49 protein-coding genes and 7 pseudogenes (1 of these 56 only partly in view) are annotated in these 57,671 nt (G+C 40.0%); 39 read left to right on the top strand and 17 right to left on the bottom strand.

Annotated features, from left to right (window positions below):
• Positions 1-1,455: the final stretch of an AAA family ATPase gene (locus tag ASU00_RS11220; RefSeq protein ID WP_057913562.1), read on the top strand. The gene continues 1,677 nt to the left of window position 1, outside the view; the window shows 1,455 of its 3,132 coding nt (coding positions 1,678-3,132); its start codon lies beyond the left edge, outside the window; it ends in the stop codon at positions 1,453-1,455.
• A 72-nt stretch (positions 1,456-1,527) separates the two neighbouring features.
• Here the strand turns inward: ASU00_RS11220 and ASU00_RS11225 are convergent, their stop codons facing one another.
• Together ASU00_RS11225 and ASU00_RS11230 are read right to left on the bottom strand one after the other, a co-directional pair.
• Positions 1,528-1,935, bottom strand: a complete 408-nt coding sequence (locus ASU00_RS11225) for an Hsp20/alpha crystallin family protein (protein ID WP_057913563.1) — start codon at positions 1,933-1,935, stop codon at positions 1,528-1,530.
• A 301-nt stretch (positions 1,936-2,236) separates the two neighbouring features.
• Entirely contained in the window at positions 2,237-2,785 is a 549-nt protein-coding gene (locus ASU00_RS11230) for a GNAT family N-acetyltransferase (protein ID WP_057913564.1), read from the bottom strand.
• 293 nt (positions 2,786-3,078) lie between these two features.
• Between ASU00_RS11230 and ASU00_RS11235 the strand changes: the two genes are divergently transcribed.
• The 7 genes from ASU00_RS11235 (at position 3,079) to ASU00_RS11265 (ending at position 11,933) form a co-directional block, all read left to right on the top strand.
• Positions 3,079-4,686, top strand: coding sequence for a long-chain-fatty-acid--CoA ligase (locus ASU00_RS11235; RefSeq protein ID WP_057913565.1), 1,608 nt, complete (start codon positions 3,079-3,081; stop codon positions 4,684-4,686).
• A gap of 95 nt (positions 4,687-4,781) precedes the next feature.
• On the top strand, positions 4,782-6,059 hold the full coding sequence (locus ASU00_RS11240; protein ID WP_057913566.1) for an MFS transporter: 1,278 nt from the start codon (positions 4,782-4,784) through the stop codon (positions 6,057-6,059).
• 66 nt (positions 6,060-6,125) lie between these two features.
• Positions 6,126-7,298, top strand: coding sequence for a thiolase family protein (locus ASU00_RS11245; RefSeq protein ID WP_057913567.1), 1,173 nt, complete (start codon positions 6,126-6,128; stop codon positions 7,296-7,298).
• A gap of 59 nt (positions 7,299-7,357) precedes the next feature.
• Complete coding sequence (locus ASU00_RS11250; RefSeq protein WP_057913568.1) at positions 7,358-8,506, top strand: acyl-CoA dehydrogenase family protein; 1,149 nt, start codon at positions 7,358-7,360, stop codon at positions 8,504-8,506.
• Positions 8,507-8,596: 90 nt separating this feature from the next.
• The gene (locus ASU00_RS11255) at positions 8,597-9,781 is read left to right on the top strand and encodes a thiolase family protein (protein WP_057913569.1); all 1,185 of its coding nucleotides are present in this window, start codon (positions 8,597-8,599) and stop codon (positions 9,779-9,781) included.
• A 90-nt stretch (positions 9,782-9,871) separates the two neighbouring features.
• Positions 9,872-10,276 (top strand): PaaI family thioesterase, encoded by a 405-nt coding sequence (locus ASU00_RS11260; RefSeq protein WP_057913701.1) that lies wholly within the window; start codon positions 9,872-9,874, stop codon positions 10,274-10,276.
• Positions 10,277-10,337: 61 nt separating this feature from the next.
• A complete protein-coding gene (locus tag ASU00_RS11265; protein WP_057913570.1) occupies positions 10,338-11,933 on the top strand; it encodes a long-chain-fatty-acid--CoA ligase in 1,596 nt (531 codons plus the stop codon).
• A gap of 88 nt (positions 11,934-12,021) precedes the next feature.
• Here the strand turns inward: ASU00_RS11265 and ASU00_RS11270 are convergent, their stop codons facing one another.
• Positions 12,022-12,777, bottom strand: coding sequence for a hypothetical protein (locus ASU00_RS11270; protein ID WP_152983737.1), 756 nt, complete (start codon positions 12,775-12,777; stop codon positions 12,022-12,024).
• A gap of 442 nt (positions 12,778-13,219) precedes the next feature.
• Here ASU00_RS11270 and ASU00_RS11275 point away from each other — a divergent pair, with 442 nt between their 5' ends.
• Entirely contained in the window at positions 13,220-13,792 is a 573-nt protein-coding gene (locus ASU00_RS11275; protein ID WP_057913572.1) for a hypothetical protein, read from the top strand.
• Positions 13,793-13,968: 176 nt separating this feature from the next.
• On the opposite strand, the gene ASU00_RS11280 is transcribed toward ASU00_RS11275, so the two are convergent.
• Positions 13,969-14,523 (bottom strand): helix-turn-helix domain-containing protein, encoded by a 555-nt coding sequence (locus ASU00_RS11280; protein WP_057913573.1) that lies wholly within the window; start codon positions 14,521-14,523, stop codon positions 13,969-13,971.
• Between the two features lie 110 nt (positions 14,524-14,633).
• Between ASU00_RS11280 and ASU00_RS11285 the strand changes: the two genes are divergently transcribed.
• From ASU00_RS11285 to ASU00_RS11295, 3 genes are all read left to right on the top strand, one after another.
• Positions 14,634-15,218 (top strand): LysE family transporter, encoded by a 585-nt coding sequence (locus ASU00_RS11285; RefSeq protein ID WP_057913574.1) that lies wholly within the window; start codon positions 14,634-14,636, stop codon positions 15,216-15,218.
• 551 nt (positions 15,219-15,769) lie between these two features.
• Positions 15,770-16,630 carry a transporter substrate-binding domain-containing protein gene (locus ASU00_RS11290; protein ID WP_057913575.1) on the top strand — a complete coding sequence of 287 codons (861 nt, stop codon included), beginning with the start codon at positions 15,770-15,772 and terminating at the stop codon, positions 16,628-16,630.
• A 435-nt stretch (positions 16,631-17,065) separates the two neighbouring features.
• On the top strand, positions 17,066-17,638 hold the full coding sequence (locus tag ASU00_RS11295) for a peptidoglycan-binding domain-containing protein (protein ID WP_057913576.1): 573 nt from the start codon (positions 17,066-17,068) through the stop codon (positions 17,636-17,638).
• A 456-nt stretch (positions 17,639-18,094) separates the two neighbouring features.
• Here the strand turns inward: ASU00_RS11295 and ASU00_RS11300 are convergent, their stop codons facing one another.
• The 5 genes from ASU00_RS11300 to ASU00_RS11320 form a co-directional block, all read right to left on the bottom strand.
• A complete protein-coding gene (locus ASU00_RS11300; protein WP_057913577.1) occupies positions 18,095-18,793 on the bottom strand; it encodes a hypothetical protein in 699 nt (232 codons plus the stop codon).
• Between the two features lie 423 nt (positions 18,794-19,216).
• A complete protein-coding gene (locus ASU00_RS11305) occupies positions 19,217-19,510 on the bottom strand; it encodes a putative quinol monooxygenase (RefSeq protein WP_057913578.1) in 294 nt (97 codons plus the stop codon).
• 45 nt (positions 19,511-19,555) lie between these two features.
• Positions 19,556-20,194: a nitroreductase family protein gene (locus ASU00_RS11310; protein WP_057913579.1), complete on the bottom strand. Its 639-nt coding sequence runs from the start codon at positions 20,192-20,194 to the stop codon at positions 19,556-19,558.
• Between the two features lie 71 nt (positions 20,195-20,265).
• A complete protein-coding gene (locus ASU00_RS11315) occupies positions 20,266-20,715 on the bottom strand; it encodes a MarR family winged helix-turn-helix transcriptional regulator (RefSeq protein WP_057913702.1) in 450 nt (149 codons plus the stop codon).
• A 369-nt stretch (positions 20,716-21,084) separates the two neighbouring features.
• The gene (locus tag ASU00_RS11320) at positions 21,085-22,821 is read right to left on the bottom strand and encodes a methyl-accepting chemotaxis protein (protein WP_057913580.1); all 1,737 of its coding nucleotides are present in this window, start codon (positions 22,819-22,821) and stop codon (positions 21,085-21,087) included.
• Between the two features lie 499 nt (positions 22,822-23,320).
• Here ASU00_RS11320 and ASU00_RS11325 point away from each other — a divergent pair, with 499 nt between their 5' ends.
• Positions 23,321-24,220, top strand: coding sequence for an ABC transporter ATP-binding protein (locus ASU00_RS11325; protein WP_057913581.1), 900 nt, complete (start codon positions 23,321-23,323; stop codon positions 24,218-24,220).
• A complete protein-coding gene (locus ASU00_RS11330; protein ID WP_057913582.1) occupies positions 24,213-25,463 on the top strand; it encodes an ABC transporter permease in 1,251 nt (416 codons plus the stop codon). Before ASU00_RS11325 ends, ASU00_RS11330 begins: the two co-directional genes overlap by 8 nt.
• A gap of 91 nt (positions 25,464-25,554) precedes the next feature.
• On the opposite strand, the gene ASU00_RS25405 is transcribed toward ASU00_RS11330, so the two are convergent.
• Positions 25,555-25,695, bottom strand: a complete 141-nt coding sequence (locus tag ASU00_RS25405) for a hypothetical protein (protein ID WP_161809725.1) — start codon at positions 25,693-25,695, stop codon at positions 25,555-25,557.
• Positions 25,696-25,865: 170 nt separating this feature from the next.
• Between ASU00_RS25405 and ASU00_RS11335 the strand changes: the two are divergent.
• Positions 25,866-26,328, top strand: a pseudogene (locus ASU00_RS11335) (GNAT family N-acetyltransferase).
• A 492-nt stretch (positions 26,329-26,820) separates the two neighbouring features.
• On the opposite strand, the gene ASU00_RS11340 reads toward ASU00_RS11335, so the two are convergent.
• Positions 26,821-27,714, bottom strand: coding sequence for an AraC family transcriptional regulator (locus tag ASU00_RS11340; protein ID WP_057913583.1), 894 nt, complete (start codon positions 27,712-27,714; stop codon positions 26,821-26,823).
• Between the two features lie 128 nt (positions 27,715-27,842).
• On the opposite strand from ASU00_RS11340, the gene melA reads away from it, so the two are divergent.
• The 5 genes from melA (at position 27,843) to ASU00_RS11365 (ending at position 33,483) form a co-directional block, all read left to right on the top strand.
• The gene (gene melA, locus ASU00_RS11345) at positions 27,843-29,168 is read left to right on the top strand and encodes an alpha-glucosidase/alpha-galactosidase (protein WP_057913584.1); all 1,326 of its coding nucleotides are present in this window, start codon (positions 27,843-27,845) and stop codon (positions 29,166-29,168) included.
• A gap of 111 nt (positions 29,169-29,279) precedes the next feature.
• Positions 29,280-30,392 carry a LacI family DNA-binding transcriptional regulator gene (locus ASU00_RS11350; RefSeq protein WP_057913585.1) on the top strand — a complete coding sequence of 371 codons (1,113 nt, stop codon included), beginning with the start codon at positions 29,280-29,282 and terminating at the stop codon, positions 30,390-30,392.
• Entirely contained in the window at positions 30,389-31,654 is a 1,266-nt protein-coding gene (locus ASU00_RS11355; RefSeq protein WP_057913586.1) for an ABC transporter substrate-binding protein, read from the top strand. The genes ASU00_RS11350 and ASU00_RS11355 overlap by 4 nt, the downstream gene beginning before the upstream one ends.
• Before the next feature lie 102 nt (positions 31,655-31,756).
• Entirely contained in the window at positions 31,757-32,653 is an 897-nt protein-coding gene (locus ASU00_RS11360; RefSeq protein ID WP_082630264.1) for a carbohydrate ABC transporter permease, read from the top strand.
• Positions 32,653-33,483, top strand: coding sequence for a carbohydrate ABC transporter permease (locus tag ASU00_RS11365; protein ID WP_057913588.1), 831 nt, complete (start codon positions 32,653-32,655; stop codon positions 33,481-33,483). The genes ASU00_RS11360 and ASU00_RS11365 overlap by 1 nt, the downstream gene beginning before the upstream one ends.
• 743 nt (positions 33,484-34,226) lie before the next feature.
• Here ASU00_RS11365 and ASU00_RS11370 read toward each other — a convergent pair.
• Positions 34,227-34,583: a hypothetical protein gene (locus ASU00_RS11370; protein ID WP_057913589.1), complete on the bottom strand. Its 357-nt coding sequence runs from the start codon at positions 34,581-34,583 to the stop codon at positions 34,227-34,229.
• A gap of 593 nt (positions 34,584-35,176) precedes the next feature.
• Here ASU00_RS11370 and ASU00_RS26905 point away from each other — a divergent pair.
• Entirely contained in the window at positions 35,177-35,284 is a 108-nt protein-coding gene (locus ASU00_RS26905; RefSeq protein ID WP_161809730.1) for a response regulator aspartate phosphatase, read from the top strand.
• A gap of 216 nt (positions 35,285-35,500) precedes the next feature.
• Here ASU00_RS26905 and ASU00_RS11375 read toward each other — a convergent pair whose 3' ends face one another.
• The gene (locus ASU00_RS11375) at positions 35,501-35,800 is read right to left on the bottom strand and encodes a YrdB family protein (RefSeq protein WP_236712704.1); all 300 of its coding nucleotides are present in this window, start codon (positions 35,798-35,800) and stop codon (positions 35,501-35,503) included.
• 395 nt (positions 35,801-36,195) lie between these two features.
• Between ASU00_RS11375 and ASU00_RS11380 the strand changes: the two genes are divergently transcribed.
• The 3 genes from ASU00_RS11380 to ASU00_RS11390 all read left to right on the top strand — a co-directional run bounded on the left by ASU00_RS11380 (position 36,196) and on the right by ASU00_RS11390 (position 39,249).
• The gene (locus ASU00_RS11380; RefSeq protein ID WP_057913703.1) at positions 36,196-36,534 is read left to right on the top strand and encodes a metal-sensitive transcriptional regulator; all 339 of its coding nucleotides are present in this window, start codon (positions 36,196-36,198) and stop codon (positions 36,532-36,534) included.
• Between the two features lie 16 nt (positions 36,535-36,550).
• Complete coding sequence (gene copZ / locus ASU00_RS11385; RefSeq protein WP_057913590.1) at positions 36,551-36,757, top strand: copper chaperone CopZ; 207 nt, start codon at positions 36,551-36,553, stop codon at positions 36,755-36,757.
• A gap of 77 nt (positions 36,758-36,834) precedes the next feature.
• Positions 36,835-39,249, top strand: a complete 2,415-nt coding sequence (locus tag ASU00_RS11390) for a heavy metal translocating P-type ATPase (RefSeq protein WP_057913591.1) — start codon at positions 36,835-36,837, stop codon at positions 39,247-39,249.
• A gap of 91 nt (positions 39,250-39,340) precedes the next feature.
• Here the strand turns inward: ASU00_RS11390 and ASU00_RS11395 are convergent, their stop codons facing one another.
• Entirely contained in the window at positions 39,341-39,880 is a 540-nt protein-coding gene (locus ASU00_RS11395) for a helix-turn-helix domain-containing protein (RefSeq protein WP_057913592.1), read from the bottom strand.
• Positions 39,881-40,013: 133 nt separating this feature from the next.
• On the opposite strand from ASU00_RS11395, the gene ASU00_RS11400 reads away from it, so the two are divergent.
• From ASU00_RS11400 to ASU00_RS11455, 14 genes and pseudogenes are all read left to right on the top strand, one after another.
• Positions 40,014-40,253 (top strand): PLD nuclease N-terminal domain-containing protein, encoded by a 240-nt coding sequence (locus ASU00_RS11400; RefSeq protein WP_057913593.1) that lies wholly within the window; start codon positions 40,014-40,016, stop codon positions 40,251-40,253.
• Positions 40,250-41,155: an ABC transporter ATP-binding protein gene (locus ASU00_RS11405; RefSeq protein WP_057913594.1), complete on the top strand. Its 906-nt coding sequence runs from the start codon at positions 40,250-40,252 to the stop codon at positions 41,153-41,155. The genes ASU00_RS11400 and ASU00_RS11405 overlap by 4 nt, the downstream gene beginning before the upstream one ends.
• A complete protein-coding gene (locus tag ASU00_RS11410) occupies positions 41,152-41,940 on the top strand; it encodes an ABC transporter permease (RefSeq protein WP_057913595.1) in 789 nt (262 codons plus the stop codon). The genes ASU00_RS11405 and ASU00_RS11410 overlap by 4 nt, the downstream gene beginning before the upstream one ends.
• A 257-nt stretch (positions 41,941-42,197) precedes the next feature.
• Positions 42,198-43,349 carry an FtsW/RodA/SpoVE family cell cycle protein gene (locus ASU00_RS11415; RefSeq protein ID WP_236712705.1) on the top strand — a complete coding sequence of 384 codons (1,152 nt, stop codon included), beginning with the start codon at positions 42,198-42,200 and terminating at the stop codon, positions 43,347-43,349.
• Positions 43,350-43,438: 89 nt separating this feature from the next.
• Positions 43,439-43,789 (top strand): annotated as a pseudogene (locus tag ASU00_RS24480) (cytochrome P450); the annotation flags it as partial.
• Positions 43,788-44,149: pseudogene (locus ASU00_RS26160) on the top strand (transposase); the annotation flags it as partial. The pseudogenes ASU00_RS24480 and ASU00_RS26160, both read left to right, overlap by 2 nt.
• Position 44,150: 1 nt before the next feature.
• A pseudogene (locus ASU00_RS26165) lies at positions 44,151-44,452 on the top strand (transposase); the annotation flags it as partial.
• 1 nt (position 44,453) lies between these two features.
• Positions 44,454-44,933 (top strand): ROK family protein, encoded by a 480-nt coding sequence (locus ASU00_RS11425; protein ID WP_413783521.1) that lies wholly within the window; start codon positions 44,454-44,456, stop codon positions 44,931-44,933.
• A gap of 726 nt (positions 44,934-45,659) precedes the next feature.
• The gene (locus ASU00_RS11430; protein ID WP_082630249.1) at positions 45,660-46,628 is read left to right on the top strand and encodes a carbohydrate ABC transporter permease; all 969 of its coding nucleotides are present in this window, start codon (positions 45,660-45,662) and stop codon (positions 46,626-46,628) included.
• Entirely contained in the window at positions 46,628-47,455 is an 828-nt protein-coding gene (locus ASU00_RS11435; RefSeq protein ID WP_057913596.1) for a carbohydrate ABC transporter permease, read from the top strand. The genes ASU00_RS11430 and ASU00_RS11435 overlap by 1 nt, the downstream gene beginning before the upstream one ends.
• A gap of 88 nt (positions 47,456-47,543) precedes the next feature.
• Positions 47,544-48,839: an ABC transporter substrate-binding protein gene (locus ASU00_RS11440; RefSeq protein ID WP_057913597.1), complete on the top strand. Its 1,296-nt coding sequence runs from the start codon at positions 47,544-47,546 to the stop codon at positions 48,837-48,839.
• A 54-nt stretch (positions 48,840-48,893) separates the two neighbouring features.
• The gene (locus ASU00_RS11445; protein ID WP_057913598.1) at positions 48,894-49,622 is read left to right on the top strand and encodes a ThuA domain-containing protein; all 729 of its coding nucleotides are present in this window, start codon (positions 48,894-48,896) and stop codon (positions 49,620-49,622) included.
• A gap of 27 nt (positions 49,623-49,649) precedes the next feature.
• Positions 49,650-50,698, top strand: a pseudogene (locus ASU00_RS11450) (Gfo/Idh/MocA family protein).
• The gene (locus ASU00_RS11455; RefSeq protein WP_057913599.1) at positions 50,695-51,663 is read left to right on the top strand and encodes a sugar phosphate isomerase/epimerase family protein; all 969 of its coding nucleotides are present in this window, start codon (positions 50,695-50,697) and stop codon (positions 51,661-51,663) included. The pseudogene ASU00_RS11450 and the gene ASU00_RS11455 overlap by 4 nt, the downstream one beginning before the upstream one ends.
• 681 nt (positions 51,664-52,344) lie before the next feature.
• Here the strand turns inward: ASU00_RS11455 and ASU00_RS11460 are convergent.
• Positions 52,345-53,777, bottom strand: a pseudogene (locus ASU00_RS11460) (IS4 family transposase).
• Positions 53,778-53,974: 197 nt separating this feature from the next.
• On the opposite strand from ASU00_RS11460, the gene ASU00_RS11465 reads away from it, so the two are divergent.
• Positions 53,975-55,558 carry a CehA/McbA family metallohydrolase domain-containing protein gene (locus tag ASU00_RS11465; protein WP_057913600.1) on the top strand — a complete coding sequence of 528 codons (1,584 nt, stop codon included), beginning with the start codon at positions 53,975-53,977 and terminating at the stop codon, positions 55,556-55,558.
• Positions 55,559-56,178: 620 nt separating this feature from the next.
• Here ASU00_RS11465 and ASU00_RS11470 read toward each other — a convergent pair.
• On the bottom strand, positions 56,179-57,177 hold the full coding sequence (locus ASU00_RS11470; protein ID WP_057913601.1) for an NADP-dependent oxidoreductase: 999 nt from the start codon (positions 57,175-57,177) through the stop codon (positions 56,179-56,181).
• A 40-nt stretch (positions 57,178-57,217) separates the two neighbouring features.
• A pseudogene (locus ASU00_RS11475) lies at positions 57,218-57,481 on the bottom strand (ArsR/SmtB family transcription factor); the annotation flags it as partial.
• Positions 57,482-57,671 lie beyond the last annotated feature (190 nt).

Consider the following 57,671-nt stretch of genomic DNA (forward strand, 5'->3'; position numbering starts at 1 on the left):
GAACGACAAAAAAGCCAAGCGGAAAGCGAATATTACAAAGCCCAATCCAAATTTGATGCACTAGTTGCCTCTTCTCAGGAAAAATTACGGGACATACAAGCTGAGATGCCCTCATTCAAGCCTGAAGACATCGATCATCACTTAAAGGAATTGGTCGCAAAAGGCGAAACACTACATGCGGAATTAGCCGAATTGCTGCAAAAAAAATCCGGAATCTCTGAAATGGAAACAGTGGTACTGGCATTAAAAGAGAAGGCAGCCAAGCTAAAAGAGAATTTGGCCGCTTTGGAAAGAAACGAAGACCATGGAAAAACGAGGTACATTGAAAACTCAACGAAATTAGCAGGCTTAACCGACTCCCTGCCAGAAGGGATCCGGACCGAGGCCGAATATGATGTGGCGTATCAAATCGCCGTGAAAACACAGAAGCGATTACAGACGGCCTTGGAGGAAGCACAAAAAAACCTTCAAATGGTAAAGGAAAAAGAATCGGTCATCCTGGCAAAGAAAGAGTCCAGAAGCGGAAATATCAAGGAGTTAAACGAAGAATTGAAGGCGGAACGGGAAAAGTTCATTGAGGATATGACTCATCAAGGTTTTTCCAATTATAAAGAATATACGGCAGCGAAAAAATCGGAAGCGGCTCTCGGAAACTTGGAAGAGCAAGTCCAGCAGTATAATCAAAATTGGCAAAGTGTGTTAAGTTTATTCCATGATCTGGAGATGAAATTAAAGGATGTGATCAAACCGGATCTAGAAGGATTGCAGAAGACCTTTGAATTCATAAATGAAGAAGTGGAGTCAATGCGCCATAGTCTAAATCAAATGCTTACGGAAAAACAAACGAACGAAGAAATCGAGAGCAAACTGGCGCAAATCAGGGAAGATCAGAAAAGTCTTGATGAAAGGTACAGTATCGTCGGGCATTTATCAGAAATTTCCAAAGGTCAAAACTCCTTCCGAATCACGTTTGAACGGTATGTTTTGGCAGCCTTTTTAGATGACATTCTAAAAGAAGCCAATTCAAGATTGCTGAAAATGACTAGCGGCCGTTACCAGTTGCTCAGAAAGCTGGATCCAACACGCAGGAACATTCAGAGCGGGCTGGAGTTATCTGTATACGACCAATATACGGGCCAGGAGAGGCATGTCAAAACCCTATCGGGAGGAGAGAGCTTTAAGGCGTCGCTTGCGCTCGCTTTGGGTCTTGCGGATGTTGTCCAGCAGAATGCAGGCGGAATCTCGCTTGAAACGATGTTCATCGATGAAGGGTTCGGTACGCTCGATCCTGAATCTCTTGAGCAGGCAATTGAAGCGTTAATGGAAATACAAAGCACGGGAAGGTTAGTCGGAATCATTTCGCACGTTCCGGAATTGAAGGAAAGGATCGATGCCCAGCTCCAAGTCATTGCGACGCAAAAGGGCAGCCGGACGACCTTTTACTTTGCTGGGTAATCCAAGATGAAAAGAATGGCCCGGGAGCGAAAATGCTCTCTAGGCCATTCTTTTTTTGTTATGATGAACGAACTACTCAATATTTATATCCTCTGCTTTTTTTCCGGGGGAAAACTTATGGATGCGAATCACCAAAATGGGATTCGAGAATTCAGCGGTGATCCTGCGTGTGCAAATCGAAAAGGGGAAGGGGATATTTCTCTGTGTGGGAATTGTATCCGCTTTATTATCAATTAAAGGCTTATGAGCTTCGTCAACGATGATCGATAGCTCATTATCACTTAGGCACACCTTAATATCCTCGACCTCATGATTTTCCAAAACCGCTTCCACCATGTACTCATCGTCACTTTCGTATATATCAATTGAAAAAAGCTGATGATCCAACGCACAAGTTTCCGGATCCAGAAAAAATTTCTTCACCCATTCATCAAACTTTTCAACCTCATTCATTTGTGATCCATGTTGATTGTCTTGCATTTTTGATACCCCCGGTTTTCCTTTGTATGTATTATATGTCCGAAGGATGAAGATTGGTGAATGGAAAAGTGAAAATGATTACACAAAAGAACCGAGCCTAAACTGTCCAGCTTCTTGAAATTGTTCAAAGCGAATCGGTAGGGAAAGCATCTGCCATGCACCTCACTTTATAATGCGCTGAGCTTTATATTTCGTAAGGCGGGTAGGTCCTATCTATACAAAATGAGTTAGGTCTTGCTTTAGTCATTTAATGCAAGGCTACAGTAGGTATTCTTTAATAGCTTTGGATCTCAGATCAATATTAATTCCTATGTTTAAAAATTCCATAATAAACAAGGTCTTCATATTGTTTTTCTTTCATGATATGTTCTCTTAAAACACCTTCTTTTCTCATTCCTATTTTCTCTAAAACTCTTCCTGAAGCCGGATTTGAGCTAAAGTGACGAGCATATACTTTATGATATTGCTTATCTGTAAAGGCAAATTCGAGTATCGCTAATCCAGCCTCGGTAGCATAACCCTTTCCCCAAAATTCTTCTCCAAACCAATAACCGATTTCACCATTGTTAAAGTTTTGATTGTAAGATAATGCTATTGCTCCAAGTAATTTTCCTGTAACTTTATCTGTAATAGCAAATTCATAGGAGCTATTATCATTAAAATTATGAAGATGATTTTCTATCCAGGATAAAGCGTCCTCTATGGAATAGGGATAAGGCAGATGTAAAGTATTTTTGTAAATATTATAATTATTACAAAGCTTAGTAACCTCTGTTGCATCTGATGTTTGAAACAGTCTTAACAATAATCTTTTAGTAGAAATCGTTTTATTTAGGCTATCATAAATCAAATTAATCCCCCCATTGTGTTTATTTTAACATAAATATCCAAATTGGTTAGTTACTTGATATACATTCACTTTTTATCTATGAAAATTCATCAACTATATTAATTCAATAATGAATTATTGGACTATAGATGAATCCCTTGCAGTGAAGGTTTAAAAAGGAATTAAATTCAATAGTGAATTAATTTTACTCATTACAAGCTACAAATCCACATATTTGGCTTGGCATGCAAGTTGCATGATAAATACATATTAAACATGCACGATGGGAAATTCGTATATAGGAGGGATGAAGGGTGCGAAATACGATAAGTCGACCGTGGGAGCAATGGTATGTGGGAAGGATGAAAACTATGAAGCTACCGGAGATATCCATCTATTCCTTGCTTGATAGGACAGCAAGAAAGTTTCCTCATCATACTGCGATCATTTATGAAGACCAGACGCTGGATTACTTGAGCCTTAAAATGCAGGTCGACAAGCTTGCAGGAAAATGGAAGGAACTGGGTTTTAAAAAAGGAGAAAGAATTGGCCTGATGATGGCCAACCATCCTTATTTCATCATCGGTTATTATGCCGCCCAGGCGCTTGGCCTGATCGTCGTGCAGACGAATCCCCTGTATACACCAAGGGAACTATTGCAAATCCTGCTGGACTCGGGTGCTAAATATATTGTATACGATGAAACCGCGGCCAATACGGTCGAGGAAACGAAAGCGATATATGAGTTTGCCGTCTGCATGAAGACGGGAGCTGATCAAAATGGGACATGCTCGCTTCAAGCCATGATTGAATCCGGGGAGGCCATTCAGGCGGCGGAAAGCATCAATCCATTTGAAGATATTGCGGTCATTCAATATACAGGGGGCACCACCGGGAAGATGAAGGGAGCCATGCTGACCCACCATAATTTGACCTCCAACGTCATCCAGAGCTATGAAATGTATGGAGATTCCATGATTCCAGGAAAAGAGATCGTTTTGGCCGCTACACCACTCTACCATGTTTATGCGATGACAAGTGCGATGAATCTGGGAATCTATTTGGGGGCAGCCATTCTATTATTTCCAAAATTCGATCTCCAGCATGTTCTTGCCAACATCAAAAAATATCGCCCGACCTTTTTTCCAGGAGTTCCAAAGATGTATAATGCGTTCGTCAACCATCCCGAAATCGAAGAATATGGACTGGATTGTTTAAAAAGCTGCTCCTGCGGCTCAGCCCCCCTTCCTATCGAGGTGATTAAGCGGTTCGAGGTGCTGACTGGTGCTCATATAGGAGAGGGGTTCGGTTTATCGGAAGCATCGCCCTCGACCCACCGTAATCCTCCTTTGGGAAAAAGGAAAGTTGGCAGCGTCGGCATCCCATTTCCAGGTACGGATTGCATGATCATTGACGATGATAATAATGAAGTTCCCAACACAAGCGTCGGTGAATTGCTTATTAGAGGTCCGCAAATCATGAAGGGATACTGGAATAACGAGATGGAAACAAAAAAAGCTTTACAAAATGGCTGGTTGTACACGGGTGACCTTGCCGTGATGGATGATGAAGGATATTTCTACATAGTCGGCAGGAAAAAGGAAATGATCATCGTGGGCGGATTCAACATTTACCCGCAAGAGGTGGAAGGGGTTTTGTATGAACATCCAGCGATAAAGGAAGCTGCTGTGGTGGGCATCCCTCATAAAGAAAAAGGCGAAGTCGTGAAAGCATTCATTGTCCCTAAAGAAAACGCTTCCATAGACCTTGAAGAAATAGAAGGATATTGCTATTCGCAGCTCACACCATACAAGGTGCCGAAAGTGTTTGAGGTAAGAAATGAACTGCCTCGAAACACGGTCGGTAAGCTATTGAAAAGATTATTAGTAAAAGAAGAGCTTGAAAGGGAAGGGGAAAAATGATTGAGGGGCTAAGCGGCGTTAGACACACGCCACCCCAACCCATTTGTGAGGGAAATGCGGGTTTTTGAAGATAGATACAAAGAGGAGGGATTGTCATGCGTTGGGTTGTTCTCATTCTATTATTCTTTGGTGCTGTCATTAATTTTGCGGATAAATCGATCGTAGGGCTGGCAGCTGTTCCCATCATGAAGGAATTCGATCTTTCCTATGCGGAGTGGGGGCTTGTCGGAAGTAGTTATTATTGGCTTTACCCCGTAACGGGAATTTTTGGGGCAGCATGGGCTGATCGACTTGGGGCCAAAAAAGTGCTTGGATCCATCATGTTGATATGGACTGTCCTGCAATTTGGCGTATTGGCCATCACTGCGCTGTCATTTCTCATTCTTTACAGGATTTTACTGGGAGCTTTCGAAGGGCCTTACAGTCCAATTGCATACAGCCATGCCGATAAGTGGTTTCCCCCGAAGCTAAAGGGGTTTGCCAATTCGGTTGTCGTTGGCGGGGGAACGGTCGGTGCGATGATCGTGGCGCCGATCCTCGTCTCCTTAATTACGATATTCGGGTGGAAGGTGGCCTTTGCCGCACTTGGGGCAGCAAGCCTTGTTTGGTTCTTCCTTTTTCAATTTTTAACAAAGGAAAACCCAGTCGAAGTCCATGAACAGGTGCAAAAGAAAAAGAAAGCGAAGCTGGAAAAAATCAATATGAAGGACTTCTTGGTGCTATTGGCTTCACCTACGGCTTTATTTACTACCCTCGCCTATTTTTCCACTTATATATTGGTCGTTTGGTTTTCGGTTTGGCTCCCGATTTATTTAGTGGAAGCCATAAAAATGACTCCAGGCCAAATGGGAACAAGCGTGGCGATAATTGGCGTCGTTTCCGTATGTATTTATATGGGGGTTTCGATGATTTCCGATCATTTATTCAAGAAGAATCAAAACTGGCGATCGTCAAGGGTATACGTCGTTGCGGGATCCATGATCCTGGGGGCCTTGTTTTTTTCATCCATCATGATATTTCAAAATCCGATCTGGGTGATCGGTGCCATGTGTTTAGCTAAAGGACTGACCTATGCCATTTTGCCGATCGGACCAACGATCATGATCAATGAAATGCAAGAGCGCGGTGGATTAATGACGAGCATCCTGACTTCGTCAGGCAACATAGCAGGCATCGTTGCCCCTCTTGTAACCGGCTATATCATAAGTTTGGCTGGAGGAAACCAGCTATTGGGCTATAATCTATCTATTTTGTTCATGGCGACGCTTGTCTTGGTTTTTGGCATCTTATTTGCCTTATTCGTAAAACCCGTCAAATCAACCGGGAATCAAGCAAATGAACAAACAGGGGACATTGACCTTAAGTCCTCTTAAGTATTGCGAAGGTGTGGAAAGTTTCATACGTCCAAGGGTGAAATAAAAAAAGGGAGTGGATGAAAAATGAAGAGAGATGCGGTCATTGTTTCAGCAGTACGTACAGCCATTGGCAAACAGGGCGGTGCACTTGCGTCCGTTCCTGCTCACGTATTTGGGGCGGAAGTGATGAAGGAAGCGATAAAACGGGCAAAGGTCAATCCGGAAATGATAGATGACGTCATCATGGGGAACGTTTTGAGCGGTGGCGGCAACATAGCCAGATTGACGGCATTGGAAACAGGTCTTTCAATACAACTTCCTGGTTTGACGGTTGACCGTCAGTGCGGTTCCGGAATCAACGCCGTCAATTTGGCAGCACAGGCGATTTCTGCCGGCGAAGGGGACATCTTTATTGCCGGTGGTGTGGAAAGCATGAGCAGGGCGCCTTACTTGTTGGATCGACCGGAAAAAGCATATAGCGCAAAGCCTCCGCAGTTCAGGAAGTCACAGCTGTCCCCGAAACAAATTGGCGATCCGCCAATGGGCATCACTGCTGAAAACTTAGTGGGAAAATATGAGATCAGCAGAGAAGAACAAGATGAATTTGCCCTCCATAGTCAAAAAAAGATGGCCAGAGCCATGGAAGAGGGCCGTTTTGATGAACAAATCCTTTCGATAAGCATAACTGGCAGGAAGGGTGAAACAAGAGAATTTAAAGTGGATGAACATCCTCGCCCGCAAATAACGAAAGCAGGGCTAGCCAGCTTATCACCAGCGTTTTTGGAAGGTGGTTCCGTGACGGCAGGTAATAGTTCCGGATTGAATGATGCTGCATCTGCCCTGGTTATCATGTCGAGGGAAAAAGCGGAAGAATGGGGAATCAAGCCTCTAGCGACGATTAAAGCACAAGCTGTTGCAGGAGTGGATCCAAATTATATGGGCATCGGACCTGTTCCTGCGATTAAGAAGGTATTGGAAAAATCGAAGCTCTCCTTGGCTGACATGGACATCATTGAAATTAATGAAGCTTTTGCGGCACAAGTGATTGCCTGCAATAGAGAGCTTGATATGGATGCAGACAAAATCAATGTGAACGGTGGAGCCATCGCCCACGGACACCCGCTTGGTGCGACAGGAGCCATCCTCATGACAAAGGCGGTCTACGAATTACAGCGCATTTCCGGAAGGTTCGCACTTATTACGGCGTGCATTGGAGGCGGTCAGGGGATTGCAACCATCATTGAGCATGAAGCGTGATTTTGAAAAGCAAGGGTACAAAACGTAATGCCAGGAAAAGATCAAAGGAGGAAATAATCATGACAATCACGTTAACAAAGGAAATGCAGCAGATGAAGGAAATGATTGGTCATTTCGTTGAAAGGGAAGTGGAACCTTATGCGATACAAATCGAAGAAGAAGATGCGATTCCGCAGCATTTGGTGGATATAGCAAAAGACCTTGGCTTATTCGGGATCAGCATTCCCGAACAATACGGGGGCATTGGCTTGAATGCAGTGGGCAAGGCTATCGTTTTAGAGCAGCTAGGCAGGACGCATAACGGCTTTGTTTCTTTGATCAGCGCTCATACGGGCATAGGCAGTACGGGGCTTGTCAAGCTTGCATCCGAACATCTGAAAGCGAAATACTTGCCTGATATGGCAGCAGGCACAAAGATAGCTGCCTTTGCATTATCTGAGCCAGGAGCAGGTTCTGATGCCACCAATTTGGCTACAAGTGCAGAAAAAAAGGGCGATTACTGGGTGATGAACGGCACGAAGCATTTCATCACAAATGGGCCGATTGCCGATGTTTTTACAGTATTCGCTTTAACCGATAAAGACAAAGGAGCAAAAGGGGGGATTTCTGCTTTTTTAGTAGAAAGGGATTTTCCTGGATTGACTGTCGGTAAAAAGGACAAAAAAATGGGGCTTAGAGGTTCGTATACCTCTCAAGTCATTTTTGAGGATTGTATCATACCAGAAGAAAATGTTATCGGTGAGGTTGGAATGGGATATATCTCTGCATTGACCATATTAGGAGAAGGGCGTGTCGGGCTGGCGGCAAGGGCTGTGGGCTCATGCGGGAAATTGATTGAATTATCGGCCAAGTATGCGAAAGAACGCATTCAATTCAACAAACCGATTGCCGACAACCAGGCGATTCAATGGATGCTTGCTGATATGGCGACAGAAACGGAAGCGGCAAGAGCCTTGACGATGATGGCTGCACAAAAAATCGATGAAGGGAAAAAGGTGATCAAGGAAGCATCGATGGCAAAACTATTTGCTTCTGACGTCTTCAACCGGGTGGCGGATAAAGCGGTTCAGATTCATGGCGGGATGGGATATATGGCGGAATATCCAGTGGAACGCTTTTATCGTGATGCCCGCATAACGAAAATATATGAAGGAACGAATGAAATTCAGCGATTGATCATTGCGAGGAATGTGTTGGAAGAGTGTTGACGGATTATGCATGGATGAGTGGAAAACCGGTGAATTGGAACGGCGTGTTAACAAAAATACGAATATATGAACTTTAGGAGGCGATGTGAAATGGGAGAAGAAATTGTAATCGTGAGTGCAGTTCGAACACCAATCGGGCGCTACGGTGGGACCTTAAAGAATAGTAGTTCCGGGCATTTGGCGAGCATCGTCATCAAAGAGGCGATTAAACGGGCCAACATAGCAGCTGAGCAAGTGGATGAAGTCATCTTCGGGGAGGTAAGGCAAACGACCGAATCCTCGAATGTCGCAAGAGTGGCAGCTCTGCGTTCCGGGATTCCCGATTCTGCACCAGCTTTTACGGTAAACCGATTATGTGCATCAGGCATGCAGGCAATCGCCTCTGCCGCCCAGCAAATAAGCTCGGGACAAGCCAATATCGTCGTTGCCGGCGGTACGGAAAGCATGAGCCGGGCACCGCTTTATTTGAGAAACTCCCGATTTGGAGGAGATCGGACCGAACTTGTTGACTCGAATACCGAAGCGGGACAACAGCCTCAAGAGATGTATGGAAACCGTTTAGGGATGGGGATAACGGCTGAAAATGTCGCCCAGCGATACAATATTTCCAGGGAAGAACAAGATGCCTTTTCGATTCAAAGCCAACGAAGAGCCGCGCAGGCAATCGAGACAGGGAAATTCAAGAATGAAATCGTTCCTGTCCAGGTAAGTGAGAGAAAGGGAACGGTTACGATAGAAGCGGATGAATATCCTCGTCCGGATACCACACTGGAAAAGCTTGCAGCCTTAAGACCGGCATTCAAGGAAAATGGAACCGTTACGGCAGGAAATGCCTGCGGCCGTAATGATGGTGCGTCAGCATTGGTATTAATGAAAGCCAGTGGGGCAAAACGGCTACGACTGCAGCCAATCGCGAAAATCGTAGATTGGGCGGCGGCTGGCGTTTCTCCTGAAGTGATGGGGATCGGTCCTGTACCAGCCGTCGGCAAGCTTTTGGAGCGTACTGGTAAAAAGATAGAAGAAATCGGACTTGTTGAATTGAATGAAGCATTCGCTTCACAGGCATTGGCGGTAATCAAGGAGTTAGCGCTTGATGAAAGTAAGGTGAATGTAAATGGTGGGGCGATTGCTCTCGGGCATCCAGTCGGATCGACGGGTGCGCGGATCGTGACAACACTCATCCACGAAATGATTCGCAGGAAAGAGAGATACGGAATCGCGACACTTTGTGTCGGGGGCGGACAGGGAATGGCAATCATGGTTGAAACAATATAATTCACTTGGGATTAAGGAGTGGAAACCGATGATGTTCTGCTCCTTTCCATCAATAATTGGATCGCGCAAAAAGGAAGGGAGGGACATAATTTGTCTGTTGAAGTGGAAGATATTCGCAACCAATTCGAAAGCAGTGCGTTCTTTTCACATATAGGTTTTGAAATCATTCGCTTTGAGGAAGGAAATGTTAATATCAAGTTAAAGATTGAAGAGCATTTACTGAATGTGAACGGAACATTGCATGGAGGGATTCATGCTACGATGCTGGATACCATCCTTGGAATGGTAACCCGCTCCGTGACCAAATCCAAAGTGGTGACGACAAGCTTGACCGTCCATTATTTGGCGAGCATATCGAGCGGGGATTTATTTGCTGAAGCGAAAGTCCTCCAAAAAGGGCACAAAATTGCCTTTACTGAAGGAGAGATAACAGATGTAAACGGCAATATCATTGCAAAGGGAACGGGCATATTCAAAATCATCCGTGATAAATGAAGCAAGAGTGAGCAATCTTATTAAGCCATATTACGAGAAAGAATGAGGTGGGAAGAAATTGATGAGAACTTGGCAAAGATTTTATCCAGAAGAAACCCCTTATGACATAGAGATTCCCTTATTGTCTTTATATGGACTTTTAGAGCGCTCTGCCAACCTTTACCCATCAACCAAAGCCATCATCGACGGTGAGCTTGAACTGACTTATTTAGAATTGAAGGATGCAACGGATCGTTTTGCCCAGAATTTATTCAAGCGAGGACTTCAAATGAACGACCGGATCGCCATCATGCTGCCGAATTGCCTGGAATATATCATTGCCTATTATGCGATTCATCGTTTGGGAGGTGTTGTCGTTCAAGTAAATACATTGTATCAACACAATGAATTAGCCGATATATTACGTGATTCCGAGGCAACATGGTTCATTGGCCGTGAGGAACAACAGGAAAAATTGATGAAGACTGGTTGTTCTGACCTGTTGACGTTCATTTCTGCCGATATTGTACGGAAGGATGGAGCCTTTTCATCGACGCTGGACGAGGAACTTCCCGAATTAATCCTCGATCCGAAGGAAGCGGTGGCCTTACTGCAATATACCGGAGGAACGACAGGGAAATCGAAAGGAGTCATGCTCACTCATTTTAATTTGGTTTCCAACGTTTTTCAAGACTTTGCCTTTACGGCGGAAGCTCTCAAGCTCCAGAGTCCTGGAGAACGGATGCTTGGATTGACACCATTATTTCACGTGTTTGGCAATGGACGATTGAACAGTGCCGTTTATGCAGGGGCAACTTATATCACATTAGAAAAATTTGAGATTGATAAAGTGGTGGATTTGATCCGGAAGCATCGGCCAACCGTATTTCCAGGTGTTCCAACGATGTATATCGCCTTACTGAATCACCGGGATTTAACGGCTGACGATTTAAGCTGCTTTAAGTACTGCAGCTGCGGTTCAGCCCCGCTTCCAATTGAAATCATCCATCAATTCCAAACCACATACGGCGTTTCAATTTTGGAGGGCTTCGGCATGTCTGAAACATCACCCACTACTCACAGGAATCCTGTTAACGGACAAAAAAAGCCTGGAAGCATCGGGATTCCATACCCTAATACCGACGCCAGAATCGTTGATTTGAAAACAGGGACAGAACAAATGCCAACAGGCGAAGCAGGTGAACTGATCATTAAAGGCCCCCAAGTCATGAAAGGATATTGGAATAATCAAGGAGATACGACAGCAACTTTACGAGATGGCTGGCTATACACAGGCGATATCGCAACGATGGATGAAGAAGGATATTTTTATATTGTAGGCAGGAAGAAAGATATGATCATTGCAAGCGGCTTTAATATTTATCCAAGCGAAGTGGAGGATATTATTTATCAGCATCCAGCCGTGAAAGAAACATGTGTATATGGCGTGCCGGATACATATCGAGGAGAAACGGTTAAAGCGGCGGTAATCTTAAAGGATGGACAATTCGTCTCGGAAGCGGAAATCGGGGAGTTCTGTAGGCAACGCTTGGCCCGTTATAAGGTGCCGCGAGAATTCGAATTTAGAAATCAACTCCCAAAATCAGCCGTAGGGAAAATATTGCGCCGTATCTTATTGGAAGAAGAAAGGCAGCGCCATACAGCAAGTGAGAAATAGGTTCCTGTCATGCCGCTGTCACAAAAAACATACGAACCGCCAAATAAGAGAATATCCCTTATTTGGCGTGTTTAGCTTACCTGCTAACCTATTTTCCGTTTAATGGAACTTCAAACGATGTGCCTTTCACCAATAATTCATGTGACTCACCATCTGATATATCGTCTGTCGTGAATGAAAAGGAATCGAGTTCCTCCATGCTTTCTTCTGGATCAATTAATAAGCCGATTGTGCCTTCCCTAGTTTCCCCTGGTTGGTAATCCGAGCGAGTAACTTTTTTCGTTCCTATGAACGTATCACCGGAGTGAATGAAATTTTTAGTCGGGACATCATATGTAAGGTCATTATTGAAGGTTACATTTTCCATGCTGAAGAACTGGAGCTCCTTCGAATCTTTATTTTCCACAGAATATGTAACTTCCAGATAAGAAACCTGATCGCCAATATCTTCTTTGGACCAGGCAGCCTTTTGGTCGATTTCCTCCATGCTTAAATTGTCTTTATAATATATCGAGTAGGCCTCCTCAAAACTCAAACCGGTATAAGATTCAAGCTCTGCCTCTGCTTCTTCCGTAAGCGAGGATAACAGAATTTTGCGTATATCCTTGATCGTGATTACCATCTGACCTAATTCAAACGACTTATTAACGGGCTTGGTCTCAACCAAGGTGAGTGTTCCCCAACCTTTTTGGCGGACCTTATCCCCGACCTTTTCAAGGTGGATTCCGCCAAATTCCTCCACTACAGGAATCTCGGTCTTCTCAGTTTTTTTGCTTTCCCGTTTTGGCGGTTCATTATCGCTGCCGGAATTATTGAAGGCCAATACACCTAATGAAACTAGCAATAATCCAGCTACTGTTGATAGAATCCATTTTTTCCGGATGCTACATCACTCCTTGTCTTAAACCTGATGTCACAAACAATACTATACCATTATTTCGCAAAGGGAAGGGAGGATACCTATATCTTGGCCGGCATTAGGCATGAATAAGAAGTATTGCATTTTTCTAAGGAGAAATTATAAATTCTTACCCAACAAGCATGCAATTAGAAGCGTTTTTAACGTCAGCAAAGGCTGGACAGGAGGCATACTTTTTGCCTCCTGTCTTTTTTTAATTAATTGATCAACCGAGACGAAGGAGCGGATTCAGTCTCCATTTGGAATTTTCAATGCTTGTACAAGCCATTTTTACTTAAAGTCATATTATGTTACGAAAGGAATGCTGGATGAAAACTTATTACCTTATATTCTAGACACATATACCTTAAAAAGGAGACGTATAAAATTGTTGTTAAATAACGATGGGGAAGAAAAAGGCCAACAGTTGAATGATGGTTCTATGCTGTTACGGAAAGAGAGACAAGCCATTGAGTTATGGATAGCAAAAATGGGGAAGCAACATTTTTTTGATACGCCAACACAAAGAATGACTTCCGCTAAAAACACGCTGAATCTTCAGTATGAAATGATAGGGAATGGCTATAACCGAATCGTTTTTGATCTTAATAACGGTTATATATTAAAAGTTGCACTGAATGAAGTAGGAATGATCTCTAATGCAAATGAAGCATACATCTATCACAATTGCAGGGAGGAGGTTAAAAAGTATATTTGTCCGATAAGAGAATTTGGTACTGGCTGGATCATCATGAAGAAAATGGAGACGAACGTGCGACACGCACTCATTGATTATACGAAGCTGATCAAGCTTGAGATAATATTCCTGATATATGGCATAGTTCCAATAGATTTGCGAATCGCAAATGTCGCTTTTTCCGAAAAAAATGAAATGGTTGTCATTGATTATGGCCTATTCACGATGGATCTCAAAAGCCCTGTGTTGCGATGGTTCGTGTGAAGAAGTCTCACTAGAGTAAAAGGTCCAAACTCACGAGTAAACAACGGGAATTCGCGAGTAAGAAGTCCCAATTCGCGAATAAACAGCGGAAACTCACGAGTTAAATGCCGAAACTTTATATTGTAGGTCACGAATTGGGTAGAGGGTAGAGAAACGTTCTTGTTCTGCTAACGTTTTTAATAGGGATAATAAAGAATCATGCTTAATCGAGTTACTGTTTTCCCTGTATTAAGGTAAGTGTGGGGCTTGTCAGCCTTGAATCTGATAGAATCGCCATTTTTTAATATATATTCAGTATCATTTAAGCGAACAGTCAGTTCCCCTTCAAAAATGGTCAGGAACTCTTCAGTTCCTTCTTGATGTGGATCGGCACTATGAAAACCACCTGCTTCGATCTCAATTGAATATGTCTCAAAACGTTTATCAGCTTCGAAGGGAAAGTGGGGGTAAACTTGGTATTTTCCGTTGTCTTCAGATAATGTTTGAATATCACTTTTTAGAACAACCTTTGTATCTGGCCGTGGATGATTGATTAGCGAAGAGAAAGAGATTTTTAAACCATTGGCAATTTTCCAGATCGTTGTTATGGTGGGACTCGATTCCCCTCTTTCAATTTGGCCGATCATGGTTTTACTTACACCAGTAAGCTCTGCAACCTTTTCAAGACTCAACTTTTTACTTTCTCTAAAGGCTTTCAAGTTTTTGGCAAGTATAAGATTTATTTCCTCCATGAGTGCACTCCTTTGTGTACAATATAACGATCGTAATGTACAATAAAAAGTAAGTCGTTATATGGTTCGTTTTAGACATTATAACACACATCGGAAAAGGAGGCTCACTAATGCCATTAGTATCATTTTTACTTTTTGTTTTTGTTACCAGTTTTACCCCAGGTCCCAACAATATTATGGCGATGTTATTTGCTAACAAATACGGGTTTAAACGGACGCTGAAATTTTGTTTTGGAGTAGGGGCAGGGTTTTTTGTGATCATGATATTATCGAGTTACTTTAATCTGTTGCTTAAAAATTTCATTCCCAAAATCGAACTGATCATGACTATCCTTGCTGCCTTATATATGCTGTATTTAGCATCGAAAATAATCAAAAGCAAAAACAATGAAAAAGATGACGATGGGGATAAAAATAACCGTTTTCTTTCAGGCATGCTGTTGCAATTCATCAATCCGAAAGGAATTTTATATGGCATAACGGCGGTTTCGACTTTTATCATTCCCTATTATACTTCAAATACCAGTTTACTATTTTTCTCTTTATTTTTGGCATTCATTGGTTTCTTGAGTACGATGAGTTGGAGTATGTTCGGTTCACTTTTTCAAAGGTTCCTGACCAAATATAGTCGTCAGTTCAATATCACCATGGCTTTGTTATTAGTGTATAGTGCCATATCGATTCTTGTAGGATGATTATTTTTTACTAAAAATAGGAACAATTCAAATTTATGGAAGCGGATCGATATTGATGTGACCCTAACAACGACGTAAGTAAAGCGTCTAGGCTATCGAACAGCTTGTTTAAAGATCAAAATTGAAATACAGCTTTCAACTTTAGTTGACACAAATCTAACCGTTTATATAGTCAGTGTGTTCCTATACCGGGGGCACACTTTTTTATCATTTATATGCTAAAACAGCTAAAAAACAAATAAAGCAAAGATAGAATTAAACAAATATACATTCTAATTCAACATGATAATTGGCCAATAAGAAGAAGGTAAAGTTACGTATAGTGGTTTTAATGAAAGAGAAAGGCAAAGTCAGAGAGCAGTCAACTGTTTCTTTAAGATAATAAATGAGGACTGCATATTTTAGATAGGTCTAATATGTGTAGTCCTTTTACTATCAGCTGAGTTAACTTTAAATATGAAAAAGAGTTAGTTTTTTAAAGGTGATTCAATGAATTTGGAGTATTTTTAATAATTGGTAGACGTATTCTAAAAAATTGGAGGTATGATCACATGTTTAACAAATCGAAAAAAACACTATTGGCAGTAGTAATCAGTTTTTCCTTGTTATGTACAGGATACTTCGGTCACGACCTAATCTTCTCGCAAAACGTATCGGCTAAACCTGAATCAGAAACGGCACCAGGACATTTAAAAAATGTTGGTGCTTCCCAGCTTGATGAAATAATTGATAGAGGATACATTCGAGTAGGAATGACAGGGGACTACAAACCTTTTACCTATTTGAACCCGGAAACGAATGAGTATGAAGGCTATGATGTGGACGCTGCCAAAGAGCTTGGTAAAGAACTTGGTGTGAAAGTGGAATTTGTCGCTACGACTTGGCCTACGATGATAAAAGACCTGAAAGCGGACAAATTTGATGTGGCTGTGGGCGGTGTGACTCGCAACACAGCCAGGCAAAAAAGCGCTTATGTATCCAAGGGTTATCTTTCATTCGGTAAGGTGCCTTTAATTCGCAAGGAAGATAAAGACAAATATTTGACGATTGAAGATATCAATAAGCCTTCTGTACGCATCGGCGTAAATCCAGGCGGAACGAATGAAGAATTCGTCCGTCAGAATTTAAACAAAGCTAACGTAACTGTTGTAAAAAACAATCTGGATATCCCTCATCTTGTTGCAGCAGGTACGTATGATGTCATGATTACAGACACAGTGGAAGCAATGCTGTATGCTAAAGCTGATATCAGATTGCATGCGGCTTTAACTGACAAGCCTTTCACAAACAGTGAAAAAGGATATATGATCCCACGAGGTGATTTCATATATGCAAGCTACCTGGAAATGTGGATGGAAGAAATGAAGCTCCAAGGAAAATTTGACGCCCTATACAAGAAGTGGATGGAATAGAATGTGGAGCTACTCCCTAAAAAAATATCTATTGAAGTCAATTTAATAATTAAGCGCAAATGTTGTAGACTAGCTTTAAAGAGCAGCAAACGTCTAAAGAAACAGCAATGATATTCATAACGATATGGCACTTTTCCGAAAAAAGGGAAAGCTCTTTTCGTAAAGAGTATTGTTTTGAAACGAAAGGATTTAAGGTTGTTTGGAGCAGATTGCGAGACTCCTGCTCGGGCACCTGCGCTCCGCGGATAGTGGACATCTGGAGGGGAAATCAACCGAACCGCATTATAGGGTGAATAGCAATAAAGTATCGAAAATAATCTTTTAACAAAATTAACTATTGAATTAAATAACTTTTTTTGAAATAATTGTATTTGGATGAAGGTGAAGTTGTTAGCAATAAGGTAGTGCAGGTTTACATTAAAGGAGGAATTTATTATGAGTATAAAAAAATCCTTTTTCTATTTGTCAGCCGTTGGAATCATAGCATTTCAAACTCAACTCCCAACAATGTCCCAAGCTTCAGCGAGTACAAAATCAATTACAAACACCCATGAAATAAAGGCGGCAAGTGAACCTTATCCGGGTCATGTCATTAAGTATGGAGATCGAGGGTCTGAAGTGAGAAAAGTACAAAACCAGCTAAACAAAAACAATGTACCAATCTATGTCGATGGGATATTCGGTCCGACAACCCTTAAGAAAGTCAAAGAATTTCAAATGCGCAGACATTTGAAAGCGGATGGGATAGTAGGGCCTTCAACTTGGACTGCGCTCTATCATACTGCATTTCCTTATCCTGGCCATGTCGTTAAAATGGGGGATCAGGGCATAAACGTGACATACATCCAAGCGCGCCTTAATGACGCTGGGGGATCGATTAAAATTGATGGTGTTTTTGGACGTAACACTCAGCTAAAAGTAAAGGAATTCCAGAAAAAATTTGGAATGAAAGTAGATGGAATTGTCGGACCGGAAACCTGGGATATTCTCTTTAATTATGAAGAATAGTTTAAGTTTGGCGAAGACCATCTCATAAATACCTATTTAATATAGAAGAAACTCATAAGAAAAGAAGCCTTAGCTAAAAAAGGCTCCTTAGTTTATAGACAAAAGGGGTTCGGAATTAAAAAATTCCGGACCCCTTTTTGAGATTCCCATCGGATTTTTGCCTAAAGGTAAGAGATAGGGGCTGCTCTATGTTCGGCCATATTTGGACCTTGGCATGTCTAATTGACACCCATACCATGCTTTTCTTTTGCATCTGCGGCAACGGCTTCCGGTTTTCCAACTTTCTCAATCACTTGATCAACTAGAAGTTAAAACAAAGTTGATTGGAACGTAAGGTACGAGATTCCTGCGGAAATCAACGGCCTAGTACAATCATAAAATTTTCATCGAGTTTGTCTACAGTCTCAGAAGCTTTTGTTAAAAGGGATTCTTTTTAAATATTCGATATTCCTATTATTACTTAACTCTCTTTTGTTGTAATTCTAATGAACTATCACTATGTGGGAAATGTGGTTCTAGCTTGTAATATGTGTACCACAATGAACATATAAAAATCATCTCGAATGCATTCGTGAGTGCTGAACTCTCGATCGGAATAGGGATGGCGCTGCCGCCAATCATGATTACGACCCCTAAAAGCATCCAAATCCAACGTTCTCTCAGGAAGATGTTAATGCTTATCACCAATAGTACGAGGGTTACAACAAGCACCATGAGAGGTGGACCGGAAGATTGCTCACTAACATATCTTAAAACCCCATACTCAGAGACAGGTACAAAAGTTTTATGCATATTTTCGATACATTCATAAATGATAAGTCCTGATGTAAGGTAAAGGAAAAAATAGAAAGCGGAACGTTTCTCTGTAAAAGGAATATGAATTCTTTTCGCCATATCCCAACCAAACAGTATCAATGTAGGTGTGATAAACCCGTGAATCCAGAAACGAGATTGATTCAACACTTCAAGCAAAGGCCCATCACCAATGAACTTTCCGGAGGCAATGATTATATTATCCGCGAAGAGTGCGAACGTAACCAAGAGGAGAAAGCTGGAATGAGATAAAAGGTTATCCTGCCTTCGAATGAGTGTAATACCCATTATAAAAAGAATCATGTAAACGAGTGAAAAACAAAAATATAGAATAGTATCCAAATAGATGTCTCCTTTTCTGTTTTAGGTTCATTACATGCATTATAACGAAATCTTCGTTCAGGAAAAAGTAAAATACCCTGTCTCATTAAAAGAGTATTAATGAATTTGAACAAGGTGCTAACATTTCTTGCAATAAGACAACGGATTACACAGCAAATAACTGCAGCCACGCTCCTGGAAGATAGCGGTTTTTTTAAACAGTAGGATACGTATCACGATTCAGCACTCATAAATATATGTTTCTATATGAAAAAATAAATGATGAAAAGTAATCATTTCCAATAATTTCTTTGTCAAAAGGAAAAGACTGATGAACTCATTACTAGTTCATCAGTCTTTGTAATTAGCGTTGCAAGTTTGCTAATATCACCCGCAACCATCATATTCAGTTGAACCTCCGACAGGATAGTCAAAAACTCTTTCTTATTGTAAAGGCTGTCCTTCAAAAGCTTTAACATCTAATGGAGCAGAGAGGAATTCTTTAGCTTTCCCGACAAACGAGGTGAAGTGCTCACTTGAGTTATGGCTAGCAACAGCTTGTTTATCTTTCCAAATCTCAACCATTGTAAATTGATTGTCCTTCTCGGTGTCTTTATGAAGGTTATAGGAAACATTTCCGTTTTCCGCTCTTGAAGCTTCGATAAGCGGTTGAATTTCTGCTAGAAATGCATCTTGTTTGGCTGGGTTAATAGTGAATCCGGCATGAATGATAATCATGTAAGGTCATCCTCTCTTTTGTAAAGCATCATAGTAAAGAATTTATTACTTCCATTGAGCCACTTTATTAATTGGAAGGCGAACGGAGGCGTGTCCTCCATCAGCTGCTTTCCCAATTGAAATAAGCATGACTGGTACATGGCGGTCTTTATCCATTCCAAAGGCTTCTGCGATTTTGTCTTTTTCATAGCCGCCGATTGCATTTGTATCATAGCCATATGCTCGAGCAGCTAGCATTATTTGCATGGACACAAGGCCACCATCAACTAAAACGACATCTCTCATTTCTTCGCTCGTGATTTTTTCGTAATAGGCAGCAAATGAGGTTAAAATATAATCTTTCACATCCAAAGGCATATGTCCAAGTTCAACAGCTTTACCGTAGATTTCTTCAGCGTTTGAAAAATTGTCCAAATCACCAAAAACAGCAATTACTGCGGACGATGTGTCAACTTGAGTTTGGTTAAAGCGAGCAAGGGGGGCCAATGTTGCTTTCCCCTCAGGGCTGTCAATTACCAGGAAACGCCAAGGCTGCATGTTGACTGAAGAAGGGGCCAGTGTCGCTAAAGATAGGATTTCCTCCATTTCTTCTCGGCTTATTTTTACGGTAGGGTCGTATTTTTTTATCGAGCGGCGACCTGTTAATATTTCTTTAAAGTCATTCGTTAGTTGTGCAGTTGTCATTGATGAAAGTCTCCTTTTTTACCTTGATGGAATATTTTTTTTATATTATTTAAATCATAAGGAGGTAGGCATTATACTTCACTTATATTTTGTTGAATCCGTATGAGCATATCCGTTAACTCTTTACGTTCTTTTTCATTAAAATCTTTAAGCATTGAAGTGACGAAACGAGCTTTTTCAGCTTGGGAGGCAATGATTTGTTCACGGCCATGAGCTGAAAGGGAAACAAGCGTAAAGCGATTATCATCCGGATCTTTGCGTCTTACTATCATCCCGAGCGCTTCAAGTTGTTTTAAATGCCTGGTAATCGCTGCACCGTCAATTTTGACCTCTTTTTGAAGAGCAGTTTGACTCATTTCATCCACTTGATAAAGCTGATATAAAATATCATGTCTTGATTGACTGATACCCATGCAGCTTTCAAACTTTGAACTGATTTGCTTGTTAAGGCAGTTCATCTTATACAAAATAAGCGATTCATTGGAACATGAAGAATCCGTCAATAAGCATCCTCTTTTCATAATTGATAGGTCAATGATTGATGCATCAATTAATATACTATAGCTAAAAAAATAAAGCAAGTATTTATGTGTATGCAAATATTTTTGCCTAGAACTGTAACCGATTATACAGTCAGCTTTATGAATGAATCATCTTATGTGATACCTGTATCGAAAATCAAAACGTTAAGTGTTTAAAGATGATGCATTTCCTCGGAAAAAAGATAGAGGGATCTCGCACACCTTGAATAGTTACGAACGGGATTCTGCTTTAAAAGCAAAATCCCTTCAGAACGTAGACGAACTCGATGAAAGCTTGTCTGCATTTTTTATTAGAACACTTAGGACTCGCGCACTTCCGCTTCTGTAGGGGAGTGGCGGATCAATATTTTACGCGTTAAACTGCTCAACGGATTTTTCCAGATCACTAGCGAGATTTACCATAGAAATGGTAGAGATGGAAATGTCCTCCATTGATTTTGCTTGTTGATCGGTTGAATGTGCCACTTGCTGTGATGCCTCAGCTGTTTCCTTGGTTAAAACAGCAAAATCCTCAATCGACGCATTGATTTCCTGGGAACCTGCAGCCATTTGCTCTGTGATTGCGGATATTTCCTGAATTTGATCACTTACATGCTCATAAGATTTTATCGTCTCATTAAACGTTTCCCTTGTATTCAGGACAACCTTTGTTCCTTCTTCAACCTCTTTCGTACCAGTTTCCATCATGGTCACTGATTTATTTATGATCGCTTTAAAATTAAGCAAAGATTTTTGGATATTGATTGCAGATTCCTTGGTGCCTACTGCTAATTTTCTTACCTCGTCCGATACGACAGCAAAACCTTTACCTTGTTCACCCGCCCTGGCGCTTTCAATGGCCGCATTTAGTGCCAGCAGGTTGGTTTGCTCTGCTATTCCTGTAATTAAATGGACGATATTCACGATCTCGTTTGCTTGTTCGTCCAGTTTTTTTATTTCTGAACTTGTTTGCAGCATCACATCTTTTACTTGTAGGATTTGATTGGAGAGTTCATGTAAATCTTTATTTCCATTGGACATTTGAATGGAAACCTGATTTGTCTGTTCGCTGACTTCTGACGATGCTTCGGCAATTTTTTGTATTCCTATGGTCATTTCCTCTATGACCCTTGTTGATTCTTCACTTCTGTGTAATTGCACTTCTGTAGCTCCTGCAACTTGTTGAATGCCTTTAACGATATATTGGGTGGACGTGTCCATTTCATTAATTTTTTGTTCGATATCACTTGATGCTTCCAAAAGCTGTAGTGATGAGCTTTTCATCGAGTTGACAATTAAAATGGTATTGTGGATCATTTCTTCGAATGATTTCACTAAAGCGTTAATTTCGTCGTTTCCATTTACCTTCGTTTTGCCAATCAGTTTATTTGCTGCTAATAAATTCCCACTGGCGATTTCCATGGCAGCCATGCTGACTTTCTGAAGGGGTCTTAACTTTCTGGTCAGGTACCATATTAAAGCACCCACTACTATTGCCATGATGATGACATTGATTATGATCGTTAGAGGAAGAATGTCGCCGAGAACACTGCTCGCAGTAGTGTCCACTTTGCTGGCATCAATATCCACCCCTAAAATTCCAATGACCTCATTCCCTTGCTTAATGGGAACAAAAACGGATAAATAGTCACCATATTCAGGATCATGAACAATCGAAGTCGTAGAAACCTTTCCCTTCATAACGCCTTTTACATCTGAATACGTAGTTGCTGTTGTAGGAGTTGAGATGGTAGCTGCTTTCTTATCTTCCTTATCCATTCCATCTATAAGGATGTGAACCTTTTCGTTTTCTTTGTTAATCCCTAATGTATATACATATAACGCACCCGTTTTTTGTTTATAATCGTATAATTGTTCGCGTAGTGCCCAATATGTCTGCGTTTCTGATTGATTACTTAGAAACTCGGCATAAGATGTTGGATTTATGCCTTGAGCGATGTTGCTTGCTAAGTCTAAGCTGCTCTTGGCAATTGTTTTCTCGACCGTATCATTCGTACTCTTATACATTAAAAGCAAACTGCCAATTAACGTAACCACCATGCCCGTTAAAAGAACGAAACCTATTTTCGTACTTAGTTTATTCATCATTGTTACCCCTTCTCGAATTGATAAGTTCTCCTGCTTGTAGTATTTATCGGAAACAATGAAAGTGATTTAAAGGCACAATCGTACACTTTTCAATAAATAGATTGGCGGAACCACCATCCAGTCTTTTGTCATAAAATAAAGAATGGATGTGTAAACGTTAATCTACCTTCTTTTTTCGAATGGAGCGAAGCAAAGCGAAGGGGGTAGGGAGACTTCAGCTTAGGAATGCAAGAACCACGCAAACGAAAAAACGACCGAGGAGATTCCCTGGAACGCCACTGGATAAAGCAACGGTAGAAAAAGTATAATATCTTCAGTTTACATCGTTTAAAAATTGAAATCCCTTAAAGCCTCATGAGAATGGGACATTGTTCGTATGGCTCTGCATATAATCGAAGGGGAAAAGAAGTTATCTGTCTTTTTTGAAGATGGTTGAACTTGGAAAACATTTCCGGTAACATGTTATTGTGAGAGTCATATAAAAGGAGGTTGTCCATTGAGTCTGCAAATCAATGAAGTTACGAAAAAATTCGGGGAGTTCACAGCTGTCAATCAGCTTGATTTAACGATACCGGAGAAAGAAATGTTTGGTTTTTTAGGAGGAAACGGAGCCGGTAAAACGACCACGTTCCGGATGATATTAGGTTTGCTTGACCCAACAAAAGGAGAAGTGACCTGGAATGGTACGAAAATTGATTATACGACCAGCTCGGTTATTGGTTATCTTCCTGAGGAACGCGGGTTATATCCTAAGCTGAAGGTACGCGATCAAATCGTCTATCTGGCTAGATTAAGGGGGATGAACAAACGGGATGCCTTGAAAGAGTTGGAATATTGGCTAGATCGCTTTAAGGTTCCCGAGTACATCGATAAGCGTGTCGAGGAGCTGTCTAAAGGAAATCAGCAAAAAATCCAGCTGATTGCTAGCATGATCCATAAACCTGAATTACTAATCCTTGACGAACCCTTTAGCGGACTGGATCCAGTTAATGTGGAAATATTGAAGAAGGCTGTCATTGACCTAAGGGACAATGGGACGACAATTGTTTTTTCCAGCCATCGGATGGAGCATGTGGAAGAGATGTGTGAGCACCTTTGCATCATGCACAAGGGTTCACCGGTCGTTGCCGGAAAACTAAAGGAAATCAAACGGTCTTTTGGTAAAAAGAATGTGTCTATCAAAGCTGATTTTGATTTATCTTTCTTGGATACGTATGCTGGCGTAACTAAAGTAAAAAACACGATGGAAGGAAAAGTCCTTCAGGTCACTGGGGAAGATGTAGCTGAGAACATGATTCGTGATCTTGTTCCAAAAGGATTCGTTCGAAAGTTCGAATTGGAGGAACCATCGCTAACGGATATTTTTATTGAAAAAGTAGGTGCAGTCTATGAATAAATTTTGGATTGTTCTTTCCCATACATATCTATCGAAAATAAAAACGAAATCATTTATCATTTCGACAGTTATCATGATGGCCTTGATTCTTGTCCTGTCGAATATGTCGAGGCTTATTGAAGCATTCGATGATGATGACAAGCAAAAGGTGGCCGTCATCGACCAAACTGAAGATCGCTTATTCGATCCTTATAAAAATGCCGTAAAAGGCGTGAACAAAGACCTTTCAATTCTTTCCGTCCAAGATGAAAAAGAAGCGGAGAAGCTAGTAAATGCAGATGATATCGTAGGGTATCTTTTAATCGAAAAGGATGATTCGCTCGGCTTCAAAGGGACATATAAAGCGAATCAAATTTCAGATTCAATGGTAAGCAATGATTTGCTTCTCGCACTTACTCAGCTGAAAAGCTTAATAACGGCGAATGAATTGAAATTGACAGAGCAGCAAATCGCCAAGTTGAATACACCGCCAGCCTTTAAAACGATTGCCCTGGAGAAAAATGCAAAAACCGAAGAAGATCTAAATCAAGCTCGCGGTCTTGTATATGTGCTCCTGTTCGTCATTTATTTCGGTGTATTGATGTATGCCACGATGATCGCGATGGAGGTAGCCACTGAAAAAACATCACGAGTCATGGAAATCCTGATTTCAAGTGTCCCGCCAGTGACGCAGATGTTTGCCAAAATCATGGGCATCGCATTACTTAGCCTTACCCAAATGATTTTGTTCTTTGGCGCCGGTTATTTATCGATCAAACAAAACTTGGCAAGTATGGATGAAGGATTCTTTTCCTTTTTTGGTTTTGGTAACACGAATATCTCAACCATCATTTATGCAATCATCTTCGCTTTGCTCGGCTACTTCCTTTACGCGACGCTTGCGGCTTGTCTCGGATCCGTCGTCAGCAAAATAGAAGATGTTCAACAAATGATTTCACCGATGACCATGTTAGTCGTCATTGCCTTTTTAATTGCAATGTTCGGACTCGGAAATCCATCAGCAAGTTATATCACTTTTACATCATTCATTCCATTTTTCACGCCAATGATCATGTTCTTGCGTGTAGGTATGCTCGAAGTTCCATTTTGGGAAATTGCCCTCAGCATTGCCTTGATGCTCATCACCATTTTTCTACTTGGTATCATCGGAGCAAAAATCTATCGTGGCGGCGTCTTAATGTATGGAAGCTCCAAATCTCTCAAAAGTATCAAGAATGCCTTGCAATTATCAAAGAAAAATTAACAGCAAGCCTGGACTTTCCGTTTCCTTCGGAGAAATCCAGGCTTTAATAAATTAACATTCATCAAAGAAATAGAAAGCTTATAGTGGTTGATCACAATATCACTGATCCACCTAACAGGCCAACTAAACCGAATCCTTCTTTTTTAATCAAGTACTTGATAGCATCATTAATGAGGTATTGTTCATCCTTTGCATATAAAAACGTAGTTAAAGCAAGTTGTGCTGATGACATGCAGACATTTTCTTTTTTAATAGAAAATGTCTGTTTTTTTCATTCGTAAACTTCGCACCTGAGCGACTTTAATCATTAATAAATTATTGGGGGTAGGTGAACAAGGTATTTCTCTATCATTATTGAATGTTACAAAGAGGTAATCTCAGATTATGAGTAGAGGTGAAGTTATGAATGTACGTTTGAAATGTGTAACGAGAGAAAATTGGGAAGAGGCATTATCACTGAAAGTTAAGGAGCAGCAAATTACCTTTGTACCGTCAGTAGCCGTATCACTTGCTAAAGTTTATATTAAACCAGACGGAGATAATATTGTTTATGTGCCTTTTGCCATCTATGACAAAAGAGCTAATGGTCGGCTTTATCATGCATGCTTACGATGCAAATACGACGAATATGTATTGGATAAACGGATTCATGATTGATGCAAGTTATCAAGGTAAAGGATATGGTCGTGCTGCCCTGTCAGAGATGGTTCATTGGATAACCAATAAGTTTACTAATTGTAAAGAAATTCGACTAACTGTATTTAAGGATAACGTAAATGCTTGCGACTTATACAAACGCTTCGGCTTTTTGCCCACAGGGGCTGTATATGGAGAAGAAGATGTGTGGTTTCTTCCGTTAAAGTAATGGTTATGGTGACGCTGCCAATAAACCGGAAAAGGTCTCCCACTTAAACAAATAGCAGCGTAAATTCACCTTCACATTTTATTTGAGAAAGTTGGCTTATTCGTGAGCATTATCTATTAAACTGAAGGAGTTCCATTCATGAGGGGATAGTGTTGTTGTTTCTTCTATTTGACTCAATACCTTTTGCCAAAGCATCTATCTCATCTTCAAGCTTGGATAGATGAGATAGATGTTTTTGTATCAATTAGTATACATATCCAGGCCTAAGATTGTCGATGATATAGGTTTACTGAATGGATTTTGAGCTGTATTTTAAAGCAACATCAGCGGAAGTTTATTCGACCTCTTACGTTGAACAATTCTGGTGTTTTTTGTGGATTTCATGACAGCCTAATGTTAGAGCAATACTTTTCCTTATGTTACACGGATCCATCACCTTTAAGTATACAAGGGATGTGAGTGTAGAATCCATTCATTCAACTAGTTAGATAGTTAATCAATAATAACATGCTCAAAATCTGGCATTTTTTTATCTTTTCGAAAACTGTCTGCAGAGTTGCCAATCATTTTCTTGAAAACTTTACTAAAATAATTCGCATTGTCATAGCCCGTTTCCATTGCAATTTCCTGAATCGTCTTATTTGTTGTTGATAAAAGTTCCATTGCTTTCTGTATCCGTATCTTTGTCAGAAATTGAATAGGTGTTGTTTTCATGTACTTTTGGAATTTATTCGTAAAATAGTATTTGGACAGTCCGGCATGCTTGGCGATGGATTCCAATGATAGAGGTTCATGATAGCGTGTCGTCATGAATTGAATTGCCATCAGGATATCATCCGGTATCCCAGTTTGTTGGTTATCCAGTCCTTTCGCAAAACGATATAGTCCCATGATAAATTCATATGCAAATGCAGAAGAAGTAAAGGTATCCTCTATGCCTTCATTTAATGCAAATTGATAGATTTTCTGCAGCAAAAAAATTAACGGGGCATTTGCATCCACAGGGACGATCAGCTCAAATTGGCTACTCAGGTAATCCCAGCACTCCTCGGCTTTCGTCCCCTTCAGTGTAATGAAGATAAATTCCCACTCCGGACTTTTTTCAGGAAGATAATAACAATGTTCACTTGGTACTTTGACGATAAATGCTTGGCCAGGTTTAACTGTATACGTTTTTTCACCTACCCGAACTTCTCCATATCCATTCAGTGTATATTGGAAAATACACGTTTTTAAATCATTTGGGCGCATACGGCCATCCCAGTAATAGTCAGTCGACGTTCGTTTTTCCAAACCGATGGAGGATATCCGAGCTGCCTCCGTTAAAGGCTCCTTTAAATTATGATACACAAAGCTATGGTGATTGTCATTTGATCGAGATAGCAATATATTACCTCTTTTCCGATTTTATTTACCATTGCCTGGATATTGGAAGCGCTGTATCATTTATTTTAACAATATGTTAATTAAAATTTACTAAATTTTCAACACTATCTTTTAAGGGAGGAAGAAAAATGGAAAAAATTACATTCATCGGCGCAGGAAGTACCATTTTTACCAAAAACGTATTGGGTGACTGCATGTTGTCTCCCGCTCTCCAGGATTTTGAATTTGCTTTGTTCGATATCGACCCCGATCGTCTTTTAGAATCAGGAGTTTTGCTCAATGCTTTGAAAAGGACATTAAATGCCGGAGTTACAATCAAGACATACACAGATCGAAAAGAAGCATTGCAAGGTGCAAAATATGTGATTAACGCCATTCAAGTCGGAGGATACAAGCCAAGTACAGTCATTGATTTTGACATACCGAAAAAGTATGGCCTTCGTCAGACAATTGCCGACACAATTGGAATTGGGGGACTGTTCCGTGCGCTGCGTACGATTCCGGTCATGCTGGAGATTGCCAATGATATAGAAGAAGTTTGCCCGGATGCTTGGCTCTTAAATTACACAAATCCGATGGCCACACTAACAGGAGCTGTTTCACGGTATACAAATGTGAAAATGGTTGGCTTATGCCACAGCGTTCAAGTATGTACAAGCGATTTACTAAAAGATCTTGCTATTCCATACGAAAACATTGAAGAAAGAATTGCTGGTATTAATCATATGGCATGGCTGCTTGAAATCAAATCGAATGGCAAGGATTTATATCCTGAAATTAAGAAACGGGCGAAGGAAAAGCAACAATCAAAGCATCATGACATGGTCCGCTATGAGCTAATGGACAAATTCGGGTACTACGTGACAGAATCTTCTGAACATAACGCCGAATATCATCCTTTCTTCATTAAAGATAAATATCCTGAATTAATTGACCGATTCAATATCCCCCTTGATGAATATCCGCGTCGATGTGAAGAACAAATTGCCAACTGGTTAAGAACGAAAGAAGAGCTGATGAATAACGAAAACTTAACGCATGAGCGATCTAAAGAGTATGGATCGCGCATTATCGAAGCAATGGAAACGAACGAACCATTCGTATTTGGCGGCAACGTGTTAAATACCGGCGGCCTCATTTCCAATCTGCCGGAAAAAGCAGTTGTAGAGGTGCCTTGTATTGCGAATCGAAATGGCATTACACCAGCATATATGGGTGAACTTCCGGAACAGCTTGCAGCGTTGAACCGCTCAAATATTAATACACAGCTATTGACGATTGAAGCAGCTATGACAAAATCATCCGAAAAAATTTATCAAGCAGCTATGCTTGATCCGCATACAGCAGCAGAGCTTTCAATGGATGATATTATCAGCATGTGTGACGACTTAATTGAAGCGCATGGTGAGATGCTCCCGAAATATAAAATGAATAAAAAAGCTATCAAACAGTAAAACTTTCCGATGAATAAATATCAGAATATTATGACTATAAGGTTGTGAGGATCCCTTTCCATGCTACACTCATTTTATTCAGTAAAATTTACTAAAAATGAGGGAAGTCAAATGGCAACAATTAAAGATATTGCCAAGCAAACGAATTTATCCGCTTCTACAGTGTCGCGAGTCTTAAATCATGATGAAACACTTTCTGCTTCACCAGAAACGAAACAAAGAGTTTTCCAGATGGCCAGAGAATTAAATTATCGGACGGTCAAAAGCAGGCGCATGCAAAATCTGGTCCATCAAAAAGAAGCAGGTAAAACAGGAGATACAAAAATTGGAATGGTACTGCTTCAGTCACAAGAGGAAGAAGCAAGAGACCCTTACTGGCAGTCCATTCGGGAAGGCATTGAAAAAGAAAGTGCCGACAGGGGTATCACTTCGTTAAAGTTAATTCGCCTTCATCATATGGTCAAAGCAAAAGAAGAACTTTCAGAACTGGACGGATTAGTAGTGGTTGGACGGATAGACGCTCAGATTCTTGAATCAATTTACGAATATAACCGCAATATTGTTCTTATTAACCAAGACGCGCATAAAGATCAATTCGATTCAATCATCTTTGATTATGAAAAAGCAGCCAGCCTGGCGATGGATCATCTGGGTGATTGTGGGTACAAGCGAATTGGCTATATTGGAGGGACAGAACGAATATCCGTCGAAGAAGCACAGGCATTGAAGAAGAAGGTTTATACACCTGACGCGCGCAAAACCGTATATGAAAGCAAAATGAAGCAGCGAAATGCCTATGATCGGGATTTGCTGTTTGTAAAAGAATATTCCATTCAATCCGGCTACGATTTAATGAAAGGTGCGGTTGGAAAGGACAGCTTGCCAGAAGCATTTTTTATCGCGAGTGACTCAATGGCAATTGGTGCCATAAGAGCGCTTCAGGAGGCAAATATCCGGGTCCCGGAAGATGTAGCAATCGTCAGTTTTAACGATATCGAAATGGCCCAATTTACCACACCGCCGTTGACAACTGTGAAAATCCCCACAGAAGAAATGGGCCGGTTTGGCGTTAAAATGATGCTTGATAGGTTAGAAGGGCGGGAAATGCCTGTAAAGATTATGGTTCCAACCACTTTAATTGTCCGGGAGAGCTGCGGTGTAAAACAGAAGAAGCTGGCAGAAAATCATCCACTAAAAGATATTCATTTGGAGGGAAATCCATGAAAAAACGAATGGTACTATCCGTACTTTCTTTATCAGCAATGATTGCACTGACAGCCTGTGGAAATAACAGCGTGGATAGCGGAGGAGAAAGCGGCGGTCAAGTTAAATTGACACTCATGTCCACGGCAACGGTAAAAGCGGACATGGATACGTTTAAAGAAATCGTAGCGGATTTCGAGAAAGAAAATCCAAATATTGATATTGAAGATACATACCCGGGGGACGGTTATGAAGACCTTGCACGCGTTAAAATGGCCGCGGATGACATGCCTGACTTATTTGACACGCACGGGTGGGCAAAAAGCCGGTATGGAGAGTACACTGAAGATTTAGGTGATATGGAATGGGCAGCAACCTTGGATCCGGCGATGGAGCCTATTTTGACGGACGATGAAGGAAAACTTCACGCCTATCCAATTAACCAGGCTCTGGACGGATTGTCATACAATAAAACCTTGCTAGATGAATATGGCATTGAAGCACCGTCAACATTCGATGAATTCATGGAGGCACTCGAAGCCGTTAAAGAAAAAAGCAATGGAAAAGTCGTTCCATTTTGGTTAGGAGGGTCTGATAAGAGCCAATTTGGCCAATATTTTGATCAATTTTCAACGCCGCTCCTTATCACCGATAAAGAAGACAGCTATAAAAAAGAGCTTTTGGACGGCTCCTTTGATTGGTCCAACTACACGTATCTTCCTGAAAAGCTGAAAGAAATGAATGATAAAGGATTGTTGAATAAAGACGTGCTGACAGCCCAATTAACACAGGGACCAGAATTGATGGCACAAAATAAAATTGCGTTTACGATGCTGAATGGTTCTATTGGCCGTGAAGTAACGAAGCTGAATCCGGAATTGAAAGTTGGTACCATGCCGGTTCCCGCTATTCATCCAGGCGATTCACCAAGCTGGATCGGGGGAGAACGACTGACGCTTGCTGTATCGAAAAAGTCGGAACACCTTGAAGAAGCAAAGCAATTTATCGAGTATATTGCCCAGCCGGAAGTAGCGAAAAAGTTCGCGGAAGGTACGTCTCTTCCATCAGCTTTGACAAATGTAGAAGCAGACAATTATTTTGCGGAATTTTATAAACAATATAAAGGAACACAGATTCATCCTTATTTTGATCGCACGTATTTGCCAAGCGGTATGTGGGATCCGATGGGCTCAACCGGACAAGAACTTATTGCAGGGACGATGGAGCCCGAACAGGTTTCTGAAAAAATGGCACAGGAATACACACGGTTAAGAGGGAAATAACAGCATGTGGAAAAGGGGCGGGCACCAGCTCCTTTTCTCCAATAGCTTAGAAAAAAGGAGCTGTATAAAATGGCTGTAGTGCTGACGAAGGCATCTAAAAAAATGAAAACGACGAGTCGAAAAATGAAAAAAACCCGGCGGGAATCTTCACTGTGGTGGATGTATCTGCCAAGTGCACTGATCGTGTGTTTGTTTATTATCTATCCGTTCTTGGACGGCATCAGGATATCATTTACAAACTGGAACGGATTCTCACAGACGTATGACTATGTTGGGCTTGATCAATATAAGCGGATGTTTGCCGACCCTGATACATGGCTAGTGGTGAAAAATACATTGCTTTTTGGCATTGGCAGCACGATTTTACAAAACATCGTTGGACTTGGATACGCTTTATTGCTCAATCACAATTTAAAAGTACGAACCTTTACGAGAACGATCATTTTTTTGCCTGTTATTATCAGCCCACTTATTATGGGGTACATCTGGTATTTCTTCTTTGCATTCCAGGGCGGCGCGTTAAACGATATTATTATGTTTTTTGGCAAAGAGCCAATTAACGCACTCGGCAATCCAGCGGTCAATCCTTACATAATTGTATTCGTTAACACATTCCAGTTTGTTGGTATTGCGATGATTATTTATCTTGCTGGCTTGCAAAGCATTTCAAAAGATTACTTTGAAGCAGCGGATATTGATGGGGCGACTGGCTGGCAAAAGTTTAAAAACATTACCATTCCTCTATTAATGCCTTCAATCACAATTAATATCGTACTGAACATTATCGGCGGATTAAAACTGTTTGATGTAATCGTTGCATTGACGAACGGCGGTCCGGGAAATGCATCTCAGTCGATGTCGACATTTATGTATAACTTGTATTTTTCAAGACAGGATGCGGGATACGCCGCAACGCAAGGGATATTAATGGCTCTCATTATTTTAGTCATCAGTATGGCTGCGCTTTTCTACTTTAAACGAAAAGAGGTTGAAGCTTAATGGGGCAACTTTCATCACGGACAAAATGGTTGCTGACCGCACTTGCGCTGTTAATCACTGCCTTTCACCTGATTCCATTTTACATTTTGATTACGACATCCTTAAAAAAGACGGGCGATTTCACATCCAAATGGTCTTTTCCCGATTACTTTGACACAGAAAACTTCGCGCTCGCGTGGGAACATGCTAATCTTGGGAATGCATTTGTAAACACGGCAATAATTACAATCCTCTCTGCCGTGCTTCTCATCTTTTTCGGCTCCATGTCAGCATATGCACTGGCAAGAAGAACAACAAAGCTGAACAAATACATGTATTTTCTATTTGTCGGGGTTATGGTTATCCCCCCACTGACAGCACTTGTTCCATTATACCGACTTGTTGTCGATATCGGGCTCATGAATACGCATTTGGTAGCGATTTTAAACAACGTCGCCGCCTTTATGCCATTGACGATATTCTTATATGCTGGTTTTATCCGCTCAACCATTCCCAAAGAATTAGAAGAAGCCGCAAAACTAGACGGCGCCAGCACGCTAGGTGTATTTTTCAAAGTGGTATTTCCACTTTTGAAACCGATTACAGCAACAGTGTTGATCATTTCATCCGTATACATTTGGAACGACTATCAATTTGCAATTTTCTTCCTTCAAGATTCAAGTGTACAGACATTGACCGTTGCACTTGCAGGCTTCTTTGGACAAAATGTCAGCCAGCTCAACCTCGTTGCAGCAGCCGCTTTAATGGCGTCGCTTCCTATGGTGATTGTATTCCTATTTCTGCAGAGGTTCTTCATCGAAGGACTGGCAGCTGGAAGTGTAAAGGGGTGATTGTTCAGGACATGTTACCGGACCAATGGGTGTAAAAGATTCTTGGTGCCATGATTCTACAGTGAACAGACCAAGACAAACTGCTTTGAATAATGATGCTTACCTATCTGTTCATGAAAAGTCATAGCAACTAAACCGGGACTAACTGTAACTTAGTTAATAGAGATAAATAGTTTATGGCTAAACGGCTGTAGCCAAGTTTGTGTTGCATATTAAATAAGGCAAAAAAGAAGGGGTAGCCCTAAAAGCCATATTCCTGACTTTGGGGTAGCCCCTTTTTGTTGCACCGTAATCCGTCGCAGCTACAGCATCTTATCGATGGCCAGCCCTATCTGCCTGTTTCAGCTTCCTGATGTTGCGAAATAATAAAGTTCTAAAAAAATTGATTTTATAAGTAAAACTGTTTTTTTCATGACCACAATTATTATTTGAGAGTAATGTTGTTTGTTTTAGCATTAACAATAAAACCGGTTCTAAAGATGCTTATACTACTTTCCGATGAACGCAATTTTTCATTCTAAAGTTCTTACTTTGTATTTTTGCTATTCTTTTTTAGATTCAAACCGATAATTAATTGATATATCCCAAAAAGAACACTTACTACGACAATAGCAACCCATGCATAATCATATGGAACAGTGAAATATACAACAATTAGACACGCTAAAACTATTAGGTATCCAATATTAAACGCTTTTTTAAAAGTTATTTAAATCACCTCATTTTTTAGCATTAATAATTAATTACATTCTTACCTTTGATGCATCACTAGTTTTTGATGATTTCAGTATTGTACGTGCCTTATCTTTATACAAGTTCACCTGTTGTTTACTCCATAGGTAATGCGGATATGTGTCTGCTCTGGAAGCCCCACGTTTTTTGAAATAACCAGTTTTCATGTTGTTAGTTATCATTATAGTCGCGAATACAGAAGCAGCCCATCCTATTACTGGTATTTTGCTTACAATTGCAGCGGTAATTACTGTTGTTGTGAATTTTCCAGTCACAGTTACTGTGTAGTTAGTCCATTTAGACCAAACCCAAGAACCAGTTTGGGCCCTAGGAGCAATAGAAATTGAGTCTGAATTTACGGAGTTCATTGTTGGTGCTTCCAAGCCATTTTCAGTCTCTGTGTTGTCACATCAACTTCCACAGCATTTACCTGTTTTTCAGCATTTGCTATTTCTTCGTCACTTAAAAAATCACTCGTAACACTAATGTGTCCGGTTGAATTGTCAGAAACAAAGGTCTGGATACCTTGATATGAAGTTATAACAGTAGTCGTAAATTCGTTAGAGTAAGTTGTTTTAACCCTTTATATTTATGATTAAGTATGAAAATATAACCCCTTTAAAGGTTATATCTACCATAAAAAAAGGTTATATTACATATTTCGACAAAAAAATCTATATTCCTTTAAAAAAAGGAATTTTTGTCCTGTTTATTTTGAATCTTCTTAAAACTTAGGTATTAATAATTGTTTTCAGCTTGTTTATTTATAATTTTGAAACAATAGGAATAGGTGTCTACTGTTTTAATCCGCAATAAAAAACTAAATTTAATCACAGAAAAAACTACATTTTTTAGAGGAAGTGTAATCAAGTGGCAGACGTGATTGATTTTGAATAGGTGGTAAACCGTTTAAACCTATTTATCCAAAACATATTGAAGAAGCAAAAGCCATACGAATGAAATCAAAAATTCTTTTAATGACTTGGAAGAAAATCAATATGTTTTACTGTATTTTAGTTTGGTAGAATCCCCTTATAATATGATGTTAGAAGAATACAAAAAAGCATAGAAAAAAATAGTCTCTACAATATCTAGAAAACCAAAACCAAGAGCTATGGGCGGAATAACAGTACTAAAATTAGACGTCGCTCTATGAATCCAGAAACAATATGATGAAAATTACGGAGGAGATCCAATACTACTACATCATTATATTAAAGCGCCTGGTAAAAATAGCAACGTATAGGCGCCAGAATATTGAAGTTCGATTTTGGACTAATCCACTTCACATATTTACTTTATGAAGCTTCAAGATGAAGACTGTTGCTACGATAAGAAGGGAAACAGTCAGAAACGTAACCGCGAGCACGCTTTGCCCACTTGAATGCAAAGATGCGGAAGCAGCAATGAACACAACCAGCTTGAGCGTGGTTCGAATGGGGAAGGAGAAGATGGGGAACGATGCCTTCGGGGAGAGAAACATACCCCATAAAGTGGCTATGACTAGTGGCGTGGCAACCGCAAGGATTATTTTGACCACTGCCTCTGTCTTAATATGATATCCCCAGTTACTGAACGCAGCCATTGCACCAAGCTCCAGTAGAAAGAATCCGGTGAGACGCTAACGCCTATCCATTTTATTTTCATCTGACTCTTCCTCCTTATAAATGGAATTAAGAAAATGATGATAATATGTTTCGTTCATATTCTATAATCCTGTTTTTTAACTTCATAACAATTATTTCAATATTCCGTGACTATAGCAATCGATTTATGCTCTTGGAAGATGAACAGAGGGGATGCTTTTACCTACTTCAACTTTTCAAGGATGATTGTCTACCGTGTTAGCTAGGTTCTATAATTCAGGTATAGAAAACAAAATAAAGCCAAAAGTAATTATGATGAGCACCAAGCCTTTTCTTTGCATAGGGTAGGAGGGTATGGTATATTAATTGCGAGGAGGGATGGGCAATGGATGAAATGGTACATGAACCAGATTCGCTGAATGAAAAAGAATGCTGCACAACCTCTTCCAATGGCCGTAAAAGTCATCACTCAGATGCCGTAAAAAAGAATTTAACGACCCGGTTAAATCGTATCGAAGGGCAAATTCGCGGGATTAAGGGTCTGATCGAAAAAGATACGTATTGTGATGATGTGATAACCCAGATAGCGGCCACTCAGAGCGCGATGAATAGTGTCGCCAAGATCTTATTGGAGGGGCATCTTAGGAATTGTGTTGTGGATCGGCTGAATGAAGGAGATACAGAGGTCATAGATGAAGTGCTTGTTACGATCCAAAAATTAATGAAAAAATAAGGAGTAGTGGTCTGTAATGGAAAATGTAACGTTGAATGTAAGTGGAATGTCTTGCGGACATTGTGTCAACGCAGTTGAAGGGAATGTAGGAAAACTGGATGGTGTGGAAAGTGTGAAGGTTCATTTGGATTCCGGTAAAGTGGATGTAGCGTTTGATCATGGTAAAGTATCACTTGAAAAAATTAAAGAAACGATTGATGATCAAGGGTATGATGTAGAGTAAGTGATGAGAGTGCTTTTAGGGCACTTCTTTTTTACCAAAAAACATACCCCATGGTGGTATGGGAAGGCGGGGATGTTATGGGCAATTCCATGAAAGAAACACGTATGCAAATATCAGGGATGACTTGCGCTGCCTGTGCTAACCGAATTGAAAAAGGGTTAAACAGGCTGGAAGGCGTCGAAGAAGCTACCGTTAATTTGGCTTTGGAGAAGTCAATCATTAAATACGACGCTGAAATCGTGAGTGATCTTGATATCGAAAAGAAAATTCAAGATCTTGGCTACGATGTCGTAAAGGAGAAAAAGGAATTCACGATTATAGGCATGACTTGTGCTGCCTGTGCAACGCGAATTGAAAAAGGGCTAAATAAAATGGGTGGAGTAAGCAAGGCGCATGTGAATTTGGCGCTAGAACATGCCACTGTTGAATATGCCCCTTCCGAAATCACTTCTGCTGATATCATGCAAAAAGTCGAAAAGTTAGGATATAGGGCAATCATCAAGGAAGATAATAAGAAATCAGTTGATTTTCGCGAAAAGGAAATACAGAAGCAAAAGAATACATTCATCTTTTCCATCATTTTATCGTTTCCATTGTTATGGGCAATGGTGAGTCATTTCAGGCTTACTTCATTTATCTATATGCCTGATTTCCTCATGAATCCATGGGTGCAAATGGCATTCGCCACACCTGTACAATTCATCATAGGAAAGCAGTTTTATGTAGGGGCGTATAAAGCCTTGAAAAATAAAAGTGCCAATATGGATGTTTTAGTCGCAATGGGTACATCGGCTGCTTATTTTTATAGTGTTTATCAGGCCATCATTTCGGTTGGCGCCCATCACCATACAGCTCAGCTTTATTTCGAAACAAGTTCGATCTTGATTACCCTCATTTTATTAGGGAAGCTTTTCGAAGCAAAAGCAAAAGGACGTTCTTCCGAGGCAATCAAAAAGTTGATGGGCCTCCAGGCAAAAACGGCCTTGGTGCTAAGGAATGGAGAGGAGCGGGAAATTCCACTTGAAGAGGTACTTGTAGGTGATCTCGTTTTAGTAAAGCCCGGTTCAAAAATTCCCGTGGATGGGGAGGTAGTCGAAGGGAACTCAGCCGTCGATGAATCGATGTTAACAGGTGAGAGCATCCCGGTCGATAAAACGATCGGTGCTAAAGTGATTGGTTCTACTTTGAATAAAAATGGTTTTCTGAAAATGAAAGCAACAAAGATCGGCAAGGACACAGCTCTTTCCCAAATCATTAAAGTCGTTGAAGATGCTCAAGGTTCAAAGGCTCCCATTCAAAGGCTTGCTGACAAAATTTCCGGGGTGTTTGTTCCAATCGTTGTCGGTATCGCCCTTATAACTTTTCTCGTATGGATAATATGGGTAAATCCTGGAGAATTCACATCAGCTTTTGAAGCGATGATTGCAGTGCTCGTCATTGCCTGTCCCTGTGCTTTAGGCTTGGCAACGCCTACCTCCATCATGGCTGGATCTGGGCGGGCTGCAGAATTCGGGATCCTCTTTAAAGCCGGGGAGCACCTGGAAACGACGCATCATATCGATACGGTCATTTTGGATAAGACGGGTACGGTAACGAATGGAGCCCCGGTGCTGACGGATGTCATTGTCGGGAATGGGATGGAAGAAGAAGCGTTCCTCGCTCTTATCGGCGCAGCTGAAAAGCAATCCGAACACCCGCTTGCCGAAGCAATTGTCCAAGGCATTCAAGTAAGAAACCTAGCACTTTCTGACGTTAAGCAGTTTGAAGCGATACCCGGTCATGGGGTGAAAGCGGTCGTGAATCAAAACGTGCTATTAGTTGGAACAAGGAAACTGATGAAGCAAAATAATGTCGATATTGCGATGGCGGAAACAGTGATGGAAGAACTTGAAGCGCAAGGGAAAACAGCCATGATCGCTAGCATCGAAGGAGAATATGCAGGAATCATTGCTGTTGCGGATACGCTAAAGGATACTTCGCTAGAGGCGATCACCAGGTTAAAAGCGATGGATATCGAGGTCATCATGATAACCGGGGATAATCAACGGACGGCAACTGCGATCGGCAATCAAGTGGGCATCGACCAAGTGATTGCCGAAGTCCTTCCTGAAGGGAAGGCAGAAGAAGTGAAAAAACTCCAGAACTCCGGTAAAAAGGTCGCGATGGTCGGTGATGGCATAAATGATGCACCCGCGCTCGCGCTGGCACATATCGGCATGGCTATCGGAACCGGTACGGACATAGCCATGGAAGCAGCGGACATCACCTTGATCCGCGGTGATTTAAACAGCATTGCTGATGCAATCCTCATGAGCAGGAAAACGATGCGGAATATTAAACAAAACCTGTTTTGGGCCTTTGCCTATAACATAATCGGAATACCGATAGCGGCAATCGGACTGCTTGCCCCTTGGTTGGCCGGGGCTGCGATGGCCTTCAGTTCTGTATCAGTCGTATTGAATGCGCTTCGCCTTCAAAGGGTGAAGCTCTAAAGGCAAGCTTCAATATTTGGAAGGCATTGGTACTTGCGCTAATGCCTTTTTTTGCCATTTCTTCATCTAGGATGTCTGAAATGATTGGAAATTAACTTTCTGGAATAATGGTAACGGCAATCGTCCGAACAGGGGCACCTTTTTCTTTTCCAGAGTCATGGTAGTATTTAGTCATCAATTCATTTAATTCATTTTGAAATTGCATATAGCGATCCTCAGCCAGCTTTAATTCCACTATAGAGAATGTTGCACGATCTTCCTTGCCGTTTTGTTCTTCTAATTTCTTCAGATAACTTTGATATTGGGTCATAAGTGACAATTGATAAAGGGAAACATAATCTAGCTTCTTCTCTGTAGAAGCTTTTTTCCAATCTTCCACATGGATTGTAGCTTCCATTTCATTTATAACGTAATATTTTTCCGAAACGGATTTCACCTTTTTTTCTTTAATGACACGGATAATTCCAGCATCCAACATAGCTTGTATATGCCTATATAGAGTTGCTTGCGGTACACCTTCGATGGTTTTTACCATTTCCAAAGGTGTCATGCCGTGTTCTTTGTTCCTCATCAGGACTTGTGAAATTTTGATTCGTACCGGGTGCATTAAAACCTCAGCTTTATTGACCATACAGTTCTCCTCACTTGTAGTTACATTTGATTCTTATTATAAATAATGAGAATGGGTATTGCAATATTCCAATCTTGAAGTTATCATTATCATTATTGATAATGATAATTAAATTTAGTTAGGGGTGTAAGAATTGCAGGTGCATTATGGATTTGATGATATAAAAGATATGGATATCATGGCTTTTCTTCCTTTAATATTGCCGTTTATAGCTGTGACTTTCCTATTGGTTTCGATTGCATGGATCGATTTGTACAGACATAGGAAAACGAGGGATAATTTCCTCATATGGACCGTTGTCATCCTTTTTGTCAGCATGATTGGTCCAATACTGTACCTTGTTATCGGCAGAAAGGATCGTGTGAAATCATGAAACTTGAAATCAGGAATGTGACAAAAGCATTTAATGGAAAAGTCGCTGTAGATAATTTCTCGATGGATGTTGAAGCGGGGTCATGTGTGGGCTTGATTGGACCGAATGGTGCGGGAAAATCCAGCTTAATAAAAGTGATATCAAATGTGATCGACTCAGATGGAGGCGAGGTTTTGCTGGACGGACAAATCATATCGAAAATGAAAAAGCGAATTGGCTACCTGCCGCAGTATCCTAATTTTTATGATTGGATGACAGCAACCGAAACACTTTCGTTTATGGGACGACTTTCAGGATTGCTAAAACAAGATGAATCACGCACCATACCAGGAATTTTAGCAAAAGTGGGTCTGCGTGGTGAAGAGGATTCCAAGGTTGGCACATTTTCCGGCGGTATGAAACAGAGACTTGGCATTGCTCAAGCTTTGCTGCATAATCCTTCGCTTATTGTCATGGATGAACCGGTTTCCGCATTAGATCCTATTGGCCGAAGAGAAGTGTTGAACCTGATTGGAGAAATAAAAAAAGAAACGACGATTTTATTATCAACCCACATTTTGGGCGATGCGGAAGAAATATGCGAAAGGTTTGCCATTATGAAGAATGGAAGAAAAATAGAGGATGCCACGATCTCTAATCTATTAAATCGTAATGTGAAAAATAAGCTATGCGTAAGGATCACAGCGAAGGATCAAAAATGGATAGCCATTGTAAAAAACCTCCCTTACGTGAAGGAAGTTGAAGTCATTGGGTCTGAGGTCATTATACAAGTGGAAAACATTGATGAAAATAAAACTCAAGTCCTTAAAAATGCGCTTGAGCATGGAGTAGACATCATAAAATTTGAAATGAAAAACGATAGCCTAGAAGATATCTTTTTGAAATTGGTGGTCATGAAATGAATGCATTTAAAGTACTAACGAAAAAAGAATTTCTGCAAATGTTGAGGGACAACAAAGTTATTTGGCTGCCACTCGTTTTCATTTTATTAGGGATGACACAGCCGGTCGTAACCTATTACTTGCCATCTATCGTCAAAGCATTGGCCGGAGGGCAGGGAATCATGGTTGATCCGAATCTGACAGCCTTAAATGGAGGGGAAGTGTTAGCTAGTACATTAGCATCGCAATTTGATCAGCTCGGTCTTATGATTCTTGTCATATCAATGATGGGGATGATACAGGCAGATAAAGCAGATGGCATGTTGTCCTTCATTTTAACGCGGCCTGTTACCGCAAGTTCCTATATTGCAGGTAAAGTCACCTCTCATTTTTTAATGGCAGCTACTAGTGTAGCAATTGGATATGTGGCTTCTACTATATATGCAAATTACCTTTTCACTGATGTCCCATTTTCACGTATGATACCTGCACTTTTTTTATATCTAGTATGGGTTCTCTTTATCGTCACTTTTACAGCGATGATCAGTACTATTTTTCATGGTCAAGGCGTAATTGCTTTAATTTCAATTGTCTTCCTCATAGGCTGCAGAATCACTGTCGGCTTAAGTCCTATACTCGATATAATCAATTCAGCAAGCTTAAGCAAGCATGCGATGACGTTACTCATCACAGGTACAATAAGTTCAAATATAGTAATCAACCTGCTTGTAACGTTATTCTGGATTGTGCTCATACTCTATGTAACCAATTATTGGATTGCCAATAAAAAATTTAAACATGTATAAGTGGCAATTCTCTATAAATAAAATGGATTGTTTTACTCGTGAAATTGCTACATTCAGCTCTAGATATAGAAATAATAGAGAAAAATTTCATAAGATTCATATAAAAGTAAAAAAACGAATGGAAAAATGGTAACATTTAGATATGAATGTTAAGGATTGGAGTGGATGTATGAAAAGTAGTTTAACGGACAACAAAAGTTAGCAGAAACGGATGTAAAAGCAATGGTACGAAAAATTGAAAAAGATTCGGTGATTATGTGAATAAACGAAAAAATTATTTTGATACTAATCTGGCTCTGTTAATTATCATGTTGATGATTTTCAGCAGCGTTAGCTTATACAGCGCGCAAAAATATGCACAGCTTAATGTAGAGTATTTCCAACAGCAAATCGTTTGGTTTGTCATTAGTGGAGTGATTGTCTTGATCATTTTTTATTTTGATTTTGAGTCGATCATGAAACTGACTCCGTATATCTATTCATTCGGCATTGCACTGCTATTGTTCGTCTTATTGGGACCGGACAAGATTGCCCCTGTAAAGAAGGGCGCGAAATCTTGGATCGAAATTCCAGGAGTGGGCTCGATACAACCATCCGAGTTCATGAAAATCTTTTTAATATTGATGCTATCCTATATCCTGACTAAACATATGGAAAAGTTTCCGATAGGCGATATAAGTTCTGATATCAAACTATTAGGTAAGATGGGGATGCTTGCCGCTTTGCCAATTGGTCTAACCCTTTTGCAAAACGACTTTGGTACTTCCCTGGTAATGGCCGTCATCACCTTGGGGATCGTCCTCGTATCGGGAATCAATTGGAAGATGATCGCATCCGTAGTAACGATAGTCGTCAGTATAATATGTTCCCTGGTTATTACCTATCTGTTTGATCCCAACCTATTATTGGGCTTATTGGATGTCTATCAATTGGATAGGATCAATTCATGGCTCGATCCATTTGGCCACGGCCAGGGAATCGGGTACCAATTGAAGCAATCCATATTGGCGATAGGTTCCGGAATGACGGAAGGAAAGGGCTTCAACCAAAGTAACGTTTACATTCCAGAAGCACATACCGATTTCATTTTTACGATAGTTGCCGAGGAATTCGGATTCATTGGGGCAAGTCTGCTAATATCCCTTTATTTCTTCATTATTTATAAAATCGTTGTCACTGCCCTGCATTCAGCCTTTTTTGAATCCTTTATTTGTGTGGGGGTCATCTCTTTCTTGACCTTTCACATCTTTCAAAATATCGGAATGGTCATCGGGCTGATTCCCATCACCGGGATTCCGCTGCCATTAATGAGCTATGGAGGCAGCTCGGTCATGGCTACGATGATGGGACTTGGACTGGTTTTGAATGTTTCATTGAAGAAAAAGGATTACATGTTTTCGAATGAGTGACAGCTCCGAAAGAGGAAAGCTCTTAAAGGGTTACCGCCACATGCCCGTCAAGTTATCGAAACTGGTGGGCAGGAACAAAGGCCAGAGGTGAAACGGAGCTGGCTGAGTTCTTCCACGGGATTATTGAAGAGAAACGCAGGAATCTAGGAAATGATATCATTTCTATTTTAATTCAGGCAGAGGAAGAAGGCGTGAAACTTTCCGCTGAGGAATTGGTTCCGTTCTGCAACTTATTACTGGTGGCCGGAACACATGGCGCTTATGAGGGGCTGAGAAATGATCTTTCTCTCATACCGCAAGTAGTAGAAGAGGCACTGCGATATCGCGCACCGGCTCCGATCATACAGAGAGTAGTAAAAGAGGATGTAGAGATTGGGGGCAACCTCTTTAGAAAGGGAGAAATTGTCCTTCTTATCGTTGCATCAGCTAATCGGGATGATTATCGCCCTGTGCGTTTGGCTCAGCCAAGAAGTCGCTAGTACATCACTTACGCAATTATGTAGTCGTTTGGAGGTTTCTACGAGTGTACTAATAAGCCCATAAGTTCTGAATCAAAGCTTTAATCCGGCAGCTGTCGCATTCCTCCGACAAGTCTTTACTACACTCCTAACACAAAATTTCTTTTTAAATCATTCGCTTTCTTCACACATAATTTCTGCTTTCGAACGTATTCGAATTTTAGATACGACTGTATTTCAGCTACCTGATTCCTTCAACACAAATTATCAAGGTCTGGAGGGAGTAGTAATACTGCAGGGGTGAAAATCCAATTGGAATACGATTTATTAAGTGGCCAATTTNGGCTAGGACCAGGAAAAAATAATGATAAAACATACGGTACGATCTGCCTTGAAACTGTAGAGAAAGGCGATTTATGTTTACGTGATCTTGGTCACTTTGATTTAGGAGACTTAAAAGCCATTCATGATAAAGAGGCTTATTATATATCTAGGCTGAAGTTAAATACACGTATTTATATCAAGAACCCTAACCCAGAATTTTTCAACAATGGCACGTTAAAAAACAAACCGAATACATACAGCTTGATATGATACAAATGATGTCCAGCTGGTCAAATACTGGAAATCACTGAAGCATACATTGATAGAGTTTTTTAAAAACTATCCGATTAAAGCAATCGGGGTTGGCTCTTTCGGACCAATTGATGTAAACCGAGAAAATCCAACCTACATTAATATTACTTCAACGGCAAAAAAAGACTGGTGGTACTATCCATTTACGCAAACATTGGAGGATTCCTTCTCAGTTCCTGTTGGTTTTAATACGGATGTAAATGCAGCTGCATTGGGAGAAGTAATTCTTGGAGCCGCCCAGGAGTTTGATAGTTGTTCGTACATAACAGTTGGAACAGGAATTGGCGCTGGAGCTATTGTTCAAGGGAAACTCCTTCAGTGGCTATCACATCCGGAGATGGGACAAATTCTTGTAAGGAGGCATCCGGATGATACCATGGATAAACCACGCTCCTCCATCATATCCACAGACTCATCACAAACAAACGATTCAAATGCCTTTGAATTGGTTCAGAATTCTTTACTCCATCAAGCCATTCAAGAAGGATAATTTGGGGAGGTGCTCCTTTTTTTATGCCCTGAAAAGCTTTGGAGGGTAGTGTTAAAAATTCTATGAAAACTCTATAGGTGGGTAGACGATTTTCCATTTATTTAGTAAAATCAAAGGCTATTTAGCATGCCTTCTTTTTGTCCCCGTCGCCTGTTACAGTGAAGTCAAAACATTGGAGTGTTTGTCAGGAGCGAATGAAATATAAAGAGAACTAAAAAAATGAATTTGATGGAATTTTACAAAAACGATATTCAATCAAATTTATGTATAATGAATATATTCCCACATAAGAAAAAAAGGAAAGACCAATTAAAAAAGAAAAATCCTAAAATATAATAACATTGGTAATTAATCCAACTAGAGTGGTATAACAAAGAAACGATAGGTAAAAATATGTTTTTAGAGAAGTTCACTTACCATAAATGTTAAAAAATATATTTTATTTACAAAATTAGCAATTTTGTTTATACTTTATAAGTAAACGAAAAAGAAATATTTATATAAATTTGAATACGTATTCAATCTATTAAAGTTTTGAATACGTATTCAATCTATTATAAGTTTGAATACGTATTCAGGATAATACATATCTTTTGCATAGCAAAAAAAGGGGGAGTCTCTCAATCTACCTATTATTGATATAACAGATATAATCATTTTTCACCTTATTAGTCAATGTAAGCAGTTTCATTAAAACCCTAAAATAAACATTGGAGGTGCAATTACTTGAATAGTCCTAGTAAATTGCAAGACATAGAAGTAGGTTCTGTAGGCAATCAGAAGATGCTGAAAGAGAAACCATTTCTTAATATTAAAAATCTGAAAAATCTGAAAAGTGTAGGTTTATTCGTTTTACTTGTAGGACCAGCTTTTTTAGCTTTTACTATCATTGTCTTAATCCCATTTTTTATGGGAGTATATTATGCTTTTACAGATTGGAATGGGGTAAACGGAACGATTAATTGGGTTGGGTTAGATAACTTTAAATACGTGTTTACAGAGGATAAGCAGTTCCATAAGTCTTTTTGGATTACGACTAAATATACAGCAGTAGCTATTATCTTAACGAATATTGTGGGTTTCATCTTGGCGCTGCTTGTAACAAAGACGCTAAAAACACGAAATATGTTACGTACGGTCTTTTTTATGCCGAACTTAATTGGTGGACTTTTACTAGGCTTTGTCTGGCAATTTATTTTTGTGAAAGGTTTTGCATCTATTGGACAGATATCAGGAATTTCTCTTTTTGAACTTCCTTGGCTTGGAGATGCAAATACAGCTTTTTGGGGAATCGTTATTGTAAGTGTATGGCAAGGTGCAGGTTATATTATGCTCATCTATACAGCTGCTTTACAGAATGTACCTCAAGAATTAATTGAAGCAGCCAAGACTGATGGAGCCAACCGATGGCAGATTCTTCGTCATATTACAATACCAATGATAGCTCCAGCCGTGACGGTTTGTTTATTCTTAACAATTTCATGGTCATTTAAAGTGTTTGATGTCAACCTATCACTTACAAATGGTGGTCCATTTAAATCAACAGAAATGTTAGCGCTTAATATTTATACAGAAGCATTTGTTAATAACCGATATGGTCTTGGGGAAGCAAAAGCATTAATCTTCTTCCTTGTAGTAGCAGCAATTACGATCATTCAAGTGACTTACACGAAAAAGAAAGAGGTTGAATCATAATGGGAAACCGTTACACAGGAAGAACATTTATCGTTGAAATATTAGCAATTGTGCTGGGTCTTGTATTTTTAGTTCCGTTTTATTATTTAGTATCAAACTCATTGAAGTCATTCGCAGAGATACTATCGAATACATCAGCTTTACCATCTGTATTACAATTCCAAAACTATGTGAATGCATATCATCAAATGAATTTCTTAAAAGCATTCTCAAATTCACTACTTATTACTGTAGTCAGTAGTATCGTTCTTGTTTTCTTTTGTTCTATGGCTGCATACATGCTTGTCCGAACAAAAAAGAAAATTAGCAATATCATTTTTATGATGTTTGTCGCAGCCATGGTCATTCCCTTTCAATCAATTATGATTCCTTTAGTCAAAGTAACCGGGAATTTAGGAATGATAAACAGTGTGTGGGGCTTGGTCATCATGTATTTAGGATTTGGTTCAGGGATGACAATCTTCTTATACCATGGTTTTATCAAGGGAATTCCGGTGGAGCTTGAAGAAGCGGCCACAATTGATGGTTGTTCAAGACTAGGTGTATTTTGGCGAATTGTATTCCCACTGCTGAAACCAATTACAGTGACAGTCATTATTTTAAACAGTTTATGGATTTGGAATGACTTTTTATTGCCATCCCTTGTCCTTCAAGATCCTGAACTAAAAACGATTCCACTGGCAACATTCTCCTTCTTTGGTCAATATACAAAGCAGTGGGATTTAGCATTAGCAGGTTTAATGCTTAGTATTATTCCGTTATTAATCTTTTTCTTTGCGATGCAAAAACATATTGTGAAAGGGATTACAAGTGGTTCTATTAAGTAATTTGTCTAGGTTATTCTCTCTATTGTTTAGCTTATAAATAAGAATACGCGATAGAGATATTCTAAATGAAATCCAGGGGGTAATAAGAATGGCTTTTAAAATCAAAAAGTTCCCACTAGCAGCAAGTATATTATCTGCATCTCTTCTACTTTCAACAGCGTGTTCAAATGAAAGTGCAAATGGGAATAATGCTAGCGGTGACAGGAAAAGCGATAAAGTAGTGATTGATATATTTCACGGTAAAGTTGAAATTGCTGATCAGTTCAAAGCCTTAACAGACCAATATACAAAAGAACATCCCAATGTAACATTTAATATTGAAACAGTAGGCGGAGGAGCGGGTAATCCTTCAGCTTTAAAAGCTAAATTTGCATCTGGAAAGGCACCCGATATCTTTACTAATGCAGGTAATCAAGAAGCTCAAACATGGGAAAATAAATTAGAAGATCTATCGGATCAACCTTGGGTAAAAGATGTTTATGAAGGCTTATTGGATCCTATGACAATAGATGGAAAAGTGTATGGGCAGCCAGTTAACCTTGAGGGATATGGTTTTATATACAATAAAGACCTATTTAAAAAAGCAGGTATAAAAGAACTACCAAAAACATTTTCAGAGTTAGAGGCAGCAGCTAAAAAGCTGAAGGCTACTGGAATTACTCCTTTCTCTACTGGTTATGGAGAATGGTGGGTACTAGGAACTCATGGTCTAAATATTCCGTTTGCCTATCAAAAGGATCCCGATGCCTTTATTAAAGGATTAAATAACGGAACGGCTAACATCGAAGGAAATGAAAGATTCTCACAATACCTTAAACTAATAGACTTAACTGTTAAATATGGAAATAAAAATCCATTAACAACAGACTACAATACACAGGTTACAATGTTTGGAAGCGGAGAAACTGCAATAATTCAACAAGGAAATTGGATTCAACCCATGATTGATAAACTTAATCCAAACATGAATGTAGGAATTCTACCAATGCCTCTTAGTAATAAAAAAGCAGAAACAGATAAATTAGCAATTGCAGTTCCAGTCAGCTGGGTAATTTATAATAAAGCACCTGAAGCCGATAAAAAAGCAGCAAAAGATTTCTTAAACTGGATGGTTACATCTGATGAAGGTAAACGAGCTTTAGTTGAAGATTTTAAATATGTGCCTGCCTTTAAAACAATTGAAGCAAAAGATATCGGACCATTAGGTAATGAACTAGTTACATATTTAGATGAAGGAAATACTTTTTCTTGGGAATGGACTAAGTTCCCAGATGGCGCTATACAAATATTCGGTTCTAACTTACAAGAGTATGTTGGTGGTCAAAAATCTAAAAAAGAAATGTTAAAAACTCTAGATAGCAGTTGGAATGAATTAAAGAAATAATAGTAATTTAAATTAGAATTTTAATAAATTTAAATAGACAAGGAGTTTTTGAGAATGATAAACGTAACAGTATGGAATGAAAATCGTCATGAACAAAATAATCCAGTTGTAAGGGAAGTTTACCCTGAAGGTATTCATGGTGCTATTTCATCTTTTTTGCAAGAAGAAGGATACAATACAAAAACTGCTATATTAGATGAACCCGAACACGGTTTGACAGACGCTGTATTAGAAGAAACAGACGTGCTAATTTGGTGGGGACATTTAGCGCACAATGAAGTAGACGACGTTGTAGTTAAAAAAGTACAAAAACGTGTACTTGATGGAATGGGCTTAATTGTGTTGCATTCCGGTCATTTCTCTAAAATTTTCAAAACGTTAATGGGGACAAGCTGTGATCTGAAATGGCGTGAAGCCGATGAAAAAGAACGTCTGTGGGTTGTAGCACCGAGTCATCCGATTGTAGAAGGAATTGGAGAGTATATCGAATTAGAAAAAGAAGAAATGTACGGAGAGAATTTTGATATCCCGGCACCGGAAGAGCTTATTTTTACAAGCTGGTTTGAAGGCGGCGAAGTATTCCGAAGCGGCTGCACATATACACGCGGAAACGGCAAAGTATTTTACTTCAGACCGGGACATGAAACATATCCAACATACTATAACAAAGACATTCAACGCGTGATTGTGAATGCAGTGAAGTGGGCTCAGCCTGTACAGCGTAATCTTCCGGTATACGGAAACGCAAAGCCATTAGAAAAAATTGCAGTGAAAGTAAACTAATATAGAGAATCCAAGGGGGAAGAAACAATGAAAGCCTTGAAAGTAGGCGTAATCGGATGCGGAAGCATTGCTCAGTATCGCCATTTACCAGAATATGCATTCAATCAACATGTAGAGCTTGTGGCAGTTTGTGATATCAATGAAGAACGTGCAAAAAAAGTAGCTGTAAAATACGGGGTAAAAGCATTTACGAGCTATGTGGAGTTATTGCAAAGCGGTGAAGTGGAAGCAATAAGTGTTTGTACACCAAATTATTTGCACGCACCAATCTCAATCGCTGCGTTACAAGCCGGTGTACATGTTTTATGCGAAAAACCCATGGCAACTTCAAAAGAAGAAGCAGAGAAGATGATTGAAGTGGCGAAACAAAGCGGCAAAAAGTTAATGATTGCTCACAACCAGCGTTTTGTTAAATCTCATCAAAAAGCACGTCAGCTGATTGAAAGCGGTGAAATAGGAAAAATTTACAGCTTCCGCACTACGTTTGGTCATGTTGGACCAGAAGATTGGAGCGTAGAAGGTAAAGGTGGCTGGTTCTTCCAAAAAGAAAAAGCTTTTATTGGTGCGATTGGTGACTTAGGCGTCCATAAAACTGACTTGCTTCGTTATCTTCTTGGGGAAGAATTTATAGAGGTTGGAGCATTCGTGGAAACAAGCGCAAGAGATTTCATAGATGTAGATGATAATGCAGTGTGTGTACTAAAAACAGAGAGTGGTATTATCGGCACGCTTGCGGCAAGCTGGGCGTATGTGGTAAAGAAGATAACTCTACCATTATTTATGGTGAGAAAGCAATACTTCGTTTAGAGGATGACCCAACGTATTCCTTCGTAGTTCAGTATGCAACGGGCGAAGTTGTGAACTATCAGCTGGGTACAATTCAGTCCAATGCAGTGGGCGGTCAAGATAACTCTCATATTGTTGAGCAATTTGTGGATTCTGTTCTTTATGATAAAGAGCCACCGGTTACTGGTGAAGATGCTATAAAATCACTGCAAGTTATTTTAGCTGCGCTAACGTCACAGGAAACGAAACAAATTGTTTCTTTAAAAGGGCAGGAAGTGACAGTAAATTGAAGTTAGGCGTTTTTACCGTTTTATTTGGGAATAAATCATTTGAAGAAATGCTAGATCATGTAAAAGCTTTAGGGCTTAGTGCAGTTGAAATCGGCACTGGATGTTATCCAGGCAATGCACATTGCCCACTTGATGAGCTTTTGGAGGATGAGCAAAAACGAAAGGATTACATAGAAGCCATAACGTCACGCGATTTAATGATCAGTGCATTTAGCTGTCATGGTAATCCACTCACACCGGACAAGAGTTTTGCGGATGAATCAGATTCTGTTTTACGCAAAACAATTAAACTGGCGTCTCTTCTCGGTGTACCGGTTGTTAATGCATTTTCCGGCACACCAGGAGACAGTGATGAAGCGAAGCAGCCGAACTGGCCAGTGGTACCATGGCCCCGAGAGTACGGTGATATATTAACATGGCAATGGGAAAACAAACTGATCCCATACTGGAAAGAAATTGGTGAACTTGCCGAGCGGCACAATGTGAAAATAGGTCTGGAGCTTCACGGAGGTTTCCTTGTCCATACACCGTACACACTGTTGAAACTACGCGAAGCGACATGTGATACGATTGGTGCAAATTTAGATCCAAGTCATATGTGGTGGCAAGGAATCGATCCGGTTGCGGCAATTAAAATTCTCGGTAAAACTGGCGCAATCCACCATTTCCACGCAAAAGATACGTATATTGATCAAGATAACGTCAATATGTACGGATTGACAGATATGCAGTCCTACGGCAATGTGCAATCACGTGCTTGGACATTCCGTACCGTCGGCTGTGGCCACAGCATGCAAGAATGGTCTGATATGATGAGTGCGTTGCGTATGTATAACTATGATTATGTAGTCAGCATTGAACATGAAGATGCGATTATGTCGGTTGAGGAAGGATTTACACGTGCTGTGAACAACTTAAATAGTGTTTTAATCCGTGAATCAGCTGGTGAAATCTGGTGGGCGTAATATTTTAAAAAGAACGGTTCAAAGGTTTGTGCTATATGTAAACAGTTATGTGAAATTTGAAAATTGCAGATAGAAAAGAAGCTGTACATGCACATACCCCTTTCAAGTAGACAATAAAAATAGTAAGATGCGGCCTTTTCTCGATATTCAATCGGGGAATGGCCGGTAAATATCACTTGGAAGAGATCAGTATTATATTAAGGAAACTCATATAGGGTTCTCACCACGTGCCCATCAAGTGCTTTCTTTTCTCCTTCATGACAATGCCTTTCTTCTTTTCTTGAATCGCTTGTTTTTTTAGGGGAGTTTGCGTTTGATCATCGGTTAAACGATGGATAAATCATTTACGCAATTATGTAGTCGTTTGGAGGCTTCCAACTGGTATAATAATAAGCCTAGAAGGACTGAATCAACCTTTAATCCAGCAGCTGTCGCAATCCTCCGAAAAGTCTTATTCTAAAGTATCTCAAAACGGAATTTTTATATCTCTCTAGTTGTTTATGAGAATTTAGCTCATTTTTTCATTTTGGGGTATCCAGTTATGTTAACTTGTTGGGCAAGGGGTACCGCCACATCGCCTTCAAGCTAAGCGCGCAAGAGATAATATAAAAGTGTGTGCTATGGTAACACTAAAAATGCGCATTACAAAAAATACCATCAAATAGGTTTTTTTAAAAAATATTAGGCAACTTTAAGTTTTTGTGACGTACAATCATACACAATACATAAGATATCAAAGACCTTTTTCTTGTTATAACGATGACATTTCCGTCCGTTTTTCTCCAAAAGGTGAAACAGACGTAGAAAAAATTTTGATAATTCTTTGGCGTCCTTTTGTAATCCTTGATAAAACAATAAATAATAGTCTTTTATCATATAGATTGATTTATATTCACTTAACTCCTTCTTTTTCTTATCTAAAAGTAACTGACGCATTCTAAACATTGTAGATGAACAGAGTAAAATGCTAATAAGTTGCCCATACAAGTGACACTCTAAGCGTTCCCTCTTAATCTCTTTGCACTTGTCAATTTGAAAGAAAGATTTCCATGTCTTAAATAGAATTTCAATCTGCCAACGTAACGAATACAGTTCATGAATATGTTCCGTTGGAACGTCCTCTAATGAAAGATTTGTAATATATACGTTCATTCCACTTAATCGTTTGCTTCGGTCTTTATAGGTAATGCCCTTCTTCTATTCTTTTTTTGCTTGTTCTTTCAATCTTTTCTCTGTTTGTACCTCAGTTAGTCGATGACTAATCACTCGGGCGGGTAGTTTTTGATACAGCCCAATGTATGCTTCTGAAATTTCAAGTGTTTGACCAGGTTGTAATTGATTCATAAGCTCTTCCGTGTCTAACTGAATAAAGAGAGTACCTTTCTTCACAGTCCCATTCCGAAAAAACTCTGGTTCATCATTCTTACGATATATACGAGAATTCAACTTCAAACGCGAGACATAGTAAGCACCTTCATCATTCATTTTCTGTAAGTCGTGTAAGTCGAAATACCCTAAATCCCTTATGTATAAGTCTTTCGGTTGAATGGTTAGTAGACTTGTGGAACCGAAGGTTTTATCATTTTCTCTCCCTTCTCCTACATAAACGTGGAGGAACTTCCCACTCAATAAGTCATATTCAAGTTGGATTTTAACACCTGCGGTATGGCTACTTCCGCCAGAACCTTGATAATGTGAAGCAAACTGATCTGGAGGTTGAAATGTTGTAGAATCTAGGATCCGAATACGTTTAAAAGTCGTGGAGTATGGATGAAGTATTTCTTGTGTTGAATGAATTCTTAGAGTTAGAAGATTAGCTAGTACTTGTTGAAGAAACTGTACGGCTGAACCATTAAATCGTTGATTAAGCCCTTTGGGGCTCATGAGGACACACCTGTAGATGCTTCGAGACGGCTACACAATTGTATGAGTGGTGTACTCGCGACCTGTTGACTAAGCCACACACATAAAGCAATGAATTCTTGTGCTTGATATTTACTTGTACGTTGAACAAATCCAACTTCTTTAGCTAATTGTTGTAGAGAAGATGGAGATAAGTAGTTTTGAAGTTCTTGAGAAAAGAGATTCATTTCGTCTGAAACAGAAAAACTCATAGAAAACGCCATCCTTGCTGTATATTTCTACAAAAAGAATAGCGTTTTTTTCGTTATGATGATACAAATTCACCTTAGCTTGATGGCGATGTGGTGGTACCCCTTTACTAAAAAGATACATTCCCCTAACATTTACTTAAAACTGTTTTTATAAAATTATCGTGTTCGTAATTTCAATACTAAGGAGGATCGACAAAGTGTTACACAAATTCAAATCAATAACGGCCTTGGCTCTCAGCCTTACCATCCTTTCTCAAGGTCTGCCAGTGGCTGCAATAGAAGCAGGAGACAACAACCAGACGAATTCTGGAGGTCGATGGATGAAAGGGGAATTTCACGCCCATACCGCTCAGTCCGACGATACTCAGCAGTCTCCTCTTAAAAGCGTGCTCGACAAAGCGTTTGACAAGTATGATATGGATTGGATGGCAATTTCCGATCACTTAAGAATGTCTACACGGGATGATGAAGGAAACACGATTCCGGGTGGACCGATTCCCTTGTCACAGGGAATCATTCAATATCAAGCTCCGAAAATAAAACAACTGCAGGAAACAGGCAAATATCGAAATAAAATTATCTTTTCAGGATTTGAATGGGACATGCCTACTTACGAGCATCTCAGCATCGGCATTGTAGGCGACCAGGCCGGATCAGCGAAAAGTTTGAAAGCGGGAAATCAGTTCGAGTATTTGTTTACGGACCGAGATGAAAAGATGTTTGATCCAGCGGATGTAGCCGTCTGGAAAGCACAGGACCAAAGAGCCTACACTACTCGCGAAGATGCTCGTAAAGCGCTGGGATGGCTTGAGAAAAATTATAAGAAGACAAGTTATGTCCTTTTGAATCACCCTTCAAGAAAAAGGGTGTACACCATTTCGGATTTCCGTGACTTTAACAATATCGCTCCAAACGTCGTATTTGGATTTGAAGGCATGCCCGGCAACCAGATGGAACCCGACAGAGGTGGCTTAAACCTGACCACGCCAGAAAACCGGACTTACGGTGGTTCTGATTACATGCTTGCTAAATTGGGTGGCACATGGGATGCACTCCTCGGAGAAGGACGCCGATTCTGGAACTTTGCTAATTCAGACTCCCATTTTGAAATCAGTGATAACCGCCTCTACTCCAGCGGATACTGGCCTGGTAAGTACTCTAAAAATTATACGTGGATAAACGGATCTACGATGCAGTCTGTCCTGGACGGCATGCGGTCGGGGAAATCGTTCTCTGTTTTCGGAGATTTAATTAACGCACTTGATTTCCAAGTTGCAAGCTCCAACAGAAAGGCAGAAATGGGCGGTGTCCTTAAAGTAAATGAAGGACAAATGGTCAAAATTACGATCCGATTCAAGAGCCCAAAAAAGAACAACAACGGCGATCGGGTTCAAGTGGATCATGTTGATCTAATTTCCGGTGATGTAACCGGGAAAACCGTACCAGGCACAGCAACTTACAGCAAGGACACCAACGATACGACTAAAGTCGTTAAACGCTTCACAAGCAAAGACTGGAAAACCGATCGCGCTGGCTACAATGTCATCTCTTATAAAGTGAAAGCGAACAAGGACCAATATTTCCGTCTGAGAGGCACGAATCTAGGGGTGAATGTCCCTGGAGAAACGAGCAACGGTGAGCCGTTAATCGATCCAAAGACTGACATAGAAGACAACGAAACCCGATTTGGTCAAATCAACAAACGGAACTATAAAGACCTGTGGTTTTATTCCAACCCTATCTTCGTAAGTGTCAAGCCAAAAACCGGTCAAGAGTCTTAATTTTCATTTATGGGGTACCGCCCATGCCCATCAACCCAAGGAAATAGGTCACCCTCACCACGATAAATTGAGCTTATAAGTTACAAGAAAGTCCAAGATTTCGTTCTGGGGGTACTATAAAACTTTAACTTGTTGGGCAAGGGGTACCGCCAGCAAAACGCGCATTTACAACGTTAAGGATAATCCCGTAATAAAAATCCCAATCTCTCAGTGATATAAATGAGAAATTGGGATTTAATTATTCAACAATCGCGCCCTTTTCTTGAATAAGACTGATAGTAAGACCATCTTCAAAAAGTCTCTTTCCATCCACAAACAGAAACAAAATTAGTTAATCCAATGAAAAGGTCGATGTATATGAGAGGGTAATGTTGTCTTTAATCAACTTTAGACGAATTAATTTGCATTTGGCTCAAAAATATAATGGTGGACAGACCAGCTCCACTGAAATTAACATCTCGTAAATCCGCAGCATTCTAATAGGCTCCCCGAAAAAAATGAGTTGCTCTTAATTCTTTTCCCTTTATCTTTTTGCCCATCCAATCAGCTCTCGCATGGTTAAAATGGATTTTCTTGTTCTGCTAAATGCTTTTTTCAAGGAGCTTTGCTTCGTTTCATAACTATTTGATTTTTAATATTATTTTCCCTTTAGCCCTGCCAGACTCTGCATATTCCATCGCTTTTTGAGCATTTTCAAAAGGGAAAACTCTATCAATTATAGGTTTGATTTTACCAGTCTCAATAAAGTTTGCGATTATACGTAATTGCTCTCCACTTGGCTTCATAAACAAAAACGTATATTGAACATTATGCTTTTTTTCAAGCGCAGTAAGTTTATGACTTGCTGCTGAAAACAACAACGTTTTAAAAAATCCGGAACCATATTCTTTGCCAAAACGAGCATTCGGTAATCCCGAAACGGAAACAATTTTTCCTCCGCTTTTTATCACTTGAAATGATTTTTCGAGAGTCTCGCCCCCAAGTGTATCAAATACGGCATCATAGTTTTTCAGTTTCTCTTCAAATTTTTCTGTCTTGTAATTTATAATTTCATCTGCACCAAGGGATTTAACTAAATTCGCACCAGCTTCACTGGCAGTCGTTGCAACAGTGGCACCCATTAATTTGGCCAGTTGGATAGCAAAGGTACCGACACCACCAGCCCCAGCTTGAATTAAAATCTTTTGTCCATTTTGTAATTGCAAAATGTCTGTTAGGGCTTGATAGGAGGTTAACCCAACCAGTGGGATCGATGCTGCTTCTTCAAAGCTCAAATTTTTTGGCTTTAAGGCGATGTCATCTTCATGAATTGCGATATATTCAGCAAAAGTACCAATTTTACTCTTCCGTGGACGTGCATATATTTCGTCACCAACTTTAAAACGAGTCACTTTTGTGCCAACCTTTGCAACGACACCAGAAAAGTCATTCCCTAAGATTAGAGGCATTTTATAGGTAACTAACAATTTCACTTTCCCATCGCGTATCTTAAAATCAACAGGATTAATACTAGCTGTATGAATTTCTGCGAGTACCTCATATTCACCAATTTCAGGTGTGGGCATTTCTGCCAAACGGATGGGAACTTTCCCATACCTATCTATAACTATTGCTTTCATAGCCTATACCTCCCAATAATGTTCGTTTAAATTCATCATTTCAATAAAAATTCTGCATGAACTTATCAATATCCAACACAAGCGTTTTTAATAAACCTAATTCTGTACGTACATTAATATAATAAAAATTTTTTGTCCCTTCTTTACGCATTAAAATAACTCCGGCATCTCGTAAAATCTTAAGATGATGGGACACAGCGGGTCGAGAAAGATGTGTTTGTTCAGTGATTTCATCCACACGCAATCCTGTTTGACAATCCGTCCCCATTAGAACTAACAAGATCGATTGACGTGTTTCATCACCAGGTCTTCTAAAAAGAAAAAGCGATTTTCTATTGTAAAAATAAAAAGTGAGAAATCATTATCTTTAAAAACTTAAAAAAACTTAAAATAATGCAAATATAATTGCAATTAAAATTAAACAGACTTATAATTACTTATAAGGGTGAGATTATGTTACTGACGATTGTTAACTGAATAATATCCAAAAATAC

Source organism: Peribacillus muralis (assembly GCF_001439925.1).
Classification (GTDB): Bacteria; Bacillota; Bacilli; order Bacillales; family DSM-1321; genus Peribacillus; species Peribacillus muralis.

Coding starts and splice junctions, on each gene's coding strand:
- ASU00_RS11355 (WP_057913586.1), top strand. CDS start 30,389: ATGAAAAAACGAATGGTACTATCCGTACTTTCTTTATCAGCAATGATT.
- ASU00_RS11435 (WP_057913596.1), top strand. CDS start 46,628: ATGGGAAACCGTTACACAGGAAGAACATTTATCGTTGAAATATTAGCA.
- ASU00_RS11295 (WP_057913576.1), top strand. CDS start 17,066: ATGAGTATAAAAAAATCCTTTTTCTATTTGTCAGCCGTTGGAATCATA.
- ASU00_RS11375 (WP_236712704.1), bottom strand. CDS start 35,800: ATGGCTGCGTTCAGTAACTGGGGATATCATATTAAGACAGAGGCAGTG.
- ASU00_RS11315 (WP_057913702.1), bottom strand. CDS start 20,715: ATGAAAAGAGGATGCTTATTGACGGATTCTTCATGTTCCAATGAATCG.
- ASU00_RS11395 (WP_057913592.1), bottom strand. CDS start 39,880: ATGGTCAATAAAGCTGAGGTTTTAATGCACCCGGTACGAATCAAAATT.
- melA (WP_057913584.1), top strand. CDS start 27,843: ATGGAAAAAATTACATTCATCGGCGCAGGAAGTACCATTTTTACCAAA.
- ASU00_RS11390 (WP_057913591.1), top strand. CDS start 36,835: ATGGGCAATTCCATGAAAGAAACACGTATGCAAATATCAGGGATGACT.
- ASU00_RS11350 (WP_057913585.1), top strand. CDS start 29,280: ATGGCAACAATTAAAGATATTGCCAAGCAAACGAATTTATCCGCTTCT.
- ASU00_RS11290 (WP_057913575.1), top strand. CDS start 15,770: ATGTTTAACAAATCGAAAAAAACACTATTGGCAGTAGTAATCAGTTTT.
- ASU00_RS25405 (WP_161809725.1), bottom strand. CDS start 25,695: ATGTCATCAGCACAACTTGCTTTAACTACGTTTTTATATGCAAAGGAT.
- ASU00_RS11380 (WP_057913703.1), top strand. CDS start 36,196: ATGGTACATGAACCAGATTCGCTGAATGAAAAAGAATGCTGCACAACC.
- ASU00_RS11250 (WP_057913568.1), top strand. CDS start 7,358: ATGACAATCACGTTAACAAAGGAAATGCAGCAGATGAAGGAAATGATT.
- ASU00_RS11310 (WP_057913579.1), bottom strand. CDS start 20,194: ATGACAACTGCACAACTAACGAATGACTTTAAAGAAATATTAACAGGT.
- ASU00_RS11445 (WP_057913598.1), top strand. CDS start 48,894: ATGATAAACGTAACAGTATGGAATGAAAATCGTCATGAACAAAATAAT.
- ASU00_RS11245 (WP_057913567.1), top strand. CDS start 6,126: ATGAAGAGAGATGCGGTCATTGTTTCAGCAGTACGTACAGCCATTGGC.
- ASU00_RS11255 (WP_057913569.1), top strand. CDS start 8,597: ATGGGAGAAGAAATTGTAATCGTGAGTGCAGTTCGAACACCAATCGGG.
- ASU00_RS11405 (WP_057913594.1), top strand. CDS start 40,250: ATGAAACTTGAAATCAGGAATGTGACAAAAGCATTTAATGGAAAAGTC.
- ASU00_RS11305 (WP_057913578.1), bottom strand. CDS start 19,510: ATGATTATCATTCATGCCGGATTCACTATTAACCCAGCCAAACAAGAT.
- ASU00_RS11320 (WP_057913580.1), bottom strand. CDS start 22,821: ATGAATAAACTAAGTACGAAAATAGGTTTCGTTCTTTTAACGGGCATG.
- ASU00_RS11330 (WP_057913582.1), top strand. CDS start 24,213: ATGAATAAATTTTGGATTGTTCTTTCCCATACATATCTATCGAAAATA.
- copZ (WP_057913590.1), top strand. CDS start 36,551: ATGGAAAATGTAACGTTGAATGTAAGTGGAATGTCTTGCGGACATTGT.
- ASU00_RS11410 (WP_057913595.1), top strand. CDS start 41,152: ATGAATGCATTTAAAGTACTAACGAAAAAAGAATTTCTGCAAATGTTG.
- ASU00_RS11440 (WP_057913597.1), top strand. CDS start 47,544: ATGGCTTTTAAAATCAAAAAGTTCCCACTAGCAGCAAGTATATTATCT.
- ASU00_RS11370 (WP_057913589.1), bottom strand. CDS start 34,583: ATGAACTCCGTAAATTCAGACTCAATTTCTATTGCTCCTAGGGCCCAA.
- ASU00_RS11225 (WP_057913563.1), bottom strand. CDS start 1,935: ATGCAAGACAATCAACATGGATCACAAATGAATGAGGTTGAAAAGTTT.
- ASU00_RS11285 (WP_057913574.1), top strand. CDS start 14,634: ATGCCATTAGTATCATTTTTACTTTTTGTTTTTGTTACCAGTTTTACC.
- ASU00_RS11280 (WP_057913573.1), bottom strand. CDS start 14,523: ATGGAGGAAATAAATCTTATACTTGCCAAAAACTTGAAAGCCTTTAGA.
- ASU00_RS11265 (WP_057913570.1), top strand. CDS start 10,338: ATGAGAACTTGGCAAAGATTTTATCCAGAAGAAACCCCTTATGACATA.
- ASU00_RS11365 (WP_057913588.1), top strand. CDS start 32,653: ATGGGGCAACTTTCATCACGGACAAAATGGTTGCTGACCGCACTTGCG.
- ASU00_RS11470 (WP_057913601.1), bottom strand. CDS start 57,177: ATGAAAGCAATAGTTATAGATAGGTATGGGAAAGTTCCCATCCGTTTG.
- ASU00_RS11240 (WP_057913566.1), top strand. CDS start 4,782: ATGCGTTGGGTTGTTCTCATTCTATTATTCTTTGGTGCTGTCATTAAT.
- ASU00_RS11360 (WP_082630264.1), top strand. CDS start 31,757: ATGAAAACGACGAGTCGAAAAATGAAAAAAACCCGGCGGGAATCTTCA.